This is a genomic window from Nocardia sputorum (genome assembly GCF_027924405.1).
GTDB lineage: Bacteria > Actinomycetota > Actinomycetes > Mycobacteriales > Mycobacteriaceae > Nocardia > Nocardia sputorum.
In genome coordinates, this window is record NZ_AP026978.1 from 7,319,569 (window position 1) to 7,377,081 (window position 57,513).

The 57,513-nt window shown below is 68.9% G+C and carries 50 protein-coding genes, 1 tRNA gene and 1 other RNA gene (2 of these 52 cut by a window edge); 23 read left to right on the plus strand and 29 right to left on the minus strand.

Translation table 11 applies throughout. The annotated features are described in order from the left end of the window. Positions 1 to 52, minus strand: partial view of a hypothetical protein gene (locus tag QMG86_RS33000; protein ID WP_281876805.1) — the start only. It extends 428 nt beyond the left edge of the window; the window shows 52 of its 480 coding nt (coding positions 1-52); the start codon lies at positions 50 to 52; its stop codon lies off the left edge, out of view. 12 nt (positions 53 to 64) lie between these two features. Continuing rightward, positions 65 to 1,837, minus strand: coding sequence for a helix-turn-helix domain-containing protein (locus tag QMG86_RS33005; protein WP_281876807.1), 1,773 nt, complete (start codon positions 1,835 to 1,837; stop codon positions 65 to 67). Positions 1,838 to 1,884: 47 nt separating this feature from the next. On the opposite strand from QMG86_RS33005, the gene QMG86_RS33010 reads away from it, so the two are divergent. Genes QMG86_RS33010 through QMG86_RS33025 form a run of 4 tightly spaced genes read left to right on the plus strand, consistent with a single transcriptional unit; the run spans position 1,885 to position 3,386 of the window. After that, complete coding sequence (locus tag QMG86_RS33010; RefSeq protein ID WP_281876809.1) at positions 1,885 to 2,331, plus strand: hypothetical protein; 447 nt, start codon at positions 1,885 to 1,887, stop codon at positions 2,329 to 2,331. Continuing rightward, positions 2,310 to 2,651, plus strand: coding sequence for a hypothetical protein (locus tag QMG86_RS33015; protein WP_281876810.1), 342 nt, complete (start codon positions 2,310 to 2,312; stop codon positions 2,649 to 2,651). The genes QMG86_RS33010 and QMG86_RS33015 overlap by 22 nt, the downstream gene beginning before the upstream one ends. After that, positions 2,648 to 3,091, plus strand: a complete 444-nt coding sequence (locus QMG86_RS33020) for a hypothetical protein (protein ID WP_281876812.1) — start codon at positions 2,648 to 2,650, stop codon at positions 3,089 to 3,091. The genes QMG86_RS33015 and QMG86_RS33020 overlap by 4 nt, the downstream gene beginning before the upstream one ends. A gap of 10 nt (positions 3,092 to 3,101) precedes the next feature. Continuing rightward, positions 3,102 to 3,386 carry a hypothetical protein gene (locus QMG86_RS33025; protein ID WP_281876814.1) on the plus strand — a complete coding sequence of 95 codons (285 nt, stop codon included), beginning with the start codon at positions 3,102 to 3,104 and terminating at the stop codon, positions 3,384 to 3,386. A gap of 210 nt (positions 3,387 to 3,596) precedes the next feature. Here the strand turns inward: QMG86_RS33025 and QMG86_RS33030 are convergent, their stop codons facing one another. After that, positions 3,597 to 3,755, minus strand: coding sequence for a hypothetical protein (locus QMG86_RS33030; RefSeq protein ID WP_281876815.1), 159 nt, complete (start codon positions 3,753 to 3,755; stop codon positions 3,597 to 3,599). Then, entirely contained in the window at positions 3,752 to 4,657 is a 906-nt protein-coding gene (locus tag QMG86_RS33035) for an alpha/beta hydrolase (protein ID WP_281876817.1), read from the minus strand. The genes QMG86_RS33030 and QMG86_RS33035 overlap by 4 nt, the downstream gene beginning before the upstream one ends. Here QMG86_RS33035 and QMG86_RS33040 point away from each other — a divergent pair. Further along, complete coding sequence (locus QMG86_RS33040) at positions 4,656 to 5,366, plus strand: TetR/AcrR family transcriptional regulator (RefSeq protein WP_281876818.1); 711 nt, start codon at positions 4,656 to 4,658, stop codon at positions 5,364 to 5,366. The two genes, QMG86_RS33035 and QMG86_RS33040, sit on opposite strands and share 2 nt — an antisense overlap. Before the next feature lie 82 nt (positions 5,367 to 5,448). On the opposite strand, the gene QMG86_RS33045 is transcribed toward QMG86_RS33040, so the two are convergent. Next, positions 5,449 to 5,536 (minus strand) — tRNA-Ser (locus QMG86_RS33045). 127 nt (positions 5,537 to 5,663) lie between these two features. Here QMG86_RS33045 and ffs point away from each other — a divergent pair. Beyond that, positions 5,664 to 5,758: signal recognition particle sRNA small type (ffs, locus tag QMG86_RS33050), an RNA gene on the plus strand. Positions 5,759 to 5,990: 232 nt separating this feature from the next. Continuing rightward, positions 5,991 to 7,280 (plus strand): aspartate aminotransferase type Ic, encoded by a 1,290-nt coding sequence (locus QMG86_RS33055; protein ID WP_281876820.1) that lies wholly within the window; start codon positions 5,991 to 5,993, stop codon positions 7,278 to 7,280. A 94-nt stretch (positions 7,281 to 7,374) separates the two neighbouring features. Here QMG86_RS33055 and QMG86_RS33060 read toward each other — a convergent pair whose 3' ends face one another. Continuing rightward, positions 7,375 to 7,815, minus strand: a complete 441-nt coding sequence (locus tag QMG86_RS33060) for an SRPBCC family protein (protein WP_281876822.1) — start codon at positions 7,813 to 7,815, stop codon at positions 7,375 to 7,377. An 8-nt stretch (positions 7,816 to 7,823) separates the two neighbouring features. Continuing rightward, complete coding sequence (locus QMG86_RS33065; RefSeq protein ID WP_281881264.1) at positions 7,824 to 8,630, minus strand: methyltransferase domain-containing protein; 807 nt, start codon at positions 8,628 to 8,630, stop codon at positions 7,824 to 7,826. 264 nt (positions 8,631 to 8,894) lie between these two features. On the opposite strand from QMG86_RS33065, the gene QMG86_RS33070 reads away from it, so the two are divergent. The 3 genes from QMG86_RS33070 to QMG86_RS33080 all read left to right on the plus strand — a co-directional run bounded on the left by QMG86_RS33070 (position 8,895) and on the right by QMG86_RS33080 (position 11,918). Then, positions 8,895 to 9,470 carry an HhH-GPD-type base excision DNA repair protein gene (locus QMG86_RS33070; RefSeq protein WP_281876823.1) on the plus strand — a complete coding sequence of 192 codons (576 nt, stop codon included), beginning with the start codon at positions 8,895 to 8,897 and terminating at the stop codon, positions 9,468 to 9,470. Positions 9,471 to 9,593: 123 nt separating this feature from the next. Beyond that, positions 9,594 to 10,304: a DUF8020 domain-containing protein gene (locus QMG86_RS33075; protein ID WP_281876824.1), complete on the plus strand. Its 711-nt coding sequence runs from the start codon at positions 9,594 to 9,596 to the stop codon at positions 10,302 to 10,304. 342 nt (positions 10,305 to 10,646) lie between these two features. Then, positions 10,647 to 11,918, plus strand: a complete 1,272-nt coding sequence (locus QMG86_RS33080; protein WP_281876826.1) for an ROK family transcriptional regulator — start codon at positions 10,647 to 10,649, stop codon at positions 11,916 to 11,918. Positions 11,919 to 11,976: 58 nt separating this feature from the next. On the opposite strand, the gene QMG86_RS33085 is transcribed toward QMG86_RS33080, so the two are convergent. Next, the gene (locus QMG86_RS33085; RefSeq protein WP_281876828.1) at positions 11,977 to 13,608 is read right to left on the minus strand and encodes a DUF2207 family protein; all 1,632 of its coding nucleotides are present in this window, start codon (positions 13,606 to 13,608) and stop codon (positions 11,977 to 11,979) included. A gap of 283 nt (positions 13,609 to 13,891) precedes the next feature. On the opposite strand from QMG86_RS33085, the gene QMG86_RS33090 reads away from it, so the two are divergent. Further along, a complete protein-coding gene (locus QMG86_RS33090; RefSeq protein ID WP_281876830.1) occupies positions 13,892 to 14,812 on the plus strand; it encodes a neutral zinc metallopeptidase in 921 nt (306 codons plus the stop codon). A gap of 99 nt (positions 14,813 to 14,911) precedes the next feature. Here the strand turns inward: QMG86_RS33090 and QMG86_RS33095 are convergent, their stop codons facing one another. The 4 genes from QMG86_RS33095 to QMG86_RS33110 form a co-directional block, all read right to left on the minus strand. Beyond that, positions 14,912 to 16,159 carry an ammonium transporter gene (locus tag QMG86_RS33095; protein ID WP_281881265.1) on the minus strand — a complete coding sequence of 416 codons (1,248 nt, stop codon included), beginning with the start codon at positions 16,157 to 16,159 and terminating at the stop codon, positions 14,912 to 14,914. 151 nt (positions 16,160 to 16,310) lie between these two features. Next, the gene (locus QMG86_RS33100; protein WP_281876831.1) at positions 16,311 to 17,000 is read right to left on the minus strand and encodes a TetR/AcrR family transcriptional regulator; all 690 of its coding nucleotides are present in this window, start codon (positions 16,998 to 17,000) and stop codon (positions 16,311 to 16,313) included. Further along, a complete protein-coding gene (locus QMG86_RS33105) occupies positions 16,997 to 19,243 on the minus strand; it encodes an MMPL family transporter (protein ID WP_281876832.1) in 2,247 nt (748 codons plus the stop codon). Before QMG86_RS33105 ends, QMG86_RS33100 begins: the two co-directional genes overlap by 4 nt. An 80-nt stretch (positions 19,244 to 19,323) precedes the next feature. Further along, positions 19,324 to 20,142: a hypothetical protein gene (locus QMG86_RS33110; protein ID WP_281876833.1), complete on the minus strand. Its 819-nt coding sequence runs from the start codon at positions 20,140 to 20,142 to the stop codon at positions 19,324 to 19,326. Between the two features lie 450 nt (positions 20,143 to 20,592). Between QMG86_RS33110 and QMG86_RS33780 the strand changes: the two genes are divergently transcribed. The 4 genes from QMG86_RS33780 (at position 20,593) to QMG86_RS33130 (ending at position 28,854) form a co-directional block, all read left to right on the plus strand. Further along, positions 20,593 to 23,874, plus strand: coding sequence for a DNA polymerase III subunit gamma and tau (locus QMG86_RS33780; RefSeq protein WP_434086140.1), 3,282 nt, complete (start codon positions 20,593 to 20,595; stop codon positions 23,872 to 23,874). 289 nt (positions 23,875 to 24,163) lie between these two features. After that, complete coding sequence (locus QMG86_RS33120) at positions 24,164 to 25,378, plus strand: acetyl-CoA C-acetyltransferase (protein ID WP_281876834.1); 1,215 nt, start codon at positions 24,164 to 24,166, stop codon at positions 25,376 to 25,378. Positions 25,379 to 25,492: 114 nt separating this feature from the next. Further along, positions 25,493 to 27,643 carry a 3-hydroxyacyl-CoA dehydrogenase NAD-binding domain-containing protein gene (locus QMG86_RS33125; protein WP_281876835.1) on the plus strand — a complete coding sequence of 717 codons (2,151 nt, stop codon included), beginning with the start codon at positions 25,493 to 25,495 and terminating at the stop codon, positions 27,641 to 27,643. 113 nt (positions 27,644 to 27,756) lie between these two features. Continuing rightward, a complete protein-coding gene (locus tag QMG86_RS33130) occupies positions 27,757 to 28,854 on the plus strand; it encodes an esterase-like activity of phytase family protein (protein WP_281876836.1) in 1,098 nt (365 codons plus the stop codon). Here the strand turns inward: QMG86_RS33130 and QMG86_RS33135 are convergent. Continuing rightward, positions 28,851 to 29,333, minus strand: a complete 483-nt coding sequence (locus tag QMG86_RS33135) for a MarR family winged helix-turn-helix transcriptional regulator (RefSeq protein ID WP_281876837.1) — start codon at positions 29,331 to 29,333, stop codon at positions 28,851 to 28,853. The genes QMG86_RS33130 and QMG86_RS33135 overlap by 4 nt on opposite strands. 366 nt (positions 29,334 to 29,699) lie before the next feature. On the opposite strand from QMG86_RS33135, the gene QMG86_RS33140 reads away from it, so the two are divergent. Next, the gene (locus QMG86_RS33140) at positions 29,700 to 33,281 is read left to right on the plus strand and encodes a serine/threonine-protein kinase (RefSeq protein ID WP_281876838.1); all 3,582 of its coding nucleotides are present in this window, start codon (positions 29,700 to 29,702) and stop codon (positions 33,279 to 33,281) included. Positions 33,282 to 33,290: 9 nt separating this feature from the next. Here QMG86_RS33140 and QMG86_RS33145 read toward each other — a convergent pair whose 3' ends face one another. Beyond that, on the minus strand, positions 33,291 to 34,607 hold the full coding sequence (locus QMG86_RS33145; protein ID WP_281876840.1) for a class I SAM-dependent methyltransferase: 1,317 nt from the start codon (positions 34,605 to 34,607) through the stop codon (positions 33,291 to 33,293). After that, the gene (locus QMG86_RS33150; RefSeq protein ID WP_281881266.1) at positions 34,604 to 36,046 is read right to left on the minus strand and encodes an FAD-binding oxidoreductase; all 1,443 of its coding nucleotides are present in this window, start codon (positions 36,044 to 36,046) and stop codon (positions 34,604 to 34,606) included. The genes QMG86_RS33145 and QMG86_RS33150 overlap by 4 nt, the downstream gene beginning before the upstream one ends. Positions 36,047 to 36,244: 198 nt before the next feature. Between QMG86_RS33150 and QMG86_RS33155 the strand changes: the two genes are divergently transcribed. Further along, complete coding sequence (locus QMG86_RS33155; RefSeq protein WP_195084919.1) at positions 36,245 to 36,679, plus strand: SRPBCC family protein; 435 nt, start codon at positions 36,245 to 36,247, stop codon at positions 36,677 to 36,679. Between the two features lie 53 nt (positions 36,680 to 36,732). Here QMG86_RS33155 and QMG86_RS33160 read toward each other — a convergent pair whose 3' ends face one another. The 3 genes from QMG86_RS33160 to QMG86_RS33170 are packed head-to-tail and all read right to left on the minus strand — an operon-like array spanning position 36,733 to position 38,590. After that, positions 36,733 to 37,080 (minus strand): VOC family protein, encoded by a 348-nt coding sequence (locus tag QMG86_RS33160; protein WP_281876841.1) that lies wholly within the window; start codon positions 37,078 to 37,080, stop codon positions 36,733 to 36,735. A 13-nt stretch (positions 37,081 to 37,093) separates the two neighbouring features. Next, positions 37,094 to 37,906, minus strand: coding sequence for a MerR family transcriptional regulator (locus tag QMG86_RS33165; protein WP_281876842.1), 813 nt, complete (start codon positions 37,904 to 37,906; stop codon positions 37,094 to 37,096). Positions 37,907 to 37,957: 51 nt separating this feature from the next. After that, on the minus strand, positions 37,958 to 38,590 hold the full coding sequence (locus QMG86_RS33170; protein WP_281876843.1) for a hypothetical protein: 633 nt from the start codon (positions 38,588 to 38,590) through the stop codon (positions 37,958 to 37,960). 194 nt (positions 38,591 to 38,784) lie between these two features. Between QMG86_RS33170 and QMG86_RS33175 the strand changes: the two genes are divergently transcribed. The 3 genes from QMG86_RS33175 (at position 38,785) to QMG86_RS33185 (ending at position 40,419) form a co-directional block, all read left to right on the plus strand. Continuing rightward, complete coding sequence (locus QMG86_RS33175; protein WP_195084915.1) at positions 38,785 to 39,117, plus strand: YbaB/EbfC family nucleoid-associated protein; 333 nt, start codon at positions 38,785 to 38,787, stop codon at positions 39,115 to 39,117. A gap of 13 nt (positions 39,118 to 39,130) precedes the next feature. Next, on the plus strand, positions 39,131 to 39,739 hold the full coding sequence (gene recR, locus QMG86_RS33180) for a recombination mediator RecR (protein ID WP_067799767.1): 609 nt from the start codon (positions 39,131 to 39,133) through the stop codon (positions 39,737 to 39,739). A gap of 62 nt (positions 39,740 to 39,801) precedes the next feature. Next, positions 39,802 to 40,419, plus strand: coding sequence for a LysE family translocator (locus QMG86_RS33185; protein WP_281876844.1), 618 nt, complete (start codon positions 39,802 to 39,804; stop codon positions 40,417 to 40,419). Positions 40,420 to 40,425: 6 nt separating this feature from the next. Here QMG86_RS33185 and QMG86_RS33190 read toward each other — a convergent pair whose 3' ends face one another. Both QMG86_RS33190 and QMG86_RS33195 read right to left on the minus strand, forming a co-directional pair. Continuing rightward, positions 40,426 to 41,070 (minus strand): hypothetical protein, encoded by a 645-nt coding sequence (locus QMG86_RS33190; protein ID WP_281876846.1) that lies wholly within the window; start codon positions 41,068 to 41,070, stop codon positions 40,426 to 40,428. A gap of 22 nt (positions 41,071 to 41,092) precedes the next feature. Beyond that, complete coding sequence (locus tag QMG86_RS33195; protein ID WP_281876847.1) at positions 41,093 to 41,299, minus strand: hypothetical protein; 207 nt, start codon at positions 41,297 to 41,299, stop codon at positions 41,093 to 41,095. Between the two features lie 302 nt (positions 41,300 to 41,601). On the opposite strand from QMG86_RS33195, the gene QMG86_RS33200 reads away from it, so the two are divergent. Together QMG86_RS33200 and QMG86_RS33205 are read left to right on the plus strand one after the other, a co-directional pair. Beyond that, a complete protein-coding gene (locus QMG86_RS33200; RefSeq protein WP_281881267.1) occupies positions 41,602 to 44,670 on the plus strand; it encodes a circularly permuted type 2 ATP-grasp protein in 3,069 nt (1,022 codons plus the stop codon). Continuing rightward, a complete protein-coding gene (locus tag QMG86_RS33205; protein WP_281876848.1) occupies positions 44,667 to 45,569 on the plus strand; it encodes a transglutaminase family protein in 903 nt (300 codons plus the stop codon). The genes QMG86_RS33200 and QMG86_RS33205 overlap by 4 nt, the downstream gene beginning before the upstream one ends. Here QMG86_RS33205 and QMG86_RS33210 read toward each other — a convergent pair. From QMG86_RS33210 to QMG86_RS33240, 7 genes are all read right to left on the minus strand, one after another. Then, complete coding sequence (locus tag QMG86_RS33210) at positions 45,556 to 46,308, minus strand: HAD family hydrolase (protein WP_281876849.1); 753 nt, start codon at positions 46,306 to 46,308, stop codon at positions 45,556 to 45,558. The genes QMG86_RS33205 and QMG86_RS33210 overlap by 14 nt on opposite strands. 171 nt (positions 46,309 to 46,479) lie before the next feature. Then, positions 46,480 to 47,190 (minus strand): type 1 glutamine amidotransferase, encoded by a 711-nt coding sequence (locus QMG86_RS33215; protein ID WP_281876850.1) that lies wholly within the window; start codon positions 47,188 to 47,190, stop codon positions 46,480 to 46,482. Then, positions 47,187 to 48,425 (minus strand): MurT ligase domain-containing protein, encoded by a 1,239-nt coding sequence (locus QMG86_RS33220; protein WP_159844462.1) that lies wholly within the window; start codon positions 48,423 to 48,425, stop codon positions 47,187 to 47,189. Before QMG86_RS33220 ends, QMG86_RS33215 begins: the two co-directional genes overlap by 4 nt. Positions 48,426 to 48,490: 65 nt before the next feature. After that, positions 48,491 to 49,132 (minus strand): pyridoxamine 5'-phosphate oxidase family protein, encoded by a 642-nt coding sequence (locus QMG86_RS33225; protein ID WP_281876852.1) that lies wholly within the window; start codon positions 49,130 to 49,132, stop codon positions 48,491 to 48,493. Between the two features lie 149 nt (positions 49,133 to 49,281). Continuing rightward, positions 49,282 to 49,716, minus strand: coding sequence for a hypothetical protein (locus tag QMG86_RS33230; protein WP_281876853.1), 435 nt, complete (start codon positions 49,714 to 49,716; stop codon positions 49,282 to 49,284). Between the two features lie 352 nt (positions 49,717 to 50,068). Beyond that, positions 50,069 to 51,841 carry a hydroxysqualene dehydroxylase gene (locus QMG86_RS33235; protein ID WP_281876854.1) on the minus strand — a complete coding sequence of 591 codons (1,773 nt, stop codon included), beginning with the start codon at positions 51,839 to 51,841 and terminating at the stop codon, positions 50,069 to 50,071. 233 nt (positions 51,842 to 52,074) lie between these two features. After that, positions 52,075 to 53,025 carry an EamA family transporter gene (locus tag QMG86_RS33240; RefSeq protein WP_281876855.1) on the minus strand — a complete coding sequence of 317 codons (951 nt, stop codon included), beginning with the start codon at positions 53,023 to 53,025 and terminating at the stop codon, positions 52,075 to 52,077. Between the two features lie 105 nt (positions 53,026 to 53,130). On the opposite strand from QMG86_RS33240, the gene QMG86_RS33245 reads away from it, so the two are divergent. Continuing rightward, entirely contained in the window at positions 53,131 to 54,066 is a 936-nt protein-coding gene (locus tag QMG86_RS33245) for a LysR family transcriptional regulator (protein ID WP_281881268.1), read from the plus strand. A 31-nt stretch (positions 54,067 to 54,097) separates the two neighbouring features. Here the strand turns inward: QMG86_RS33245 and QMG86_RS33250 are convergent, their stop codons facing one another. Beyond that, positions 54,098 to 55,726 carry a MinD/ParA family ATP-binding protein gene (locus QMG86_RS33250; RefSeq protein WP_281876856.1) on the minus strand — a complete coding sequence of 543 codons (1,629 nt, stop codon included), beginning with the start codon at positions 55,724 to 55,726 and terminating at the stop codon, positions 54,098 to 54,100. 262 nt (positions 55,727 to 55,988) lie between these two features. Beyond that, a protein-coding gene (leuA, locus tag QMG86_RS33255; RefSeq protein ID WP_281876858.1) for a 2-isopropylmalate synthase crosses the window boundary here: on the minus strand, positions 55,989 to 57,513 show its 3' portion. 269 nt of this gene lie beyond the right edge of the window; the window shows 1,525 of its 1,794 coding nt (coding positions 270-1,794); the start codon falls outside the window, past its right edge — the gene reads right to left on this strand; its stop codon occupies positions 55,989 to 55,991.

Genomic DNA, 57,513 nt, shown 5'->3' on the forward strand with positions numbered 1-57,513 from the left:
GCGCGGTGGCCTCGGTGATGTTCATGTGCCCGGTGACGCCGATCCGCACCATGCAGATGTGCTCCTATGCTGTCGCGGCAACCAGCGGCCGCATCCGCTCCCGCAATTCGACGACCGCGCCCACCGTCGCGAACTGCCCAGTGCGGTTGTACACCCTGGCCAGCTTCTTTGCGACACGGTCCGACGCGGTCTGCTCGACCACTTGCAAAGCATTGTGACCGACGCGGCACGCTTCCTCGAGCTCGCCCTCGATGATTCGGGCCTCGACCATGCCCAACTGATCCAGAGCCGCACTGCGCCGACGACCCGGCCTGCGTGACGCGATCGCCCGCCCGATGTAGCCCGCAGCTTCGGACGCGGTCGCGCGGTCGCCGTCGCGGCGCGCGATGTCCAATAATCGGCCGCCGATCGTGCCCGCTAGTTCTGCGCTGTCGAAGTAGCGAATCCAGTCGGGGTCCATCGAATGGTCGGAGTCGGCGAACGCCGCATGCGCCTTATCGCAGGAGTGCTGGAACGCGGTTTGGCGGCCGAGCTGCCCGTACGCCCACGCTTCCCGCGTGAACAGCATCGCCTCAGTCGTCGGAGTGATGTGGCCGGCCGCGTAGTCCTGTGCCAGGCGGACCAGTTCGAGGGCGTCCCCTGGCTGTTGCAGGGACAGGAGCTGACGTGCCATCCCGGCCAACACCACTGCGGCGAACGCGCGATCATCGGCTTCCCGTGCGGCGCGGACTGCGAGCGCGTAGTAGCGCTGCGCTAGCCGTTGGTGCCCGGAGTCCCACGACATCATCGCTGCCGTTTCCGCCAGTTCTGCCATCGTGGCCGCGAGTTCGCGGCGGATCTCCGGCGGATGCGATTCGGTGAGTAGTTCATTCACCTCGGCGAGTTGCCCGACAACAGCTTTGCGACGCAGGCCGCCGCCGTGCTGGTCGTCCCATGCACGGAAGACGCGCGCGGTGGTGCGCAGCTGCTCGACCTCTTGTAGACCGATACCGGGTCGAGCGCGCCCTGGCACCTTCAGTATGTCCGGTGTACTTCGCAGCCACCGCTCCAGTGGTTCGAGCAGTGGGGCACCGGCGACTACGCCGAGTAGCGCGCGGCCGACCTTGCGGCGATCAATCATCAGGTCCTCCCGGGTCAGATCGGCGGCGACCTCCGTTGCTTCAGCCGTCCACATTTCTGGAGGCCACTGCGCCACCACCGTATCCGCGTCGGTGGGGTCGATGCTCACGATGAACCGTTCACGCTGTTCCGGTGTGGCTCGCGCGAGCAGCGTGTTCATGATGCCCGCAGAGTTCGTGTTGAGCACGGTGTCGCCCTCTGCGCGCCACTTCTTCACCGTGGACAGCCCCACGCCCGACTTCTGCGCGAACCGTCGTTGTGTAAGCCCAAGGGCATCGCGCAGGGCTGTCGCCCGTGCGCCGGTCCATGCGAGCTGCATACCCAACTGTGACCCCCTCGAACTCGCCGAATGAACCCGAAGTAGACCGAAGTAGACCGCGAATTGGACCAGGGTAGCCCGCAATGTCGTTCCAGCAGTGGCAGTTTCGCGGGATGGTCGAGCGCACACGGGTGCTGGACCCCGGGGGTTCTTATTACGTCTCGAATTAGTACCCGGCCGCGCGGAGGTCGAAATCTGGTTCGAATCAACGCGGACGGTTCCAGTGCCGGTGTACCCAAACAATCCGTCACGGAGGCTGCCATGCGCATTTCGCGAGAGACCCGCGATCTGTGGGAGGCCCGCTATAGCGAGTGCGGCACCGAACCCACAGATCTCGATCTGGAGCGTGCCCGGTTCATCCTCACCGCCCATTCCGGGCATGGCGGTGGTTGCCTGCAATACCTCGCGGCGATGGCCTACTCGTTCGGATCGGAGGGATAGCGATCTTGGACGCGGGCTACAGGTCCCGGCACGATTTGCCGGACTGGCATGAGGTCAGCGCGGCGATCCGCTACGTCACCGGCGATAAGCCGGGCGATCACCTGGTGACTCGGTGGACGCGGGCGCTCGCGCAGTTACATCGCACCCGTCGCGTCAGCCCTGACCGCGTCAGCGAGATAGACCGGCGCCGAGCGGAGCTGGTGGTGTTGATCAACCAGTGGGTCGCCACGCACCTCGCGCCGTCCAGTACCGACGCCGATGAGGTCGGGCCTGTGGCTGACGCGCTCGTCGCCGCGTATATCGACGCCGAGTCGCTGCTGATGGCGCCGGACGAGGTAGCCGCAGAAACCCTGCATTCGGCGTGGTCTCGGGTGGGGTACCTCGCCACCCGGTGGGGCGACCTCGTCGCCGCGGTCGTGGACGGACAGCCATGCCCGCCGGGCCGGTGCTGATGCTCGCCGCGATGACCGCCGCGGTCATCGCCTGCGTGTTCGCCGCAGCCTGGGCACTCACCGCGCAGCCAGCGGCCGGGCCACGGTTCCGCGAGATCGAGGAACGTCTCAGCCACGAACCGCCGCCCCTGCCGCTGACGGTCGAGCAGGCCCGCCAGCAGTGGCCCCGGCATGTCGGCTGCCGACTCACCCACTGCGCGCGCAAGCGGGAGATCCAGCGGACATTGCGCGCGGCCGGAGTTGCCCCACCCCTCGACATCGCATCAACGGCACCGACCCGGCGAGGTGGTCGGCACGCCCACCCAAGGAGGAAACCGTGAAGATACGAATCGGCCGCGCTCTGCTGGCGGGATGCTCCGCGGCGGCAGTGCTCGCCGGAGTCGCCGTCCCGGCCGGAGCTTCAGCGGCCGTCGAGCCTGTGGCGGCCAAGCCCGTCGGTGTTTGCACCTTCGAGTTCAACAAGATCCCGTATGTGCTGCACAAGGCCGTCGTGGTCGGCGGAACAGTGACCTGCGATCCCACCTCGATCGAGTTCCACCTCACGTTGCAGCTGTGGCATCGGTCGGGCACCAGCAACCGGAAGCCGAAGGGGGAGCCGGGCATTGTCACGCAGATACCCAACCCCAGCGTCCACATCGCCGCGATGGCGCTGGACTGCGTACCCGGCATGTGGCAGGGCAAGATCGTCATGCGCGCCACCTGGGACACCGGGACGAACGAGGGCCGCAAGGAAACCGTGCCCGCCATCCTCCAGTGCTAAGTTCACTCCGATGAAGCTGCTCGTTATCACTAGCGGCCCTCCTACGTGGTCGACTCGTTGGTTTGTGTTGCGCTGCCACGTGCGCTCCTGGTTCCGGCGTGAAATCCGCGAGCCCGGCTATACCGGTGAGGGCCAGTGGCATCCTCACCGCGAGTACGGCGGTTGGGTCATCCGTCCGGCCAGCGGGTGGCGTCGGTTCCGCTGGATAACCCCGCGCCTGCACTACACGCGCGCCATCCCCGCCGACGACATGTACGCCCTCGGCACTTGGATGCTGGCGAAGCTGGAGATGTAGAGCGGTAAACCGGAGGAAGCGAATCCCGCCGTGCGGACCGCGTCGACGGCCCGGAGCACCACCTCACCGAGAGCAGCGCACACCGTGGCCCGTCAGCTCCACGTTGCGCGGCGCCGCGTCCAAGCCGCTGAGTCCCACCACGACGGCGCCGACCTTGGCTGCCGCGAAGTACACCGCGAGCCAGTCGGGCGTCGCGGGTGCGCGATGCGGTCATCCTGGCCGGATGCCCCGATGCAGCAACCCGGCCGCTATCCGATCCGAACGTTCGTCCATCGCGGCGAAACCGATGTCGTCGCCGTCGCTGGTCCAGCCGACGCGGTGCCCCGCGTCTTGAGCCGCCCTCCGCAGGCAGTCGTGGATGCGAGTCACCGAGTTCTCCCTCGAGCCGCGGTCGGTGCGAGGTGTTCGGTCAGGAAGTCGATCTGATCGGCGACGACTCGTTCCACGATCGGCGGATGGTAGACCGTGAAATGGTCGGCGTCGTAGTGCTCCACGATGGCGCGCGGCGCATCGGCCTCGACCTTCTCCACGATGGTGGGAGCGATGAGATTTTCGAAGTCGCAGGCGCAGATCAGCAGCGGGCACCGCACCCGTGACGCGCGCGCCGCAGCGTTGTAGAACAGCATGCCCAGACCCGAGGCCGCGGTGATGCGGTTGTCGAATTCATACCCGTCCGGGCAGACCGAAAGCCAGCCTTCGAGCGCGCCGGGCTGATTGACGAAGGCGAGTTCACCCGGGCGGCCGACGAGTTGGACATACCGGCGAGGCAAGCCCAGCGTCGCGCGCACCAGATCGGAGATGATCGGCCCGGTGAACCGCAGCAGATGCCGGAACCCGGCCCGGGCGACAACCGCCCGTCCGCTCAGTACCGGACACTGCACGATCGCCGCGCTGATCTCCGGGTGGCGAGCCGCCGCCGCGACTACGTGGCTGGCTCCGAACGAGGTTCCCCACAACGCCACCCGTTCGGAGTCGAGTTCTGGACGCGAGTGGACGAATGCCAGGGCGGCATCGACATCGGCGGCGTAACGGCGCCGGCTCACCAGTTGGCGCGGTTGGCCGCCGGATTCTCCGAGGTGGCGGAAGTCGAAGGCCAGCACGGCGAAGCCCGCGTCCGAGAACCACTTCTCGTACTGGCCCAGCATCATCTCGTGGGTCGCGCCGCCGCCGTGCACCAGCACCACGACCGGATGCGGCGCCGGGCCGGCCGGCAGGGTGAGCCATGCGGCGCACTCGTCGTCACCGGACGAAAAAGTTGTTCGAATAGTCATGACACCTCCGTTTAGGTACGTTGTACGTGAACACAGTCAGTTAAACACGTACGCCGTACTTAAACAAGGGAGGTTCATGCCCGCGCCGAAGAAATTCACTACCGATCAACTCCAGATCGCAGCGTTGGCCTTGGTCGACGAGCAGGGCCTGGCCGGGTTGACGATGCGCAATCTCGCGGCCGCGCTGGGCACCGGGGCGATGACGATCTACAACTACGTCGACGGGAAAGAGGGGCTCGAGCGGCTTGTCACCGGAGCTGTCCTGGCCGAGGCGCGGTGGACGGTCGAACCGTCCGGCGACTGGGCCGATGAAACTCGCGCGGTGGCCGAGGGCATGTGGCGCGCCATCCGCTCCCATCCGCACGCCATTCCCCTGCTCCTCACCCGCCGCACGCTCGACTTGCCGACTCTCGTGACCGCCGAAGCGCTGCTGCGGGCGCTTGCGCGTAGCGGTAGATCGGGGGCCGACCTGCTGATCGCTTTCCGTGTGGTCACCGGATTCATCACCGGCTTCGCGCAAGCTGAACTCGCCGGACCGCTCTCCGTAGCCCGCGACCCGGATCCCGCGGCGATCACCGACCGGGTCGCGGCTCTGCCGCCCGACCGCTTCGCCAAATTGATCGAGATCGCACGCGCCGCAGCCGATAGCGACCCCGAAGAAGAATTCCGCACCGGCCTGCGCATCATCCTGGATGGGCTGAAGGGGTGAACTTGCTCCAGAAGTGTGGCCGGGGGGACTTGAAGCAAACGCCTCTGACCAGCCACGAATGTCCGGTCAGAGGCGTTTGCCCTGGCGGAGGATAGGGGATTTGAACCCCTGAGGGCGTTAACCCAACCCGCGTTCCAGGCGAGCGCCATAGGCCACTAGGCGAATCCTCCGTGGAGCAGCATACCGGTAGCCCCCGGCCCGTCGCCAAATAGGGCCGCCCGAAGGGATGAAGTGCCTGGTCGAGGACTCTTATGGACCCGGAGGATGGGATTGCGGGCGGGAGACGCTACACTGGCCGACGGATCCCGCGCGGCGCGCATCCTGTGAACTCCCCCAGGGCCGGAAGGCAGCAAGGGTCAACGGGCTCTGCCGGGTGCGCGGGGTCCCCTTTTTTCAAGGTCTCGCGCGGGTGCCTCGTCTCCGCCGGGCCGGTGCGGGGTGCGGATGGGCTCGGTCCGGTCGGCACCCATCCCGCCCTCGGATAACGCCTCCAATTCCGGCCACCGCACGGGTAACGTGAACACCGTCCGCGGATGCACGTGCGTCTGTACGGACAACTGTTCGGCCGCCGCCCATCGGTCCGGCCAGACCACCGTCCCCTCGCTGCTTGAAAGGCTGCCCAGGATGCCCCGGCAAACGCAGATCGGTTTGATGAGCCATGAGGAGCTCGTGCTCGAGCACGAGACCCAGTCCGCGAATTACGCGACGCTCAAGACCGAGAAGCTCACGCTGGACCTGACCCGGGGGAAACCTTCGCCGGAGCAACTCGACCTGTCCGCCGCGCTGCTGCACCTGCCCGGCGACGGCGATTTCCGCGACGGCACCGGCACCGACTGCCGTAACTACGGTGGCCTGCACGGTCTCCCGGAACTGCGCGCGATCTTCGGCGAACTGCTCGGCATCCCGGTGGACAACCTGCTCGCGGGCAACAACGCCAGCCTGGAACTGATGCACGACGTGATCAGCTACGCGATGCTATACGGCACCAATGATTCCGAGCGGCGCTGGGCCGCCGAGGACACCCTCAAGTTCCTGTGTCCGGCGCCCGGTTACGACCGGCACTTCGCGATCACCGAGGCGCTCGGCTTCGAGATGATCCCGATCCCGATGCGCCACGACGGCCCGGACACTCACGCCATCGCCGAGCTGCTGGCGAACGATCCGCAGATCAAGGGTCTGTGGGCCGTGCCGAACTACTCCAACCCGACCGGTGTCGTCTTCTCCGAAGACGTTGTCCGGGAATTGGTCTCGATGCCGGCCGCGGCGCCCGACTTCCGGCTGTTCTGGGACAACGCGTACGCGGTGCACCCGCTCACCGACACCGCCGCCCCGGTGATCGATGTGCTCGGCCTCGCCGCGGCAGCCGGGAACCCGAACCGCCCGTTGGTATTCGCCTCGACCTCGAAGATCACCTTCGCGGGCGCGGGCGTCAGCTTCATCGGCGGTTCGACCGCGAACCTGGAGTGGTACCTGAGCCACGCCTCGAAGAAGAGCATCGGCCCGGACAAGATCAACCAGCTGCGCCACTTGCGTTTCTTCCGCGATGCCGACGGCGTGCGTGCGCACATGCAGAAGCATCGCGCGATCCTCGAGCCGAAGTTCGCTCTGGTGCTGAAGATCCTGGAAGACCGTCTCGGGGCGTCCAAGGTGGCGTCCTGGACCGAGCCCAAGGGCGGCTACTTCATCAGCCTGGACGTGCTGGAAGGCACCGCGGCGCGAGTGATCGCGCTGGCGAAGGAAGCGGGCATCGCGCTCACCGCGGCCGGTTCGGCCTTCCCCTACCGGAACGACCCGGAAGACAAGAACATTCGCATCGCGCCGAGCTTCCCCAAGCTGCCCGAGCTGGAGAAGGCGATGGACGGCCTGGCCACTTGCGTGCTGCTGGCGGCCACCGAGAAGCTGCTCGGCAAGTAGACGCGGACCTGGAAACGACTGATCGCCCGGCACGAATCTCGTGCCGGGCGATCGCTCTGTACTGGGCAGTGGGCCCGGCCGGGAAAGGCGGCCTCTACCCGGTTTCCAACAGCTCCTTCAGCCGCGCCAGGTCCCCGCGGTTGGCCCGCCGGATCGCCGCCTCCAGCAGCGGTGCGGCGAATTTCCCGAAGCCGCTCGGCTCGCCGCGGTTGCGCAGCGTCATGCGGGTGCCGCCCTCCGGCGTATCCGCCCAGGTATAGGTCGTCTCCATCGGAAACGGCCCCTGCGCGGTGCGCATCACCAACCGTCTGGCGGGCTCGTAGTCGACCACCTCGTAGGTGTAGGTCAGCCGGTTGCCGAGGAAATGGGCGACGAAGGTCATCCGCGAACCGGCGCGCAGTGGCGGCTCGGTCTCCCAGGTGACGCTGTGGATGCGCGCGTACCAGGCCGGGGCGTGCGCCGGATCGGCCGCGTACGCCGCGACCAGCTCGCGGGAGCGGTCGATCGTGATGTCGGTCAGCACGTCGACGGCCATCGGCCGGGTCAGTGCGGCTTGTGCGCGAGGACGGCGAACATGGTCACCGACAGATGGATGTCGCCGGTGGCCGCGGCCCGCTCCAGATCGTCGAGCAGTCGCTCACGTTGCGCCTCGGTGATCGCGCCGCGTGCTACCGCCATCGCCGAGATCCTGGTCACCAGCGAGCCCGCGCCCACGCTGCGATCCTGCACCAGGGCCTGCGAGCCGATGTCGTCGACCACCAGCCCCGCCTTGGTGAGCAGACCGGGGAGCCTGCGACCCGACAGCGGATTGGTGGTCGCCGACACGAGGGTGTCGATCACCTCGCGGACGACCTGCCGGTCACCGGGGTGCATGATCGCGGTGCCCCAATCGCTGTCCACCACGACGACTCGTCCGCCCGGGCGGAGCACGCGCGCGATCTCGTTGGCCGCGCGGGCGGGGGCGGTCAGATGCTGGAAGACGCGCTCGCACAGGACGGCGTCGAAGCTGTCCGCGCCGAACGGCACGCCGTAGGCGTCGCCGGAGTGGAATTTGGCGGTCGAGCCGGCCTGGGCGGCGCGGCGCTCGGCGGAGGCGAGCAGGTGCGGGTCCGGCTCGACGCCGACCGCGCTGCCGTCCGGGCCCACCGCCTCGGCGAAGGTGATGACCTCCGAGCCGGTGCCGGAGCCGATGTCCACGGCGTGTTCACCGGGCCGCACCGCGAGCGCTTCGTGCGCCCAGGTGCGCAAGCGGCGGATGCCGGGCAGCGCGGCCTGGAGGTCGCGCACGTCCACCAGCTGGTCTTGACCTGCTCGGTCGAACCGATCGGGGCGCAATGCGTAGGTGTTCATGGGCCCGTGTCCATCCCTGGCCGTTGCCGTCGTCTTGGTCGGTGTCGCCGTCATCTGAGGCATGGCCTGGAGCCTACGCGGCAGGTCATCTACCCGCGCGTAGGCACTGTGAGGCGGGTCACTATGGTTGATGAACGGGGCGCTGTCGTGAGTACATGGGTAACTCGTCGGGCACGCTCGAACAGCAGTGGCACCGACGCAGGACCGGAGCGCGGATCTCACGGCACCTACCAGTACGGCCTGAATCTACGGAGAGGCGGGACAGTGACGCGCACGCTGTGCCTGGCGCAGGACGCCGAGGCGGACAGGCTACTGACCGAGGACCACTTCGCCACGCTGCTCGGCATGCTCCTGGACCAGCAGTACCCGATGGAGCACGCCTTCCGCGGCCCGAAGAAGATCGCCGACCGGATGGGCGGGTTCGACATCCAGCGCATCGCCGAGGCCGATCCGCAGGAGTTCGAGGAACTCGCCGCGACGCCGCCCGCGATCCACCGCTACGGCCGGTCCATGGCCCGGCGTGCCCAGGAACTGGCGCGCTACGTCATCGAGCACTACGACGGCAAGGCGGAGAACATCTGGACCATGGGGGACCCGGACGGCAACGAAGTGCTGCGGCGCCTGAAGGACCTGCCCGGCTATGGCGAGCAGAAGGCGAAGATCTTCCTGGCCCTGCTCGGCAAGCAGCGGGGCGTCCGGCCGGAAGGCTGGCGGGCCGCGGCGGGCGCCTACGGCGACGAGGGCTCGCGCCGCTCGGTCGCGGACGTCACCGACGCCGAATCCCTCGCGCAGGTAAGGGAATTCAAGAAGCAGGCGAAAGCGGCGGCCAAAGCGAAGTAGTCCAGCAGCTGTAACTCGCCGGTTGCCTATTTGAAATCTGCATGCTTTTTTTCCTCGTTTCACCGGAGTTCCTCCCGGATGCTTTGCCTCGAAGGCTCCACCTGAGATGAGGGATTGCAGGACATGAGGATGAGGAAGCTCGCCGTGGTGGCGGCGCTGGTCACCATTGCGACCGGAGTGGCCGCGGGTACGTCCGGCGCCGCACCGGCGGAAGAAAGCGTGGAAAACGCGGTCAATTTCACCGCGTACGCGACCGATACCCAGTCGATCATCGAAACCGACGCGGGATCGCTGGTCGTCGAGGACGGCGTGTTCAAGGTGAAGGCGTCCAACGGTACCGTGCTCGCGGGTCATCCGCTGCGGTTTCAGCTGGACGACTTCGAATTCCCGATCGCCGCACAGATCTCCGGCCGCAGCGCGACGCTGACGCCGCTGCTCGACCGGGAGCACGCGGTCTACAAGCCGGTCGCGCTCCCGTTCGAGGACAAGGCGCCGTGGAAGAGCGAATACGACCGTGAAGTCGCCGCCTGGACGCGCCTGACCAGCACCATCACCATGGGCGCCGCGATCGGCACCCTCGTCGGCGGCATCGGCGGCGCGGCGGTCGGCTGCGTGCTCGGTGGCATCGCGGGCGCGACCATCGCCGCGGGGACCATCGCGGGCCTGTTCGGTCCGTTCATCCCGGCGGCGGGTGTCGGCTGCCTCGTCGGCATCGCGGCGGTCGGCGCGCTCGGCACTGTCGCGGGGCAGATCCTGATCACCGCTCCGGTCGCGATCGGCGCGGCGATCCAGTACTTCACGACGGTCAATCAGCCGTTCGCCGCGCCGAAGTAATGCTTCCGCGTGAAAAGACCCCGCCCCTGCGGACCTCCGCCGGGACGGGGTCTTTTCGTGTGCTTGCGACCTGGGGAAACAATGTGCGGGTGCGCACAACGGCGCGTCGAGGGTTGGTGTGTCATGGATATCGGTGTTAATTTAAATGACATGTCTGCCGGCCGATCGAACCTCCTGCGCGTCACTTACGTGACCGCCGCGCTGGGTCTTCGGCTGCCGTTGACGCGCGAACTGTGTCGCCTCTCTTGCTGCAGCTGAGTCGGTTTTCCGGCTCGTTTGCTGCCTCGCCGCCCATGTAGGCACGTCCCGTTGATTTACGGGACTTCAGCAAGGATCTGCACAATGTCCCTTCCCACCCTTGAACGTTCCGTCTCCAGGGTTACCGGCCGTGCCCGCGTCCAGCGTCCGGTTGTCGCTCCCGAACTGCGCATCGCCGACAACCCCGCGGCCGCGGTCCTGCGGGCCGCCACCGGTGGTCCCGTTTCCCGTGACAATGCCGCGCGCACAACGGGTTTGAGCATCGCCACGGTCAATCGCCAGGTCTCCGCTCTGCTCGCGGCCGGCCTGCTGCGGGAGCGCCCCGACCTGACGGCCTCGGGTGCGGTCGGACGCCCCCGGGTCCCGTTCGAGATCGATCACGAGGCCTACCTGACCATCGGCATCCACATCGGCGCCGCGGTCACCAAGATCGTCGCCGCCGACCTGCGCGGCCGCATCCTCGGCGGTTTGGCCATCGCCACCCCGCAGACCGGCCAGGAATTCGCCACCACCACCGTGGCCCGCAGCGCGAAGGCGTTCCTGCAGCGGTGGCACCGGCGCAAGGCGCTGTGGGCCGGTGTCGCGATCGGCGGCCGGGTCGACCCGCTCACCGGCGTCGTCGACCACCCGAAGTTGGAATGGCGTGGCGCGCAGGTGGGTTCGGTTCTCGCCGAGGTACTGGAGCTGCCCGTCTCGGTCGCGCCGCACGTGGAGGCGATGGCCGGTTCCGAGCTGTTGCTGCCCACGGGCGAGCCCAAGGACCAAGCCCGCGTCGAGCGGGGCAGCAGCCTGTACTTCTACGTGCGTGAAACCGCCGGTGTGGCAGTGACTCTGGACGGACGGGTGCACACGCCGAGCAACGGCCCCGGATCGATCGCGCATCTACCCACCGGCTCGGACGTCGAATGCCCCTGCGGACGGCGTGGCTGCTTGGAGGTGACCGTCGGCGATCGGTCGCTGCACTCCAGGGCCGTCGGCCGCGGCATCATCCCGGCGCACAACGGCACCGCGGGGTCGACCATCGCCGACCTGCACCGGGCCGCGGAAGCCGGTTCGGAGTCCGCGCGGGAGCTGCTCGCCGAACGGGCCACCATCCTCGGCCACACCGTGGCGATGGTGCGCGACATGCTCAACCCCGATCGGGTGATCCTCGGGGGGCAGGCATTCACCGGCTACCGGCCCGCGGTCGCGCATGTGGCGCGCGCGTTCAACCAGGGTTCGACGCTGCCGCCCACCGATATCCGGATCAGCGGATTCGGCGGCAAGGTCCAGGAATACGCCGCGGTGGTGACCTCGCTGAGCGTCCTCTACGCCGACCCGCTGGCGGCGGTCCGGCGAACCGCGTCGATCGACTGAGCACTACGACGAAAAGGACGACCGGCCGCACTGGCCGGTCGTCCTTTCGTCTGTGACGCTAGCGATGCGGATCTCCTGCGACGGCGAAAAGCCCTTCCAGCGCGGTGATGAAGAAGGGGAAGTGCCCGGCGAAGCGCTGCAGGTTGCGGTCGCGTTCGAAGCCGCCGAACCAATAGAGGCCGGGTTGCGCGTCGGCCGACGGATCGAGGTCGCGGAAGGCGCGGATCCAGTTGTCGGCGCGTGCGCCGAGCACCATGAACGGCAGCGCGCGGGAGAACACGGTCTCCTGATCGATCGGCGGGATCTGTTCGCGCCGAGTGTTTTCCAGGCCGCGCTGGAGCGCGCGGATCTGCCGGGCGAGTTCCAGCCCGCGCGACGTCCGGGCCGGCAGATACTGTGGCGCGAGCAGGCAGGCCACGCCACCGAGCGCGATGGCGACACCGACCAAGGCATGCCCGGAAGTGAGCGCGAGGGCTACGGTCGCCACGATGCCCGCGAGCACCAGCGCCCCGCCGAGCCACATCGCCAGGCCGGGGCGACGGCGATCGAGGAAGTTCCCCCGCGCGACGGCATCGGCCACCATGGCGGCGCGCACCGGACCGGAGGCCACGCGCCCCGGCCTGCGCAACTCGCCCAATGTCACCGCGTCGGCGCCGTCCGGCAGCAGCGCCTCGTAGACGGCCGTCTCGTAGGCGCGCAGCTGATCGTCCGGCGTGTTCACCCGGCTGATCCGCCAGTCGCTGTCGCTGAGCGGCGTGATCCGGAGATACCGGCGCACCGCGAGGTCCACCACCGTGGCGGCGACGTCGACCGGATCGACATGCCCGTCCAGCAGCAGCCCGGCCTCGCCGGGCAGTGCGCCGTCGGGTGAGGTGAACTGCACGCGGTCCCCCTCGCGCAGCAGCGGGTCGATCGTCTCCGAACCGCCGCCCACCGCCGCGTCCTGGCGGCGGGCGCGCAGCACGAAGGCGACCAGCGCCGCCAGTGCGAGCAGCAGGACGCCGAACGCGACGAGCACCGGGGCGGTGATCGCGAAGGGGCCCGCGTCACCGCTACCGCGCACGTCGGCGTTGCTCGGCACGGTGCCGGGCGGCAACTGCAGCGTCAGGTCGATCGCGTCGCCCTTGTGCAGGTCGGTCTGCTCCAGGAACAGGACGCCGTCGCTTTCGATCTTGACGTCGGCGCAGGGCCGGGTGTTGCCGGGCGGACCGAGTTTGCAGTCGACGATGCCCATTTCGAAACTCGGACTGATCAGCGAGGCGCTGATGGACGCGATGTCGGTGTTGAGCACCCCGAGCCAATGGAACACCTGGGTGCCCGGCGCGTCGCTCACGGTGTTCTGCACCGAGTACCGGAAGGTGGAGACGCCGGGTCGGGCCTCGATGGTGAACTGGTCGTTGGCGACCGTCGCGGTGCCCGCGCCCTCGGTGTCCACATCGGAGACCCGGAAGACGCGTTCGGCGTCGTCGCTCACCTTCAGCCGCAGCGGAAGCACCATCCGGAAGGAGCCCTCCGGCGGCACCGAAACCTGCTCGACCACTTCGAGGATGCCCTCGCGGTTCAGCTTCAGATCGGCGGTGATGGCCACGCCGCCCGGCTCGGGCTGGGCCTGGGTGACCGGGGCCGTCGCGAACATTCCCGCGATGGCGAGAAGCAGCGCGCCTAGGGCGGCCCCCCGAAAAGTCAGCATGGTCGCCTACTCTAGACAGCTTGCTATTCTGCGTCAGCGGCTGTCGGCGATCACTGAGACGAGGGGGTACGGGGGCGTGACACAACCACCGTACGGACACGGACCGGTCCCGCATGGAGGGCGTCCGGTCCCGCCGCCCGGCTACGGTGCGCCCTACGGCCCGCGACCGGGTTATGGCCCGCCCCCCGGTTATGGTCCCCCTCCGGGGTACCGGCCCGCGCCGGGATATGCCCCGCCTGCCTACGGCCCGCCACCGGGTTACGGCCCGCCGGTGCCACCGCCCATGCCCTATGGTCCGCCCGGGCGGCCGCCGTACCCGCCGCCCCGCAAACGGGGTGGCGGCGGATGGGTGGTGCTGCTGGTCGTCGTCGTGTTCGTGGTCGCGGCGGGGCTGGTGCGCAACGCGATCTCGGTCGGGCGTGGCGACAACGACGCGTCCGGTCCGCAGCCGAGCTTCACGTTCGACGCCCAGCCCGACGGTGCGTCCGGGCCGTCGGAAACCGCCAACAACCCGCTGCTCACGGATCCGAGCGCGACGCTGATTCCGGCGCGGTGCGATTACTCGCCGTGGGGCACTCAGGTGGACGCCGCCCGCAAGTTCTTCGAGAGCGCCGCGTCGTGCCTGGAGACGGCGTGGAAACCCGTGCTGCGCAAGGCGAATCTGCCGTTTCAGCCGCCGTCGCTGAACGTCAGCGCGACCACGACGGGTATCACCACCCCGTGTACCGGCTCGACCAGCAATTTCGCCGCGTTCTACTGCCCGGCGAACAAGACCATCTACATGCCGATCAGCCAGTTGCAGACCGACTACTTCAAGGACAACTGGGTGGTCTATCTGTCGGTCTTCGCGCATGAGTACGGCCACCACGTGCAGGCCATGTCCGGCATCCTGCGCAAGGCCAACAGCGAGCGCGCCGACGTGGGACCGCGCAGCTCCAAGGGACTGGAACTGTCGCGGCGAGTCGAGTTGCAGGCCAACTGCTTCGACGGCATGTACCTGTCCTCGTCGTCGAGGGGCGGTTCGCTGACCGATCCGCAGCTCACTCTGGCCCGCAAGGACGCCTACGGGCGCGGCGACCAGGCCGGGGACATGCGCGACCACGGCTCGGCGGAGAACGGCGGGCAGTGGTTCGAGACGGGTTTGGACAACAATCGTGCGGCCCAATGCAATACGTTCACCGCGTCGGCGAGCTCGGTGAGCTGAAACGCCGCCGCAGGACGGATTTGTCTCGCTGAGCTCGCCCCTGGCTGGTCACAGCGACCGGAATCGGTTTGCGCACTGTCCCCGACGCCGTCGCGGTGATCAGCCCCGATCCTCATCGAGCAGGCGATCGGTGTGCGGACGCCCGAGGTGACCCTCGCCTAGGCGGCGCGGCGTATGGCCGTGCACCCCTTCGGCGTACGCCGTCTCGGCGTGCAAGGCGAAGTCGATACCCGCGGTCTCGTCCTCCTTGCTGACCCGGAATCCGATGAGCCGGTCGATGCCCTTGCCGAGCGCGAACGAGACGCCGAACGCGTAGGCGGCGACGACGAGCACCGCCACCAGCTGTTTGCCGAGCTGAGTGAACCCACCGCCGAACAGCAGGCCCTCGACCCCGCCGGTCATCACCTCGGTGGCGAGCAGACCGATCAGCACGGTGCCGACGATGCCGCCGACGAAGTGCACGCCGACCACGTCGAGGGAGTCGTCGTAGCCCGCCTTGAACTTCCAGCCCACCGCGAACGAGCACAGCACGCCCGCCGCGAGCCCGACCAGCAGCGCGCCCAAGGTGTTGACCGACCCGCAGGAAGGAGTGATGGCGACCAGTCCGGCCACCACGCCGGACGCCGCGCCGAAGGTGGTGGGCCTGCCGTCGCGGATCTGCTCCACCGCGAGCCAGCCGAGCATGCCGAGGCAGCCTGCCACCAGGGTGTTCAGGAAGACGGCCGCGGCGAGGCCGTTGGCCGCCAGCGCCGAACCGGCGTTGAAGCCGAACCAGCCGAACCACAGCAGGCCCGCGCCGAGCAGCACGAAGGGCAGATTGTGCGGTCGCATCGCGTCGGTGCGGAACCCGATGCGCGGGCCGAGCACCAGCGCGAGGGCCAGGGCGGACGCGCCGGAGGCGATCTCCACCACCAGGCCGCCGGCGTAATCCAGCGCGCCGAACGAGGCGAGCCAACCGTCCGGGCCCCACACCCAGTGGGCGATCGGCGCGTACACCGCCAGCGCCCACAGCGGCACGAAGATCATCCACGCGGAGAACTTGGCGCGGTCGGCGATGGCGCCGCTGACCAGCGCGGCGGTCAGGACGGCGAAGGTGAGCTGGAACGTCGCGTACAACAACTCGGGTACCGAGCCGCGCACCGAGCCGGGGTCGATGCCCGCCATGCCGAGGTGACCGAGGCCGCCGATCAGGCCGCCGCCCGCGTCGGCGCCGAACGCCAGACTGTAGCCGAGAAGTAGCCAGGTGACGGTTACCAGTGGGATCGCGATGAAGTTCATCATCAACATGTTGAGCACGCCGGTCGAGCGCACCATCCCGCCGTAGAAAATGGCCAGGCCCGGGGTCATGAGCAGGACGAGGGCCGTGCTGACGAGCAGCCAGGCGGTGGCCGCGGGATCGATGGTTGGGGACACGGGTGCACTCCTTCCGCGCGCGTGCGCTGGAAGGAAGTTACCGAACGGTCGCTAGCGGGTCGACAGCCGATCGGCTCGAGCGCGGTCAGGCCGGGGACGAGCCTTTCCTGACCCGGCGCAGCCACGTGGTGACCGTGCCCGGCGTCGGCGGGTCCGCGCCGACCAGGTCGAGCACGCTGTAGCCGAGGCACGCCGCGCCCATCACGCGCGAGGCGACGGCTTCCGCGTCGCCCCAGGGCAGGAAGGGTTTGGCCAGCAGCAAGGAGGCGATGCCGTGGGCGACCGACCACAGTTCCAGCACGATCGGCCGCGGGTCGCGCGGTGCCATCGTCCCGTCGTCCATGCACTTGCGCACCGTGGCCGCGAAATGCTGGAAGGCCCCGCTGGTGAGGACCTGGTCCACCGCGCCTTCGGTCTCGGTGGGCGCGGTCGCCAGCCGGTACTGCTCGGGATGCGCGAGGGCGAAGCGGACGTAGGCCATGCCTTGCTCGTGCAACTGTGTCACCGGGGAGGCCGCGGGGTCGGTGGCCGCCCGCATCGCGTCGGCCAGGTCTTCGAAGACCTGAGCGACCACGGCCTCGATGAGTTCGTCCTTGTCGGCGAAGTGCCGGTAGATCGACGGCGCGCTCACGCCCACCAGCTTGCTCACCGCCCGGATCGAGACGGCGTCCGCGTGCCCGGTCCTGGTGAGCAGGTCGGCCGTGGCCCGCAGGATCTCCTCGCGCAGCTGAGCTCCCGAGCCGCGCGGCGAGCGAGGGCGTCTGCCACCGATCATGCCCGCCCTGCGGTTTCCAGCGGGCGGGCGGCGGCGTCCTCCTCGCCCTCGGTCAGCCCGATCTTGGCGTGCAGGCGGGCCAGCGGCGCGGGCGCCCACCAGTTGAGCGGACCGAGCAGGCGCATGAGCGCGGGCGCGAGCAGGCCGCGGATGATCGTGGCGTCGGCGAGCACGGTCAGCGTGAGGCCGAGCCCGAGCAGCTGCATGAACGACACCTTCGCGGTCACCAGCGCGCCGAGCACGATGGCCATCAGCACGGCGGCCGCGGTGAAGATCCGGCCCGTGCGTGCCAGGCCGACCGCCACCGCGCGGGTGTTGTCGTGGGTGGCCAGCCACTCCTCGCGCACCCGCGACAGCAAGAACACCTCGTAGTCCATGGACAGGCCGAAGGCCAGGCAGAACATCAGGATCGGCATGGTCGGCACCAAGTAGCCGACCGGGGTGAAACCGAGCAGCCCGGACAGGTGACCTTCCTGGAACACCCAGACCATCGCGCCGAAGGCGGCGGCCAGCGACAGCGTGTTCAGCACGAGCGCTTTGATCGGCAGTACGACGCTGCCGGTGAACAGGAACAACACGATGAACGTGGTGAGGGCGATCAGGGCGGCCGCGAGCGGAAGCCGGGCGGCCAGCGCGTGCAGCGAGTCGGCGTTGGCCGCCGCCGCGCCACCGAAGAGCGCCTCGCCCGGCGCCGGGATCGCCCGGATCGCGTTCAGCTGACGGTCACCGGCGGGTGAGAACGGATCGAGCTTCGTCGCGACACTCAGGTAGGTGCCGGTGTCGTTGCTCATCCCGGGCGGCGCCGGTGCGACTCGCGCGCCCGTCACGTAGATCCCGGCGGCGGAGAGGACGGCGGGCACGCCCTCCACCTTGGACAGTTCGGCGGCGTATCCGCCGAGCGCCGCGGTGTCGCCGTGATAGCCGTCCAGCACGATGGTGGTGCTGGCGACCGGGTCGGCCTGGGGGAACTGGGTGCGCATGGCGTCGCCTACCTGGCGGCTGGACGCGGTCTCGGGCAGCACCCGGTCGTCGGGATAACCGAATTTCACCGACAGGAACGGTGCGCCGAGCGCCAGCAGCAGCGCGATGATCACGATCGCGACCGGAGCCGCGTGCCGCATCACCACGCCGGCCAACCGGTACCAACCGCTGTCCTCGGGCGCGTGCGGGCCCGGTGCGGGCGCGTCGCGCCGGAACAGGCGGCGCAACGGAGCTCGCAGGTCGAGGGAGTTCACCCGGTGCCCGAGCAGGACCAGCGCGGCGGGCAGCACCACGATCGACGCGGCCGCCGCAGCGGCGACGACCGCGACACCCGCGTAGGCGAAACTTTTCAGGAAGTACAGGTCGAACACGCTGAGCACGGCCAGCGACAGCGCGACGGTGAGCGCGGAGAACAACACGGTGCGCCCCGCGGTCTGCACGGACCGGATGGTGGCGGCGGCCGGATCCAGGCCGCGCGCCAGTTCCTCCCGGAAGCGGCTGACGATGAACAAACTGGAGTCGATGGCCAGCGCCAGACCCATCGCCGTCGTCATGTTCAGCGCGTAGATCGAGACGTCGGTGAACAGCGTGCACAGGCGCAGCAGCGCCAGCGTCGCCAGGATGGCGAACACGCCGATGGTCAGCGGGAGGGCCGCGGCCACCAGGCTGCCGAACACCAGAACCAGCACGATCATCGACAACGGCACCGCGACGCCCTCGGCCAGGGTGAGGTCGCGGGTGGTCTGCTCGGTGACGTCGTGGTAGATCGCGGCGATGCCGCCTTGGCGGACCGTGATGCCGTTGGAGACGCCCGCGAACTGCCGCTCCAATTCGCTCGCGGTCTTCTGGACCTGCGTCTCGTCGCCGTCGATGTAGGCGACGACAAGGGCGCTCTTGCCATCGGTGCTGCGCAACGCGTTCGCCAGCGGCTGCGGGGTGGTCCAGTAGGACTGGACGCCCTGCACGTCACCGCGATTCTTCAGCGCATCGGCCAGCTCGATGCCCGCCGCCTTGGTGGCCGGGTCGTCCGCCCCCGCGGCCGAGCCGACCAGCAGGACAAAATTGGGCGCTGCGCCGGCGAAGTTGTCGGCGATCAGCTCGGCGACGCGGGCGGACTCGGCCTCGTTCGACGTGAACCCGCCGGACTTCAGGTGCGCGGGCGCGGTGGCGCCGAAAACGCCGCACAAAATGGCGATGACCAGGGCCGCGGCCAGCACCGCGCGCGGAGATCGGGTGATGAATCGGGCTATCCGGGTCAGCATCGCGGCTCCGCTCGCTTGGTTAACGGCGTTAGAGTAACGCTGTTAACCTATGGTGTCGAGCCCGCACGGTCCACTCCGTTTCAGCCGCGAGATCTACGCATGGCGCGCAACCCGCGTCGCCCGGGCACGGGGAGGTCGTCGCGCATCTCCACCCACTCCGCGGTGGTCAACCAGAGCTGCTGGGCGCGGGCATCGGCGGTGTTGTGGAAGATCCTGCGCCCGCGGTCGTCGCGCAGTTCTTGCGCGACCACCGACCAGCGCGGCGGGCGGCCGTGCTCGGCCTGGTAATCCGCCAGATAGGTCGCGATCGCGGTGCCGATGGTGTTCACGGGGCGCAACGAGACCCGGTTGCCGTACTGGGCGGCGTAGAAACGCCGGGCGGCGCACAAGGAACGGGGATTGGCGTTGGAGGCGATCCACCCCGCGCGCTGGGCCCGCTCGATCAGCCAGAGGTGTTTGACCGCCGACGGCGCTATATTGCCGACGCGAGTGCGGATCAACGTCATGATCTGCTCGGTGCACAGCACGTCGCGACGGGTGGGGCCGTAGCCGTGCGCGGTCCAGTGCGCGTCAGCCAGTTTGGCGAGCACCCGGCCGAAGTCGTCGATGCTGCGCTGGGCGCGGCGGCCGAGGCGTTCGATGCGCTCGGCCTCGCGGCGCATCTCGTTCTGCGCGGTGAGGGTGCGGATCGCGGCCATGGTGGGCACCTGGCCGCGTTCGAGGAGTTCGAGGATGGCCGCCGCGGTGGTCGGATCGGCGGCCGCGGTCACCGGCAGCGAGTCGCGCTTGATCGCGAACTCCTGGGGGCTGATGGCGCGGCTCAAGAGGGCGACGGCGGAGCGGTCGCCTGCGAAATCGGTGCTGGACAGCCAGGCGGCGGCGATGTCGTCACACGACACGGTGGACGGTCCTCCGGTGGAAGTGGGGATTGGCGCTGGTCACCCGTGGGCTCAGTTCGGTAGGTTGTGCCCCGGTCGGGATGAGGGACCGGCCGGGGTCACCAACCTGATGAAGGTTTGGCTACCGAAGTTGCCGAGTGCCACGTTAGCCAGCGGATTGCGTCGCTGTCACCCATGGTGACGGTTTCGTTATTTCCAAAAAGTCGTGGTAAATCGGGGTAGGAGTCCATATTTTCCGGCGCGGACGGGACGCTTCGGTGGGCAAGTCGGACTTCGCTCGTGCAGCATGAGCGATAGCTCTGAGGTTGCTGTCGCGTACGTACCGGTCGGCCTCCGAAGAAGGCGATACGCATGTTGTGATGTGAATCACATCATTCGGCTCGTCTGGGTCACCTCCCGGGGCCGCAGGCGGGAATGTCCTTTGTCGGCGGTCGCCGGTAACCTCTGGCCGTGGCTCTGTACCGGAAGTACCGACCGGCAACGTTCGCTGAGGTGGTGGGTCAGGAGCACGTCACCGACCCGCTGAGTACCGCGCTCGACACGGGGCGGATCAGTCATGCCTATCTGTTCTCCGGTCCGCGCGGCTGCGGGAAGACGTCGTCCGCGCGCATCCTCGCCCGCTCGCTGAACTGCGCGGAGGGGCCCACCTCGACGCCCTGCGGCACCTGCCCGTCCTGTGTGGCGCTGGGGCCCGGCGGTCCGGGCAATCTGGACGTCATCGAACTCGACGCCGCGAGCCACGGCGGCGTCGACGACACCAGGGAACTGCGTGACCGCGCCTTCTACGCGCCCGCCGAGTCCAGGTACCGGGTCTTCATCGTCGACGAGGCGCACATGGTGACCACCGCCGGGTTCAACGCGCTGCTCAAGATCGTCGAGGAGCCGCCCGCGCACCTGATCTTCATCTTCGCGACCACGGAGCCGGACAAGGTGCTGCCCACCATCCGGTCGCGTACGCATCACTACCCCTTCCGGCTGCTGCCTCCCGCCACGATGCGCGGACTGCTCGGGCGGATCTGCGAGCAGGAGCATGTGCAGGTCGAAGAAGCGGTGTACCCCTTGGTGATTCGCGCGGGCGGCGGTTCGCCGCGCGACAGCCTCAGCGTGCTCGACCAGCTGCTGGCGGGCGCGGGCCCCGAGGGCGTCACCTACGCCCGCGCGGTCTCGCTGCTCGGCGTCACCGACGTGGCGCTGATCGATGACGCGGTCGAGGCGCTGGCCGCCGACGACGGCGCCGCGCTGTTCGGCACCGTCGACCGGGTGATGGAGGCGGGCCACGACCCACGGCGTTTCGCCGTCGACCTGCTCGATCGTTTCCGCGACCTGATCCTTTTGCGGGCGGTGCCCGACGCCACCGAACGCGGTCTGGTCACCGGCCCCGGTGACGTGCTCGATCGGATGCGCGACCAGGCGGCGCGTTTGGGCTCGGCCACCCTCACCCGTTACGCCGAGCTGCTGCACGAGGGGCTGGGGGAGATGCGCGGCGCCACGGCGCCGCGGCTGCTGCTCGAAGTGGTCTGCGCGCGCATGCTGCTGCCTTCGGTGTCCGACGCGGAATCCGCCACGTTGCAGCGGTTGGAACGGCTGGAGCGCGGCCTGGCCGGTGGGTCCCTCGGTTCCGCTCCCGCCGCGTCCGCGCCGCCTGCTTCCACCCCCGCGGCCGCGGCCGGGCCGCCCCGTCGCCGAGGTGCCGAGGCGCTGGCCGCGATGCGGGAGAATCGCGGAGGTGGTCGCTCGGCTGCCGACGCAGGTGGTGGTGCTTCCGCAGGAGATTCGGCGCAGACCGGTGGCGGGGAGGGGGCGGCGCCCGCCCGAGGCGCGTCCGATGACGCCGGAATCGTTGAGCGCCCGCAGGCAGGCAGCGGTGCGGGAGCGGATCCGTCTTCCGGTGCGGCAGGCTCCACCGCTGGGCCGCGTGGCGGTGGGGAATCCGCGAGTGGGGAGCGTCGGCCGTGGCCCGCCGGTGGTGCGTCGTCCCGGGACTCGATGGCTTCGCCTGCGGGACGCGGCACGGATCCGTCTGCGCCGGTAGCCGAACCGGATTCCGCCGCTGTGCCCGGCAGTCGCTCTGTGGGGACGATGCCGGGGGGAGGGCCGAGCGCGAGCGTAGCGACGAGTGCTCCGAACATCGGGACGGACGACACGTCCGGGTCCACGCCCGGCGTATCCGGGTCGGCTGGCGACGCCGTGCGGGGTGGAGGCGTCGGAGCGGGACGCGTTTCTTCCGAACCCGCTGCCGCACAAAGTATTTACGATGTCGCGTCAGCGCACGGGCGTGTTCCGGCCGAGCAGGCGGCGAATTCTCGGCCTTCGGGCGCGCACGCGGTGTTGCCCGGCGCCGATCCGGCCGTCGATCGCGATCGTGGAGTCGCGGACTCGAGTGGCGCGCGGCAATCTGCTGTGGGACCCGAGCAGGGGGGTACGGACCCGGCTACTGCGCGGGAGTCTGCTGTCGGCCGTGAGCGTGGGGCCGGGGGTTCGAGCGATGCGCGGGACTCGGCTGCGGGCCAGGATCGCGGGGCTGCGACTTCGGCTGTTGCTCGGGGTCCTGCTGTCGGACCCGCTCGCGGGGCTGCGGATTCGGCTGTCGCGCGGGGTTCTGCTGTCGAGCCCGATCGCGGGGCCGGGGACTCGGGCGATAACCGGGACTCTGCTGTCGGCCGCGGTGCTGCGGACTCGAGTGCCGCGCGGGGTTCTGCTGTCGAGCCCGATCGCGGGGCCGGGGACTCGCGCGATAACCGGGACTCTGCTGTCGGCCGCGCGGCTGCGGACTCGGGTGCCGCGCGAGATTCTGCTGTCGGACGTGAGCGCGGGGTCGGGGAATCGAGTGCCGCGCGGGAATCCGCTGTCGGCCAGGAGCGAGGGGCCGCCGATTCGGCTGCCGCGCGACGTCCTGCCGTCGGTCAGGAGGCGCGGGACGCGCAGACATCCTCGCCGGAGCCCGCCGCCGGTTCTTCCTCGGTATCGAGCGACGATCTGCTGCGCGAAGTGGAAGCCGCTTGGACGGACATTCGTGCCAAGGTGCGGGAGTTCGGCGCGGCCGTGCAGGCGATGCTCGCCGGCGCGTCGGTCGCCCGGGTGGAGGGCGAGGTCATCGTCTTCGCGCATCAGCACGCGCCGTTGGCCCAGCGCCTGTCCGATCCGCGGAATCTGGAAGCGGTGCGGTCGGCGGTGCGGGCGGTGCTCGGACGCGACCACGAGGTGCGCTGGGAAGCCGGCGGCGCGGCGCCACGGCCCGCGGCGGCGCCACGGGCGGGCGGAGCGGGCAACCGCACCCGCGGGCAGGCGGGCAATCAGCCGGGACGTGAATCCGGCAACGCTGCAGGACGCGCTTCGGGCGCCACTGCCCCGCCGCGGTTCTCCCGCCCGAGCCAGGCGAGGAACGCGAGCGCCGACAAGGCGGGCAGCGCGGGACGTCCACGCGCGGGCGGCGCGGACCCGCGTCCGTATCCCGCGGACGACGACATCCCGCCGCCCGACTACCCGGACCTGCCCGACGACCCGGGCCCCGCGGACTATCCCTCGCACGACGCCGGGCCGAGCGCGAACGACGCCCCGGCCGAGCGCGGCTGGGACCGGGACGGGGTCGTCCCGGCCTCGACACCGGAGGAGGAGCAGGAGATGATGGCCGCCGCGGCCGATCCGGTGGCTCCCGGCGACCGGCGCGACCCGGACGAGGTCGCCATCGAATTGCTGAAGAGTGAGCTGGGTGCCACACGGTTGGATGGTTGACAACCACCGTTCTCACGACGTTAAGTTAACCGGAGTTCGCACTCCACGGTAGTATGGACGGGTAGCCGGGAGCTTCGGTACGCCGACGTTCTATGGTATGCCCAGGCGTACGGGCGACCGGGTCGTGCGTCCGCTGTCGCCTGCCTGGTTTTGTACAGCGTTAGGAACGGTCGGCCGCAAGGCCGGTCGGCGAGGTCAGCCGCAGCCACGCCGCACCCGCGGTGTCGCCGCACACCCGCGCTCGGACGGACATACGTCCGGCCGCAGCACATTGAGGAAGGAACACTCCATGACCACAGAGGCCTACATTTACGAGGCCATCCGCACTCCGCGCGGCCGTGGCAAGAAGAACGGCTCGCTGCACTCGGTCAAGCCGATCGACCTGACTGTTGGTCTGATCCAGGAGCTGCGCGGCCGCTTCCCGAACCTCGACGAGGACCGGATCTCCGACCTGATCCTCGGCGTGGTCGCGCCGGTCGGCGACCAGGGCGCGGATATCGCCCGTACCGCGGTCACCGTGGCCGGCCTGCCCGACACCGTCGGCGGCTTCCAGCTCAACCGCTTCTGCGCCTCCGGCCTCGAGGCGGTCAACCTCGCTGCCCAGAAGGTCCGTTCCGGCTTCGACGACCTGGTCATCGCCGGTGGCGTCGAGTCCATGTCGCGCGTGCCGATGGGCTCCGACGGCGGCGCTTGGGCGCTCGACCCGGCCACCAACTACGACACCTACTTCGTCCCGCAGGGCGTCTCCGCCGACCTGATCGCCACCATCGAGGGCTTCAGCCGCGACGATGTCGACGCCTACGCGGTGCGCTCGCAGGAGCTGGCCGCCAAGGCCACCACCGGCGGGTACTTCGCCAAGTCGATCGTCCCGGTCAAGGACCAGAACGGCATCGTCGTGCTGGACAAGGACGAGCACATGCGCCCCGGCACCACCGCCGAGGACCTGGCCAAGCTGCAGCCGTCCTTCGCCGTGATCGGTGAGATGGGTGGCTTCGACGCGGTGGCGCTGCAGAAGTTCCACTTCGTGGAGAAGATCAACCACGTGCACCACGGCGGCAACAGCTCGGGCATCGTCGACGGCGCGGCGCTCGTGCTCGTGGGCTCGGAAGAGGCGGGCAAGGCTTCCGGCCTCACCCCGCGTGCGCGCGTCGTCGCGACCGCCACCAGCGGTGCCGACTCCACCATCATGCTCACCGGTCCGACCCCGGCCGCCAAGAAGGTGCTGGCCAAGGCGGGGCTGACCCTCGACGACATCGACCTGGTCGAGATCAACGAGGCGTTCGCCTCCGTGGTGCTGAAGTTCCAGAAGGACCTGAACGTCCCGGACGAGAAGCTGAACGTCAACGGCGGCGCGATCGCGATGGGCCACCCGCTGGGCGCGACCGGCGCGATGATCACCGGCACCATGGTCGACGAGCTGGAGCGTCGCAACGGCCGCTACGCGCTGATCACGCTGTGCATCGGCGGCGGCATGGGCGTGGCCACCATCATCGAGCGGGTCTGAGCCCCAACCGACAGCTGAGAATTCACGCGGCGTGAGCGTCAGGCCCGGAGGCGGCAGCCTGCGTAACCACGTAGGGCCGCGAACGCCGCCAATTCACTTAGGAGACACAGAGCTGTGAGCGAAACCAACATGATCGGTTGGGAGCAGGATTCGGACGGCATCGTCGTGCTGACGATGGACGACCCGAACCAGGGCGCCAACACGATGAACGAGCTGTACAAGAAGTCGATGACCGCCACCGTCGACCGGCTCGAGGCGGAGAAGGACACCATCACCGGTGTCGTGCTGACCTCCGCGAAGAAAACCTTCTTCGCGGGCGGCGACCTGAAGAACATGATGAAGGTCGGCCCGGACGACGCCCAGGCGCTGATGGAGGAGCTCACCGAGATCAAGAGCGCCCTGCGTCGCCTGGAGCAGCTGGGCAAGCCGGTCGTCGCGGCCATCAACGGCGCCGCGCTCGGCGGCGGCCTGGAGATCGCGCTGGCCACCCACCACCGCATCGCCGCGGACGTGCCGGGTTCGCAGATCGGTCTGCCGGAGGCCACCCTCGGCCTGCTGCCCGCGGGCGGCGGCATCATCCGCACCGTGCGCATGCTGGGCCTGCAGAACGCCCTGATGCAGGTGCTGCTGCAGGGCCAGCGCAACAAGCCGGCCAAGGCCAAGGAGATCGGCCTGATCGACGAGCTCGTCGGTTCGATCGAGGAACTGGTCCCCGCGGCCAAGGCGTGGATCAAGGCCAACCCCGAAGCCGGTGTGCAGCCCTGGGACAAGAAGGGCTTCAAGATCCCCGGCGGCACCCCGTCCTCGCCCGCCTTCGCGGCGAACCTGCCCGCGTTCCCGGCGAACCTGCGCAAGCAGATCAAGGGTGCGAACATGCCCGCGCCGCGCGCGATCATGTCCGCCGCGGTCGAGGGGTCGCAGGTCGACATCGACAACGCGTCGCTGATCGAGTCCCGCTACTTCGTGCACCTGCTCACCGGCCCGGTCGCGAAGAACATGATCCAGGCGTTCTTCTTCGACCTGCAGACGATCAACAACGGCGGTTCGCGTCCGAAGGACGTGCCGAAGAAGGAGATCAAGAAGGTCGGCGTGCTCGGCGCGGGCATGATGGGCGCGGGCATCGCCTACGTCTCGGCCAAGGCGGGCTACGAGGTCGTGCTGAAGGACGTCTCCATCGAGGCGGCCGAGCGCGGCAAGAACTACTCCGAGAAGATCGAGGCCAAGGCACTGTCCCGGGGCAAGACCACCGAGGAGAAGTCCAAGGCGCTGCTGGACCGGATCAAGCCGACCGCGGACGCGGCCGACTTCGCCGGCGTCGACTTCGTCATCGAGGCCGTCTTCGAGAACACCGAGCTGAAGCACAAGGTGTTCCAGGAGATCGAGGACATCGTCACCCCCGACGCGCTGCTCGGCTCGAACACCTCCACGCTGCCGATCACCGGTCTGGCGACCGGCGTGAAGCGCCAGGAGGACTTCATCGGCATCCACTTCTTCTCGCCGGTCGACAAGATGCCGCTGGTGGAGATCATCAAGGGTGAGAAGACCTCGGACGAGGCGCTGGCCCGGGTGTTCGACTACACCCTCGCGATCAAGAAGACCCCGATCGTCGTCAACGACAGCCGCGGCTTCTTCACCTCCCGCGTGATCGGCACCTTCGTCAACGAGGCGATCGCCATGCTCAAGGAGGGCATCGAGCCCGCCACCATCGAGCAGGCCGGTCTGCAGGCGGGCTACCCGGCCGCGCCGCTGCAGCTGTCGGACGAGCTGAACATGAAGCTCATGCAGAAGATCGCCAAGGAAACCCTGGAAGCCGCCGAGGCGGGCGACACCACCCTGGGCGTCAAGCGGCACCCGGCGCAGGACGTCATCGACTACATGGTGTCGGAGGGCCGTCCGGGCCGCCTGGAGAAGGCGGGCTTCTACGAGTACGACGAGAACGGCAAGCGCACCGGTCTGTGGCCGGGCCTGCGTGAGCACTTCAAGACCACGGCGGACTTCGGTGTGCCGCTGCAGGATCTGATCGACCGCATGCTGTTCGCGGAGGCGATCGAGACCCAGAAGTGCTTCGACGAGGGCGTGCTCACCTCCACCGCCGACGCCAACATCGGCTCGATCTTCGGCATCGGCTTCCCGGCGTGGACCGGTGGTGTGCACCAGTTCATCGTCGGTTACCCGGGTGGCCAGGAGGCTTTCGTGGAGCGTGCCGACTACCTCGCCAAGACCTACGGCGAGCGCTTCGAGGTCCCGGCCTCGCTGCGTAAGTAGTCTCGCGCCGGAAGGCAACGGCGAAGCCCGCCACCACGTTTCGTGGTGGCGGGCTTCCGCCGTTTTCCGGCCCGTTCACCTTCGCGTCCGTTCGGCCGGATAGGTTGGCAGCCGTGCCGAGACATAGTCGCCATGTTCTGATCGCCGGTTGCGCCCTCGCGCTCGCTTCGGGCCCGGTCGCGGCCGCCGACCCGGTGACGGCGCCCTCGGTGCGCTTGCTCGGCGAGCAGACGATCGCGTCGAACTCGGATTTCGAGGGCACCGTCGTCGGTGGCCTCTCCGGAATCGACTACTCGCCGCGCACCGGTGAATACGTGCTGATCAGCGACGACCGGTCGAGCAAGAACCCGGCGCGGTACTACACCGCGCGCATCGAGGTCGGCGAAGGCGGTGTCGGACCGGTGACGCTCACCGGGACGCGACCGTTGCCGACCGCGACGGGCGCTGTCTACCCACCGATGTCGGTGGACCCGGAAGAGATCCGGGTGGACCCGTGGACCGGCGACTACTACTGGACGCAAGAAGGTGAGCGGACCGGCATGGTGCTGGACGACCCGTCCGTGCGGATCACGCACCCGGACGGCTCCTACGCCGGCGAGCTGCCGATCCCGGACAACGAACGGATGCGCCCCGACACCGGCCCCCGGCGGAACGCGACGCTGGAGGGGGCGACCTTCCTCGCCGCCGGCGCGTTGTTCGCGACCTCGATGGAGGGGCCGCTCCTGCCCGACGGCCCCGCGGCGACCACGACCAGCGGAGCGCTCACGCGCATCACCATCCAGGCTCGATCGGGTCCGCTGCTGGCCCAGTACGCGTATCCGGTGGAACCGGTCTTCGCCGAATCGCGGCCCGAGCCCGGCCGCGGTGAGACCGGGATCGCGTCCATCCTCGCCGCCGATCCGCTGGATCCCACGAAACTCCTTGTGCTGGAACGGTCCTACTCGCCGGGCACGCCCAACAAGATCCGCGTCTACGAGGCGGACCTGAGTGCGGCGACCAACATCCTCGACGCCCCGATCGGCGCCGCGCGCCCCGCGAGCAAGCGGCTGCTGATCGACCTCGACGACGTCGGGCTCTCGGCCGTCGACAACGTGGAGGGCATGACCTGGGGTCCTCGCCTGCCTTCCGGCGAACGGACCCTCGTCCTGGTCAGCGACGACAACTTCGACAGCCGTCAGGTCACCCAGGTCATCGCCCTGGCCATCGCCTAGTCCGCGGGACGCAACTCCTCGGCGGCCGCCTGGTACGCGGCGGCCGCCCTGGTGAAGTAGTCGAACAGCACCTCGCGCTGTTCGGGTGGGTAGCCGCGGATGATCTCGCCGATGCGCTGCCGCGCGGGGGCGAGGACCTCGTCGAGATCGGCGGGTTTGCCGATCAATTCGACGATCACCTTGCGCCGGTCGCCCGGGACCGGCGCGCGGCGGACGTAACCGGCGTCCTCCAGACGATCGATCAGCCGCGTGGTCGGGCCGGTCGTCAGTCCGCTGCGTGCGCCGAGCTCGCCCGGCGTCATCGGTCCGGCCAGTTCGAGGATGTTGAGCGCGTAGAGGTCGGTGGCGCCCAGGTCGACCGCCCGCGCGCCGGCTTGTCCGTGCAGCATGACCGCGCTCAGGTAGCGCCGATAGACCGAACCCGCGTCCGGTCGTAGGCCGCGTGCCGCGGAATCCTCGTCGGGATCAGGCGTTGACACCGAATTCCTCCACGTCCAACTTCTGCCGATGTAAACAGGCTTCTCGAAAGAAGAAAACTCCGTGCAGAAGCAACTTATCACGACGCCTGCTTGACCCGATTCTCGTGGGGTAACCGTTGTGGTGGACCCGATGTGGCGGTGTGGTCATGAGCCGAGGCGACGTCTGTGCAGACCCTCGATCCCCACTGCTGCGCGGCGCGAAACACGCGGATTGGAGACACACCTGTCCTGTCCGGAAACGTCACCCGCGTGATACCGCACCGCGCTACGTTGGAATATGCGCAGACATATCGGACACGGCGTCCGGGTGTCGGCGCGGAGTTGGTCGCCGATGTCGCCGATTCGATGTGAGTTCGAGGTGATCACATGAATCCACAGACGCGTTCGGGCCGGGTGCGCCCCGAATCGACTGCGGCCGAGACGAAGACGCAGCGGCAGACGCCCATCGACATCGCCGACGAACTGGAGGCGATGGGCCTGTCCGGAGCGGTGGAGATCGGTCGCGGCGGGTTCGGCGTGGTCTACCGCTGCGTCCAGACCGCCTTGGATCGCGTGGTCGCGGTAAAGGTGCTGCCCTCGGAGATCGATGAGGAGAGCCGAGAGCGGTTCCTACGCGAGGAACAGGCGATGGGCAGGCTGTCCGGTCACCCGAACATCGTCGACATCCTCCAGGTGGACGTGACGGCGACCGGCATGCCGCTGATCGTCATGCCGTACTGCACCCATGGGTCGCTGGAGAAGCTGATCCGCGATCAAGGCCCGTTGACTTGGGCGGACTCGCTGCGCGCCGGTGTCAAGCTGGCGGGCGCCATCGAGAGCGCGCACCGCGCCCGCATCCTGCACCGCGACGTGAAACCGGCCAACGTCCTGCTCAGCGGCTACGGCGAGCCGCAGCTGACGGATTTCGGCATCGCCCGCATTCCCGGCGGGTTCCGCACCTCGAGCAGCATGATCACCGGTTCGCCCGCGTTCACCGCGCCGGAGGTGCTCAAAGGCGACGAGCCGACCATCCGCTCCGACGTCTACGGCCTCGGCTCGACGCTGTTCGCCCTGCTCACCGGGCACGCGGCCTTCGAGCGGCAGGCGGGCGAGCGGGTGGTCGCGCAGTTCCTGCGGATCACCACCCAGCCGATACCCGACCTACGGGAACAGGACATTCCACCGGACGTGGCCACCGTCATCGAACACGCGATGGCGCCCAGTCCGCGGGATCGCCCGGCCAGTGCCTACGAGTTCGGCGAGATGCTGCGCGCGGTGCAGCGCAGCCATGACCAGCTGCCGGACGAGATGGCGCTGCTGGACACCACGCCGGAGGTGGAAGCGGCGGCGCCGACCGCGATCGGCGAACCGACCGTCGCCTGGACCGGCTCGCGTCCCGCGGTCACCGCCCGGCGCAGCTGGCCGTTGACGCTGCGCCCCGCCGTCTCGCAGCATCCCGCGTCCGCGACGACGACACCGCCGACCGCCGTGACCAAATTCCGTCCCCCCACGCCCACCCGGGACCCGATACCCCGGCCGCGTCTGCTGGACATCCTGCGCGGGGGCGGTCGGCGCAGGCTCGCGGTGATCCACGCGCCCGCCGGATTCGGCAAGAGCACGCTGGCCGCGCAGTGGCGCGCCGCACTCACCGAAGGCGATGCCGCCGTCGCCTGGATCGGGATCGACCGCGACGACGACAACGAGATCTGGCTGCTGGCCCACCTCATCCAGGCCATTCGCCGGGTGCACCCGGACGTCGGCGCGGGCCTGGAACAGGTGCTGGAGGAGCGGCCGGCCGACGCCGCCGCGTTCGTGATCCCCACCCTCATCGATGAGATCCACACGGCGGGCAAGACGGTCGTGGTGATCGTCGAGGACTGGCAGCGGATCACCGACGCGGGGGCGCATCGGGCGATGGAAGCCCTGCTCGACAACGGCTGCCACCACCTGCGTTTCGTCGTGACCAGCCGAGAGCAGTCCGGTCTGCCGACCAGCCGCATGCGCGTGTACGACGAGCTGGTCGAGATCGGCTCGGCCGCGTTGCGCCTCACCGAAGCGGAGACCAGGCAGATCCTGGTGGAGCGCAACGGATTCGACCTCACTCCCGAGCAGGTCACCGAAATCCACACCGCCACCGACGGCTGGCCCGCGGCCATCCAGCTGGTCGGACTGTCGCTGCGTGGCAATGCCGACCCGGCCCAGCTGATCGCCACCCTCTCCGAGGGCAACCACGGTATCCGCGAATACCTCGCCGAGAACGTGCTCGACACCTTGGAACCGAGGATGCTCGAGTTCCTGATGTCGATCGCGGTGACCGAGCGGGTGTGCGGCTCGCTCGCCGCTGCACTGTCCGAGGAGTCGGACGCCGAACAGCTGCTCGAACAGGCCGAGCAGCGCGAGTTGTTCCTGCGGCGCATCGAGCACGACCCGGAGTGGTTCCGGATGCAGCCGCTGTTCGCCGAACATCTGCGGACCCGGCTCGAGCGCGTCCACCCGGGCAAGGTGAAGTCGCTGCACCGCAAGGCTTCGCGCTGGTACGCCGAACACCAGCTGCTGCGCAAATCGGTCGACCACGCACTGGCCGCGACCGACCTGAAGATGGCGCTGGACCTGCTCGAGGGCGGCGGCATGGACCTCATCGACGGTTCCCGGCTGGCCACCCTGCTGGGCAGCGTGTCGAAACTGCCGATGCAGCAGGTGGCGTCGCGCTCCAAATTGCTGATGGCGGTGGCCAGGGCGAACGTCAACCTGCAGCAGTCCGGCGCGGCGCGCAACGCCCTCGGCAGGCTGTCCAACATCCTCGCCCGCGGTTCCACGAGCGACGCCGACGTGCGCGTGCAGCGCTGCCAGGCGGCGGTGCTGGCCGCTTCGGACCAGATCGCGCGCGACCGCACCGAAGGCGTGCTGGACCGGGTCGCCGACTGCCTGCGGGAGCCGGATGACCTCCCGGCGTGGACCGTCTCGACCGCGGCGAACCTGACCACCTTCGTGCGCCTGTGCGGGTTCGACTTCGAGGGCGCGAGGAATATGCAGGAGTGGGCCGAGGAGTACCACCAGCGCTCGAAGGATCCGCTCGGCCTGGTGTTCGGCCGCTGCGGCCAGGGCGCGGCCGCCTACGAGCAACTCGACGTCGCCACCGCCACGCGTTGCTTCCAGCAGGCGTGGGACTCCGCGCGCGAGCGCTCCGGACCACGCTCGCACGCGGTGCGCGTCGCCGCCGCGCTGCTCGGCGAGATGAGCTATCGCCGGGGCGATCTGGAAACCGCCGACCGGCTGCTCGACGAGAGTCACGAGCTGGTCACCAGGGTCGGGCCGGTGGACTTCCTGATCTCCACTTTCGTCGTCGGCGCCCGGGTCAAGGCGGTCGGCGGAGACCTGCTCACCGCGGCCACGCGGCTGGACGAGGGCGCGCGCATCGCCGCCGACAACCGCCTGGCCCGGTTGGCCGCGCACATCCGAGCCGAACGGCTCCGCCTGGGCCTGCCGCTGGAGCCGGGGGAACGCCGGTACACCGATCTCAGCGAATCCACGCCGTTGCAGGCGGCGCATCGGCTGACCGGCGGCGCCTTGCTCACCGCCGAGGCCGAGGAACTCGCCGCGATCCGCGCGCTGCTGGCCGAACACCGGCCCGGCTCCGATGACCGAGCGGTGCGCCGCGCCCGCGCGCTGTACGACCACACCCTGCAGAAGCACCGTCCGCGCGCCCAATTGGACGCCGCGGTACTGCTCGCGGAATGCCTGGCCGCGTCGGGCTGGGTGGGCGAGGCCACCAATCTGCTGCTGCCCGCCGTCGCGACCTGCGCCGGTCTGGGCTGGACCAGGCCGCTGCTGGACGCGGGTCCCGGCGTGGTCGGGATCCTCCGCGTCCTGCGGACCGACCTGCCCGCCTCGGCGCAGGTCGGCGACATCGAACTGCCCGCCCTGTTCCTCGACGAACTTCTGAACGGGGCGGGCAGCAGGGCCTACTGACGAACCGGGTCAGGGCTGCCACCACGGGCGCAGCGGCACGGTCCAGGCGCCGTCCGGGGGCAGCTTGACCCCGAGCACCTGGTGCAGCTGAACCACGTTGCGCTGGAAGCCCAGCCGACAGCCCGCCATGTAGAGGCCCCACACCTTCGCGGTGCCCTCGCCGACCTCCGCGACGCAGGCGTCCCAGTTGGCGACCAGGTTCTTGCACCACTCGTGCAAGGTCAGCGCGTAGTGCTCGCGCAGGTTCTCCTCGTGCAGCACTTCGAGGCCGATGTTCTGGATCTCGGAGATGATCCGGCCGGAGCCGATCAGCTCACCGTCGGGGAACACGTAGCGGTCGATGAAATCGCCCGCCTTGGTGGTGCGGGTGTTGTCCGGGCGGGTGATGCAGTGATTCAGGAACAGGCCGCCGTCGCGCAGCTTGTTCTTGATGTACTCGAAGTAGAACGGGTAGTTGTGCACCCCGATGTGCTCGGTGAGCCCGATCGAGGAGACCGCGTCGAACTCGCCCTCCGGCACGTCGCGGTAGTCGGAATGGCGCACTTCGGCGAGATCGGAGAGGCCTTCCTCGGCGATCTTCTGCTGCGCCCAGTCCGCCTGCTCGGCCGAGAGCGTCGCGCCGATCACCTTGACGCCGCGCTTGGCCGCGTAGCGCACCATGCCGCCCCATCCGCAGCCGATGTCGAGCAGCCGGTCGCCCTCCTTCAACCGCAGCTTCTCGAATACCAGGCGATATTTGTTCTCCTGCGCCTGCTCCAGCGTCCAGCTCTCGTCGCCGTAGGCCGCGCAGGTGTAGGTCATCGACGGGCCGAGCACGTACTCGTAGAACGTGTTCGAGACGTCGTAGTGGTGGTGGATGGCTTCGGCGTCGCGGGTCTTGGAGTGGCGCAGGCCCTCGAAGGCGATCCGCCGCCAGCGCGGCAAGGTCTCCTGCGGCGGCGGGGCGACCGGCTTGAGCCGCTCCCAGCCCAGTGAGCGCGCGATGGTCACCAGGGCCAGCGCGGACGGGCGGCGGAACTTCAACCGGTCCATCGCCTTCAGGATCGCGTACGGATCACCGGGGTGCACGCCGCTGGCGGTCATGTCGCCGGCGATGTAGGCGCGGGCCATGCCCAGGTCCCCGGGGGCCGTCGCCAGATAATTGATGCCGCGCGGGGTCCGGATGTCCAGCCCGAACTCCGAATCCTGCGGTCCGGTCGCGCTGCCGTCGTAGGCCGTCAGCCGGATCGGGACTTCCCCCTCGACGAGGGTCTCGAAGATTTCGGCAATGCTGAGTTTGGTTCCGAGATCGTTGAAGACATCGGAACGGTCCTTGAATGTCGTCACTTACGTTGCACCGCCTTCGAATACAGATCCAGCAGGCGCTGGTCCGGGTCGTAGCGTTTCTTGAGTTCGGTATAAGTGTTTCCGCCGTAGAGCGCGGCGAATTCATCCTTGTCGTAGAAGGAATCCGAGTACAGCGACTTATGACCGTCGAACTCGGTCACCGTGCGCTCGATGGCGCGGTTGGCCGCGCCCTCTTGCTGCCCAGGGGTGGTGGGCACGGCCGACCAGAACCCGACATTGACGTAGGTCCGGTCCGGCTCCAGGGGATACAGCGGCCAGGCGCGTTCGCCCGGCCGATCCTGGCCGCCGGTCTCGCGCAAGCGCAGCGGGCACAGCCAGATCGGCTCGATCGGGATCTCGCGCAGGAACCATTCCACGAAGTCGGCGGTGCGTTCCACGGGCACCTCGATGTCCTGCACGACCCGCTCGCGCGGGGGATTGCCCTTGCGGGCCTCCAGCTTGTCGCCGATGGCGTACTTGTGGTCCAGCGCGACGAGCTTCCAGTAGAAGCTGCTGCGCCGGTAGCGTTTCGGCCAGAAGCGGCGGATCCTCGGGTTCTGCGTGCCGAACGCGCGCGAGCACCAGAACCAGTCGGTGTCCCAGCGCCACAGGTAGTCGTGGATGGTCAGGCGGTCGCGCTTGGGCGTGGCGCCCTCGTGCTGCAGGGACCGGTAGTAGACATCCATGCCGGTGTAGTCGCTCACCGGGCCCGGCTCGCCGGTCCGCCGGCCCAGCGTCAGGTAGCTCTCCTCGGCGGAGAACACGACGCCGTCGAGGTAGTCGACGGTTTCGCCCTGATAGACCCGGTCGGTGACGATCGCGGCGAGGGTGGTCTCCAGCTCGCGCACGTCACGGAAACGCACGTGCCGCAGCGCCACGTACGGCTGCACTTCCTCCAGCTCGATCTTCAGCCGGACCGTATAGCCCAGCGTGCCGTAGGAGTTCGGGAAGCCGCGGAACAGATCGGCGTGTTCGTTGTCCGGCGTGGCGGTGAGGATCTCGCCCGCACCGGTCAGCACGTCCATCTCCAGCACCGACTCGTGCGGCAGACCGTTGCGGAAGGACGTGGACTCGATGCCGAGGCCGGTGACCGCGCCGCCCAGCGTGATCGTCTTGAGTTGCGGCACGACCAGCGGCGCGAGGCCGTACGGGAGGGTGGCGGCGACCAGCTCCTCGTAGGTGGTCATGCCGGCGACGTCGGCGGTCTTGGCGGCCGGGTCCACCGCGATGACCCGGGTCAGCCCGGAGACGTCGAGTCCGGGTGCGGTGTTCTTGGCCCTGGCTCGGAAAAGGTTCGAGGTCTTCTTCGCCAACCGGACGTTGGCGTGCTCGGGTATCGCGCGGTAGCTCGCCAATAGGCGCTCCACGCCCGCTCGATGCGCGGCAAATCCTGATTCGCGTGCGGCCGGTGCGTGTCCGGCCTTCCCCAACAGACTCACTGCCACCCCTCGACGCTAGTACGGACCCCACGGCTCGGCTACCGCACGGCCACGGTGGCGGAGAAATGTCACGCACATGTTGCGAAGTGGAATACCGAATTGTCTGGAGTGGTTCGCCGAACCCCGGCGCTCCGCTCCGGCGCAGGCAGGGCAGGATGGAGACCGGTCGAGACACCGCATCCGGACAAGGAGCTCATTGTGGGACAGGTCAGCGCCAGTAGTTCGATCGACGTGGCGGCGGATCCGCAGCGCGCGCTGGAGGCCATCGCCGACTACGACACGGTACGTCCGCGCATTCTCTCGTCGCACTACCGCGACTACAAGGTGGTCGAAGGCGGCAAAGGCGCGGGCACCGTCGCGGAATGGACGTTGCAGGCCACCGAGAAGCGCTCGCGGAACGTGCACGCGGTCGTCTCGGTGTCCGATTCGATTGTCACCGAGCGCGACTCGAATTCGACGCTGGTGAACACCTGGACCGTCACTCCCGAGGGCGCGGGCGCGCGGGTCACGCTGCGCACCACCTGGAAGGGCGCGGGCGGCATCGCGGGCATCTTCGAGGGCATCTTCGCACCGCTGGGCCTGAAGAAGATCCAGGCCGAGGTGCTCGGGAATCTGCAGCGCGAGCTGGCCTGATCCAGCGGACGCGACGACGGTCCGTTCGGGCCGCCGTCGCGTCTACGCGGGGTCTACTCGGGCGCGATGTCGAAGAGGTTCCCCTCCGGATCGGCCAGTGTCGTCCACTTCAGGCCCCACTCGTCGAAGTCGCCGACGTGCTTCGCGCCGAGATCGATCGCGCGTGCGACCTCGTCCCGGTCCGATGCTTGCAGGTCCAGGTGGATCACGTTCTTGCCCGGGTTCTTGTCGGGCACCCGAGTGAACATCAGCACGGTCGCCGCACCCGCGGTCCGGCCGACGGTGGCGAATTCCGGGGTGGGGTCGGGATCGACGGGCGTCTCCAGCAACCGTGACCAGAATTCGGCCAGGGCACCCGCATTCTCGCAATCGATGGTGACGTGGGCGATCGAGAGCGTCATGGATATCTCCTTTTCAAGGCTGGGCGATGGGCCAGCACACTTCGGTCCGGTAAGTGGTGGGATCGTCGGACACGTCCGGTCCGACCAGGTACATCTCGCGGATCGGCTCCGATAGCGCGACGTCGTGTTCGGCGACATGACTGCCCAGCGCGCCGTAGGTTCGGTCGAAATCCTCGAACGGGCCCTCGTGCACGGCGACGGCGAAACGGCGTGGAGGTAGCTCGATCGCCGAAAGCCCCGCGGGCAGTGCGACATCGGCGTCGGCGAGCGGGACGAACGCGACGACCGCGCCCTCGTCCTGTTCGAAGAAATCGGTGCCGTAGGTGGCGCCGCCGACGCCCGCGGGCGTGATGTCCGCGGCGGCCAGCGCCTCGTACAACGCCTGGAACGTCGAAGCGCACCACTCGCCGATGCCTTCGCGCGCCACCGTCGCGCCGATCGCCGCCGCCGGGAACGCCGCGACAGTGCGGTACTCCACGGTGATCGGAGCCGAGGGCGTCAGCAGCGCGCGTAACGAGGCCACAACCGCGCGGGTACGGGCCAACTCGGCCTCCATGCGCTCCAGATGCGCACGCAGCGTGGCGTCGCGGGCGTTCTCGTCCGGCGCGGCGAGCACCGCGCGGATCTCCGGGACCGGCATGTCCAGCTCGCGCAACCGGCGGATCAACTGCGCCTGCGAGACTTGCGCCGTCGCGTACCGCCGATAGCCCGAACTCGCGTCTATGCCGACCGGAGCGAGCAGGCCGATCTCGTGGTAGTAGCGCAACGTCTTCACGCTGAGATTGCTCAGCCTGGAGAATTCCCCGATGGGGACGGTTGCCGTCATGGCATCAGCCAACACCCTCCAGTGACGGGAGGGTCAAACGACACTCGTCGGTCAGGCGAGTGCGAAGGTCAACAGCAGGGTGGTCTGGAAGGCGCCGCGCCACCAGGAGTAGCCGAACCACACGCCGGGAGTGACCTCTCGGATCTCGTCGTAGACCGGCGGCGTCGGCGAAGGCGCGTAATCGAGCGCCCAGGCCGGCTGCCCGTCGGTCAGGGCAGGCGCCGCGTAGACGTCGGCGCGCCAGCCCTCGACGCCCGCGCCGGTGAGGCGGTTCATCAGGTAGCCGCCGTCCGGGCCGGTGTAGAAGGTCTTGCCGATCCACAGCGGAGGCGCGACGGCCTGCATGACCGGCGGGCGAGTGACCCAGCCCGACGTCACACCGGTCGGAACGGCGCCGAGCGGCGCGGCGCGGAAGATGGCGTCCTGTTGTTCCGCCGAACACCGGAAGCGCAGCGAATCGAGCGTCGCGGCCTTGTCGCCGGGGTAGAGGACGCAGCCGCCGCCGTAGTCGGCTACCGCCGGGGTGGGTTCGACCTCGATGCCCTCTTGGACATCGGTCACCTGGGACGCATCGATGATCTCCGTGTCCGCCGACGCCGCGGGACCCGCCGCGCCGAGAAAGATGCTGGGAACACCAATCGTGAGCACCAGACTGCTCAGAAAACGTGCACGAACTGCGATCATCTTTGTCTCCAGATTTGCACACCGGTCGCCGACCCGGTGTCGATGGTAAGGGGAGCTCGGTCGGTCTCCACCGGAACTACCCAACCTGTTATCCACCATGCGCCGCGGTGATCGCCGACCGTCGGGCCGCGCCAGGGACATGGTGCGGCAGGACTAGGCTGGCCGGTGACACCTTCTCCAGAGAGGACCCTCCCGTGCAGCCAGGTGGCCAGTTCGACATGCAACAGTTGCTCGCCCAGGCGCAGCAGATGCAGCAGGCGGTGATGGAAGCCCAGGCCGAGATCGCGGCGACCGAGGTGGAGGGCGCGGCGGGCGGTGGCCTGGTCAAGGTCACCATCAAGGCCAGCGGTGAGGTGCTGTCGCTGACCATCGATCCCAAGGCCGTGGATCCCGACGACGTCGAGACCTTGCAGGACCTGGTCATCGGCGCGGTCAACGACGCGATGGCCAACGCGCAGCGCGTCGCCGCCGAACGGCTCGGACCGCTGTCCGGCGGCCTCGGCGGCGGTTCGCTGCCCGGTTTCTGAGCCGAGGCAGCGGGTGTACGAGGGTCCGGTCCAGGATCTGATCGACGAGTTGGGCAAGCTGCCCGGCGTCGGTCCGAAGAGCGCGCAGCGCATCGCCTTCCACTTGTTGCAGGTGGAGCCGCCGGAGATCGATCGGTTGCAGGCCGCGCTGCAGAAGGTGCGCGACGGTGTGCAGTTCTGCGTCACGTGCGGGACGGTCTCCGACGGCGAGCTGTGCCGCATCTGCGCCGATCCGCGCCGGGACCGGACCATGATCTGCGTGGTCGAGGAACCCAAGGACGTGCAGGCGATCGAGCGCACCCGGGAGTTCCGCGGTCGCTACCACGTGCTCGGCGGCGCGCTGGACCCGCTCAGCGGGATCGGTCCCGATCAGCTGCGGATCCGGGAACTGCTGGCGCGCATCGGGAATCAGGAGGACGGCGTCGACGTCAGCGAGGTGATCATCGCGACCGACCCGAACACCGAGGGCGAGGCCACCGCCACCTACCTGGTCCGGATGCTGCGCGACTTCCCCGGCCTGAGCGTGACCAGGCTGGCCTCGGGCCTGCCGATGGGTGGCGACCTGGAGTTCGCCGACGAGCTGACCCTCGGCCGCGCGCTGTCGGGGCGGCGCGCGCTGTAAGCGGCGAAATCGTTTTCCACGAGCACGATCGCGCCCGCCGCGCGTGGGTTACCGTGTCGGGGATGAGCATCGAATTCGTGCTGACGACGCTCGTCATCGTCGCCACCCCCGGCACCGGGGTGCTGTTCACGCTGGCGGCCGGACTGTCCCGGGGAGCGCGAGCCGCGGTGATCGCGGCCTTCGGCTGTACGCTCGGCACCGTCCCGCACCTGATCGCGGCGATCACTGGTCTGGCCGCGCTGCTGAATGCCAGCGCGGTCGCGTTCCAGACGCTGAAGTACCTGGGCGTCGCCTATCTGGTGTACATGGCCTGGACCACGTTCCGGGACAAAGGCGCGCTCGCCGTGCCGGAGCACATCGGGCACAGCGCGCCCTCGGCGCGGAAAGTGATCACCTCGGCGGTGCTGCTCAACCTCCTCAACCCCAAGCTGACCATCTTCTTCTTCGCGTTCCTGCCGCAGTTCGTCCCCAGCGCGGCGCCGAATGCGCTGACGCGCATGCTCGCATTGAGCGGCATCTTCATGCTCGCCACCTTGGTGGTGTTCGCGGTGTACGGCGCGTGCGCCGCCGCTGTGCGCGACCAGGTCGTGTCCCGGCCCGCCGTGGTGACCTGGACGCGCCGGGTCTTCGGCGCCTCGTTCCTGGCGCTGGCCGGCCGGTTGGCCGCCCAGAACCAGTGACCGGGTTCAGAGGTCGACGCGGGTCCAGGGGAGGCCGGGAAAGCGGCTGCGGTCGTCGTTGGCCCAGCCCCAGATGAGAGCGGCCACCGTGGCGGGGTCGGAGACGGTGGTGCCGAAATGCTTGTCGGATGAGCCGTCCCGGTATTCGACGGTGTACGCGCCGGTGTTCCCGCGATAGGTCTGGATGTAGAACTCCTCGCCGCGTTCGACGACGAGATACGGGTTCGGCGCACTCAGCTCCGGAACCCACTGATGGACGAGCGTTTCGGTCAGGTAGGGGAACTCGCCCGCGCCGCCGTGGGTGACGATGGCCTCGACGCGCCCGGCGGGATCGATCAGCCAGGCCAGCTGCGGGTCGTAAATGGCGTAGTTCAGTGGTGTGGCCAGTTCGAACAGCAAGTGGCGGACGAAGCCGATCGCGTCGTAGGGACACGGCACGTGCAGCACCGCGCCGGTGGCGGCCCCGCCGACCGGGGCGGTACTGAGAAAGCTGTCCTCCTCGGGCAGTTCCGCGTTGCGTCTGTTCAGTTCGGCCGCGATCTGCGCGACCGCCCCGGCCTCGGGGACGCCCTGCTGGGTGCTCAGGTAGGCGTCGACCTCCGGGATCGACGACGCGACACCGGACGGCAGCAACACGTGGTCATAGCTCACCCGGGCCAGGGTACGGAACCGTTCAGGCGCGGCGGCGAACCGTGTCTTCGTCGGTGCACCGGCAGCCGCCCGCGAGGTCTCGGCAATCGAGGACAAAGGCGTGCCGGGCGTGGCTGAGTTCCAGGCAGTGCTCGTCGGTGCATTCGGCGATCCGGCTCGCGTGCACGATCAGGGTTCCGTGGCAGTGGTCGAACGCGGACTCGCACGATGAGCAATCGGTTGTACGCATATGACCTCCTGGCGAGATCGTTGTCGTGGTTCGGTGATACCACCGGCCCGGCCGTCGCGGTGGGACCTGGCCCGCGTGTCGCCTGTTCGATGTGAAGGCAACTGCGTGGCAACTGAGCATGACGACTGCGGGGCATCCTGTTGCTTCGCCCGATATCGACGCTGCGACATGCGAAAATGGCCACGAATCCGAACGGTGCGTTGTGTTCGACACGGTAGAACGGTTCGGGTCGTGACCGTTCAGAGAACGTTCGGCGACCATTGGTCGAGGATGGCGGCGGAAGTGAGGTCGGCGCGGTGACGTTGCGTGAGGAGCGGCGGGAGACCGTCACCGGCGTCGTTGTGCGCGAACAGTTCACGCGCTACCGCGCGGAGGGCGCCGAAACGGCCGCCTACGACGAATGTGGCGCGCCCGTGGCGGGCTACTACGACGAACTGGCCGACGTGGACGGCACGGTGCGCCGGACCTGGTCGGAGCTGTCGGCCGACTTCGGCCGACTCGGCGGGGACGGGCTGCGCAGGCTGGACAGCCGGGTGCGCAGGCTGATCGATGACGACGGGATCGCCTACCACGAGGTCGGCGCCTCGGCCGACGCCACGGCGCCCTGGCGCCTCGATCCGATTCCTTTGCTGGTCGCCGCGGACGACTGGACCCGGCTGGAGGCCGGGTTGGAACAGCGCTCCCGGGTATTCGACGAGGTGCTCACCGATGTCTACGGGCCGCGCAGGACGATCGTCTCGGGGCTGCTGGCGCCCGAAGTCGTCTTCGGTAACCGTGGCTACGTCCGGGCAGCGCACGGCATCACCGTGCCGGGGCGGCATCAGCTCTTCCTGCACGCCTGCGATCTGAGCCGTTGGGCCGACGGGCGGTTCCGGGTGCTCGCGGACTGGACGCAAGCGCCTTCCGGCGCGGGATACGCGCTGGCCGATCGCAGGGTCGTGGCGACCGCGATCCCGGAGTCGTTCGAGCATGCCAATCCACGTCCGCTGACGCCCTTCGCCAGGGCGATGCGCCTGATGCTGATCGAATCGGCGCCGACCGACGACGACGAGCCGGTCGTCGTGGTGCTCAGCCCAGGCGTGCATTCCGAGACCGCGTTCGATCAGGCCTATCTCGCCTCCACGCTCGGCTTTCCGTTGGTGGAGAGCGCGGATCTGGTGGTGCGCGACGGCGCGCTGTGGATGCGGTCGCTCGGCACGCTGAAACGGGTCGACGTGGTGCTGCGCCGGGTGGACGCCGAGTTGTCCGATCCACTCGACCTGCGGCCGGATTCGCGCCTGGGTGTGGCCGGCCTGGTCGAGGTGCTCCGGCGCGGCGCGGTGACGGTGGTGAACACGTTGGGCAGCGGTCTGCTGGAGAATCCCGCGCTGGCCGGTTTCCTGCCCGCTCTCGCACGCGCGCTGCTCGGCGAGGATCTGCTGCTGGAGAACGCGCCGTCGTACTGGGGCGGTCGCGAGCGGGAGCGCAAGCATCTGATCGCGCACTTGGACAAGCTGATCCTGCGCTCCGCGATCGACGGCACCACGCTGGTCGGCCCCGAGCTGAGCCGGGAGCAGCGCGCGGAGACGAAGGCGAGGATCGAGGCGCATGGGTGGCAGTGGGTGGGCCGGGAACCGGCCCAATTCTCCGTGGCGCCCGCGATCAGCGATCACGAGAACCTCGGCGCGGCTCCGGTCGGCATGCGCTTGTTCTCCCTCGCCCACCGGGGCGGCTATACCGTGCTGTCCGGCGGCCTCGGTCAACTGCGTCAGCGCACTGCCGACCGCGCCGCGCGCACAGTGGCCGCCAAAGACGTCTGGGTGCGGGCCGCGCCGACGACCGCCGCCGCGATCAGCACCGAGCCGTCCCGCGAACGGCGCACCGCGCCGATCGTGGAGCCGATCAGCTCCCCCCGTGTGCTCAACGACCTGTTCTGGATGGGTCGCTACGGGGAGCGCGCGGAGGACACGGCCCGTCTCCTGATCGCCACCCACGAGCGTTACCAGGAGTTCCGCTATCGCCCTTGGCTGGAAGGCGCCGAGGCGCTGCCGATCCTGCTGGCCGCTCTCGGCCGGACCACCGCCACCGCCGCTCCGACCGAGGGGCTGTCCGGTGTCGAAGCGCGCGCCCTCGCACCACAACAGAGTGCGGCCGATCGCGGCCTGCTCGCGCCGCCGGACGGCGTCGAGGTCGACGGGGGCGTCACGCAGTCCAGCGACGAGCGAGCGCACTCCCCGGCCGGAACGATCGCGGAATCCGATGACGGGCCGAGTGCGGCGCGGCCGGGGCCGGGCGAGTCTGTGCCCGAGACTCCAGCGCCGGACCTGCGGCGGCAATCCGGCAGGGGTACCGCCACACACGTGCCTTCCGCCGAGTCGTCCGGGCCGCGCTTCCCAAAATTTTCATGGCGAGGGCACGATTCGCGGCAGTCGGAGCACTCCACCGCAGGGTCCCGGAACGAAGCCGTGGCCCACGCCGGTGCGGAACAACCGATCACGGCCGGTGTGGAGGCCGTCGCGGAACCACCGGACGGCGCCGACACGGCAGCGGCACCGATCACCACCTCCGAGGCGTACCGGGTGCCCGGCGGTTCCCGTTCGGGCCACGACTATCTCGTCGCACTGACGATCGACCGCGAGTTGCCCGGTTCGCTGGCCTTCGCGATCGACCGCTACGGCAACGCCGCGCGCGCCGTGCGTGACCAGTTGTCGGTGGACACCTGGATGATCCTGGGCGCGGTCGACCGTGCGCTGGCGAGCTATCCGGAGGCGGCGGACGACCAGGAGGCGGAGCTCTCGGAGGTGCACGCGCGCAGTCTGGCCGGGCTGCTCGCGCTGTCCGGCATCGACGGGGAGTCGCTGATCCGGGACACCGGGTGGCACGTCAGGGACATCGGCAAGCGGATCGAGCGCGGTCTCGCTCTGACCGCGTTGCTGTCGGCCGCGCTGACCCAGCGGTATCCGGAGCAGACCGAGCGGGAGGTCACCGGATGGGTGCTGCGCGCCACCGAGTCCTCGGTGAGTTACCGGCGGCGGCATCAGGAATCGGTCCGGATAGCGGACGTCGCCGAACTCCTCCTGTTCGACACCGCCAATCCGCGCTCGCTGGCCTATCAGCTGGACCGGTTGCACGCCGCTTTCCACGCGCTGCCCGGCGCGTCCGGATCCTCGCGTCCGCAGCGGTTGCTCGCCGACGCGCGCCGCATGCTGCGCCGCCTGGATCCCGACGACTTGGCGGTCACCGACGCGGACGACCGGCGCACCGAACTGGCGGAGTTGCTGGAGGGTGTGCACGCGCGCCTGCGCAAGATGTCCGAATCCTTCGAGAACACCACGCTGTCGGTGCCGGTCGGCATCCAACCGCTGTGGGGTAGCGCGCAGGTCGTCGGATGACCGGCCCCGCGGTGCGGCGCTATCGGGTAGCGCACCGCACCACGTACTCGTACTCGAGCGAGGTCACCAATTCCTACGGGCGCGCCTATTTGACGCCGCGCGACTTACCCGGCCAGCGACTGCTCGCCCACGACATCCGGATCGACCCAGCGCCGTCGGATCGATCGGTCGGCGCGGACGTGTACGGCAACATCACCTCCTATTTCCACGTCACCACCGAGCACCGCGCGCTGACCGTCGTCGGCGAATCGCTGGTCGAGGTCGACGCTCCGAATCGCGGCCGCTGCGCAGCGGCCGCCGAGCCGTGGGAGAAAGCGCGCCCGACCAGCGCGAACGGACCGTTGGCCGGGGAGTTCGCCCTCGACCTGCATCCACCGGAGATCACGCCGGCGATCGTCGCCTACACGGCCGAATCCCTCCTGCCGGGCCGACCGCTGCTGGATGCGGTGGGTGAGCTGAACACGCGCGTCCACAACGATTTCGCCTACCGGTCCGGAGCCACGACGGTGTCCACCCGGGTGGCCGACGTGTTCGCGGCACGCGCGGGTGTCTGTCAGGATTTCGCCCGCCTGGCCGTCGCCTGCCTGCGGTCGCACGGCCTCGCGGCCAGGTACGTGTCCGGTTACCTGGCCACCGATCCGCCGCCGGGCAAGGAGCGGATGGTCGGCGCCGACGCCACCCATGCCTGGGCGGCCGTGTGGGTGCCCGGCGCGGACGGACACGACCGCACCGGCCGGTGGATCGACCTCGACCCCACCAACGACCAGCTCGGCGACGAGCGATACATCACCGCCGCCTGGGGCCGGGACTACGCCGACGTCCCCCCGCTGCGCGGCATCATCTACACCGACGCCAAGGACAGCACGATCACCGTCTCGGTCGACGTCACCGAGGTATAACCGATTCGACGAAGCCCGATACCGCAGCGCTCCGCTTTCGGGCCGGCGGTCGCGAACCCGCGCCGACGGCGTTCGTGACGAGGTGCAGTTGGCAGTGCCGGGGATCGGTCAGCGAAGGAACGAGCAGGGTCGGCATTCCGACCGCTACGGCCGCCCCGTCGCGTGCGGGCCGGTCTCCGACCATGAGGGTTTGCTCGGCGCGGGTGCCGAGTTCCGCGAGCGCCAGCCGGAATATGGCGGGGTCGGGTTTCTGGATGCCGTGCTCGTTGGACAGGACGAAGGCGTCGATCAGAGGCAACAGCCGCGCTTCGGCGAAACAGGGGCGGATGTCGAAGTGAATGTTGCTGAGAACGCCGATCTGGTAACCGCTTTCGCGGAGGGCGGTGAGAGTGGCCGCCGCATCGGCGGCGAAATGGTTGTAGGCCGGATCGGAATCCACTGCGAAAAGTTCGTCGGCGAGGTCGGTGTCGAGTCCGGCATCCGCGAACACCGCGTAGAACGTTTCCCTGTGCCGGGCGGCGCTGGTGTTGCCCTGTGGTGATTGCAGCCGGTTCGGTTCGCCGGCGGCTGCCCGGATCTTCCACAGGAGCGCGCGGGCGGAATCGTCGTCATGTCTGCGGCCTGTCCGCCGCAGCGCTTCCCGAGCCCACTGCTGCGGGGAGAGTTCCGAGACGAGTGTGCCGCGCCAATCGAAGACGACCGCTCGGATGTCATGGGGGTGCGAACCGTTGGATGGCATGCAGGTGGAGGCTCTCCGGGAGTGCGGGGGCTGGAAGCAGATCAAAGACCTGCCGGAGCAGTCGTTTTCGCGCGTGCGGACGAAGGAGGGCGCCGCGACGTAGATCGTCGCCGTCGCGCGCGCCCACCGCGTGCGCACAGCCGGGCTCGGAGGAGATGCGCTCGGCCGGGATCAGGCGCGCAGCCGCTCCCGTCGGAGTTGGTCGACCTCGGGAAGGTCGAGAGGGGCCAGCTCGGTGACGCCGAGGGCGCGCATCAGCAGCAAGTCGGCGAGTTCGGGGTTGCGGGCCAGCGCCGGGCCGTGCATGTAGGTGCCGATCACCGAACCCTGGACGACGCCTTCCAATCCGTCGCCGACGCCGTTGCCGACGCCACGGGTGACGCGGGCAAGGCCGTGTGCCTCGCCACCGAGTTTCGTTCCGCCCCGGTGATTTTCGAAGCCGGTGAGCGCCGCGGTGAGCCCGTCGAGCAGGGGTGTGGTGGTCACCTCGCCGATGGCGCGTTTCTGCTGCGGCGACGTGGTGACGTCGAGCAGGCCGACGCCGTCGACCCGCTCGCCCGCCGAGGTCTCGTACCACTGGCCGAGCACCTGGATGGCCGCGCAGATCGCCAGCACCGGGGCGCCTCTGCCCGCGGCGCGTTGCAAGCCGGGGTAGCGCTGCAGGTGCCGGGTGGCCAGACGCTGGGCGGAGTCCTCGGCGCCGCCGAGGGTGTAGACGTCCAGGGAGTCCGGCACCGGCTCGGACAGGGTGATCTCGACGATCTCGGCGTCGTAACCGCGCATGCGCAGCCGCTGGCGCAGCACGAGGGCGTTGCCGCCGTCGCCGTAGGTGCCCATCACGTCCGGCAGCACCAGGCCGATGCGGAAGGTCGACTCGCTCATGATGCCCGTTCCTCCAGGTCACGGTTGAGATCACGGAACGCGGTGTAGTTCGCCAGCACTTCCACGTGGCCCGCGGGGCACGACGCGATGGCGCGCACCGGATCGGGCACCAATGTGTGTTCCACGCCCGCGTAGGTCAGCCGCACGGCCAGGTCGGTGGCGCGCTCACCCGCGGCCACCACCTGCACGCCTTCGAAGTGCTCGAACCGCACGTCCCACAGCCAGGACAGGTCCTCGCCGTCGGGCACTTGGCCGTTCACGGCGATCACCAGCCCCGCGGAGGTCGGCTCGATCATCGACAGCGCCTCCTGCCATCCGGCCGGATTCTTCGCCAGCAGCAGCCGCGCGTCGTGCTCCCCGACCTGCACGGTGCGGTAGCGACCCGCGATCTCGCGGACCGTCCCCGCGGCCGCGACGGCCTGCTGCGCGTCGGCGCCGAGCGCGACGGCGGCGGCCACCGCTTGTGCGGCATTGCCGCGATTGGCCCGGCCCGGCAGCGCGAGCCGCAGCGGGAAACGCTTGCCCTCCGGGCCGACCAGATCGTCGCCGTCGAGCCACCAGTCCGGTTCCGGACGCTGGAAGTCCGCACCGGTGCTGCGCCAGTGCGCGCCCTCCCAGACGATCGGCTCACCGCTGCGCGGGCAGCTGGTCGCGTCCATCGCCCAGCCGCTGCCCGCGGCCACCCACACCACGTTGGGGTGGTCGTAGGCGATCGAGGTGACCAGTACGTCGTCGCAGTTGGCGACCACGACGGTGGCCGGGTGCTTCGCCAGGCCCGCGCGCAGCTTGCGCTCGATCATGTTGATCTCGCCGACCCGGTCGAGCTGGTCGCGGCTGAGGTTCAGCAGCACCACCGCCGAGGGGTTCAGCGAATCGGTGACGTGCGGCAGGTGCAATTCGTCGACCTCGATCGCGGCCAGCGGCGCGCGCCGGTGCGCGTTGAGCGCGGCGACGATGCCCGCGTCCATGTTCGCGCCGTCGGCCTGGGTCGCGACCGTGCCCAGTGTGCTGAGCGCCGCGGTGGTCATCCGCGTGGTGGTGGACTTGCCGTTCGTACCGGTCACCAGCACGGTGCGCCGCTGCCGTCCCAGCTGATCCATGACGGTCGGATCGATCTTCAACGCGATCAGGCCGCCGATCATCGAGCCCTTGCCGCGGCCCGCCTTCTGCGAGGCCCAGGACGCCGCGGCCGCCGCCGCCAGCGCGAGCCGTCCGCGCACCGATATGTCTGCCACGTCGCGAGTCTATGTTCGCGCCGCGATGGCGGCGCGTCGCGGTCGGGTGGCGTGGGCCACGCGGCTCACCCCTGGTAGAGCTTGGCCGCGTAGTTCTCCGGCGCGTAGTAGCGCTCGAGTTCCTCCACCGTCTCGGTGACGTTCGTCTGCACCTCTTTGACCAGGCGGGCAGCGCTCGGCAAGGTGTCCTCCGGCCACTGGTCGGGCTCCCAGAGGTGACTGCGCATGAACGCCTTGGCGCAGTGGAAGAAGATCTGGTCGATGTCCACCTCGACGGCGAGGATCGGGCGATGCCCGCGCACCACCATGTCGTCGAAGTACGGCGCGTCGCGCACCAGCCGGGCGCGGCCGTTGATCCGCAGTGTCTCGCGGCGGCCCGGGATCACGAACAACAGGCCGACGTGCGGGTTGGCCAGGATGTTGAGGTAGCCGTCGGCGCGCCGGTTACCGGGGCGCTCCGGGATGGCGAGGGTGGTGTCGTCGAGCACCCGCACGAAACCCGCCGGATCACCCTTCGGGGAGGCGTCGCAGTTGCCGTGCGCGTCGCTGGTGCTCATCACCAGGAACGGTGAGGTCGCGATCCACTCCCGGTCCCGGGCGTGCAGCGCGGGGCGCTCCTTGGTGGCGACGCGGGGCGCCACCTCGCCGAGCAACGCTCGCAGATCCGCCGGGTCGGTGATCTCATCGGAGGCGGTGCTCTCGCGCATAGTTCGATTCAAGCACCGTTCGCCGGGGATAGCGATCGAATTCTGTTCTGGCGATGGGAGATCGGTCACATGCGTTCAGACAGGGGCGTCGAACAGGTGGTCCTGTTCGTCGCTCCGTTGCAGACCTCCGATGATGGCAGGAGTTTCGGTTACCTCGCGATGAAGTCCACGGCCGTTTCCACATTTCCCGGCTGCATTCCAGCATCGGTCAGCACTTTGAAATCACATCGACTACGCAGCTTGTACCATCTTCCTCGATCGATCTTGACGCTCGAATGGAGGAGGTAGTCGCGCGGAATGTTCGGATGATCGTCGGAGTAGCCAGCTATACCGCCTATGGTTGTACGGCAATTCATGTCGCCGTACACAACGCTCTGAGTCGCAGGCAGTAGCTTCAACGACCATGCGAACATGTTCGAACTGTAGCTCACCTGGCCCGTGAATTTTGCGATGTTGTTCTGGTATTCGCGATATGCGGAACTCGCTGTGAACTCCAGGTCGGCTGGATTGGGTTCCGCAGCGGCTGAGTTCGGCATGCATAGAACTGCAATGGCGACGAATGTGGCCGCGAGCAGATATTTCATTATCCCCCCCAGGAATGGCGTAATTTACAACCAGTCTATTCTTACCGCGCGTAGAGTATGGGTGTCTTGTTGGGCGAATTCATACTCGACCTCGACGTTGTCGCCTATCGAGATGGCGTCGAAATCCCGCCCGCGTAACGAGTCCAACCCGAACCAGATGTGATCTCCAGTGGCCGACTCGACGATCCCTGTCGCGCGTTTGCTGTTCCATCGCCAGATTTTCCCCCGCGTTATCAATTCCCCCTCTTCCCCGCGCATAGGCAGAGACTATCGCCTCGATGATGGCGGCGCAACAAATATCCGAGCCCCGTGTCGACAGACCTCTCACCGGTCGGCGTCTACTGATCGCGATTCAGGCCGGGACGTCGAACATATTCGGCTGCCCGGCCGCGTAGCGGTCGGCGTCGACCTGGCGCAGCGGTTCCAGCTCGGGCGCGCGGTACAGGGTGTACATCCGGCAGCGCTCCGCGTTCGAGCCGGCTACGTCCAGCAGCGCGTTCACCGCGGCGCGCGCGGACTCGTTGGCGCCCTCCATGGTGGCCAGATCGACGTTCGTGCGCACGTAATCGCCCGCCAGGAAGAGGTTCTCCAGCGCGCCGTGCGCCTGCGGGCGGTAGTCCCACGACCCCGCGGTGTTGATCAGCAGCGGGTCGGCGTTGGCGTTGCGCCGCCGGCCCTCCTGCCAGGTGATGCCCGGGTCGAGGAACCAGGAGTGCAGGTCGGCGTCACCCAGCACCTCGCCGCGATCGTCCAGGTGCGCCCGGATCTGCGCCCACGCTTCGCGTGCGATCTCCTCGTGGGTGCACTCCTTGGCCGGCTTGCCGAACAGGATGCCCGGGGTGTTCCAGTCGGAGATGTCCACCGACAGGCAGTCCTGCACACCGCCGTCGCCGAACTCGGGCAGCTTGCGCCGCCACAACTGGTTCTGGCTGATCGAAGTGAGCGACCACGGCGCGTCGATATAGGCGGTATGGCCGCGTGAGATGTCGGCCTGCCTGCGCAGATAGAACTGAATGCCGTTCATCCAGTCGGTGACGAGGTGGTCCATCCCCGCCAATTCGGGCTGGACGTCGAGCACCTGCGGCGACCACAGGGCACGCGCCCGTTCGGCGGGCAGCGCGACGACGAAATAGTCCGCCTCGACGGTGCGCTGCGCGCCGGTCTCGTCCACCACGCGCGCCGCGACGATCCTGCGGTCGCGCACCTCCAGTTCGCGCACTTCGGCGCCCAGCACGAAGTCCGCCCCGAGTTCGCGGATCCGCCGCAACCACGGCTCGATCCAGACCGCGTTGGTGGGGCCGTTCAGCACGCGGTCCAGGCCGCCGTCGTTGCCGATCCCCATCGGGTTGCCGAGGAACTGCTCGCCCATCGTGCCGATGGTGCGCACGCTCGCCACGTTCTCCTTCGCGGCGACCATGATGCTGGTCAGCGTGCGCGAGAGCAGGGCGCGGAACTCATGCGAGCGCGCGTGACCGCCGACGAACTCGTGCCAGGAGGTGCGCTCCCACTGGCCGAGGCGGCGGGCGTCGCAGCTGGTGTTGAAGACCAGCAGGCGCTCGGCGAAGTAGATCCCCTCGTTCGGGGGCATCTTCAGCGCGGTGGACAGCGCCGCGCCGAGCGTCTCGCGGAAACTGGCTGCGGAGAATTCGGCGCGGGAGCGCGGACCGAGCGGAACGCGGAAGTCGTCGCCGCCGCGCCGGGCGAAGCGCGCTTCCGGCACCGCGACCAGGTTGTCCCATACGCCGTTCGCGTTGCCGGGGAACGGGATTCGGCGCATGGTGTCCGGCACGTGCTGGTAGAAGCCGGGGAAGAAGCGGAAGCCGTGTTCGCCGGGCAGGTCCGGTCGTCCTCCCGTTCCGGTGCCGGGCACGCCGACGCTGCGCGCTTTGCCGCCCCACGCGCGCTTTTCGTAGACGGTGACCTGGAATCCGCGTTCCGCGAGCTCGTGCGCGGCGGTGAGACCGGCGACACCGCCGCCCAGTACCGCGACCCGTCTTCCGCCGGGATTCGCCGCGGCCCGCGTCGGTCGCAACGCACCTGCCGTCAGCGCCCCCGCTGCCACCCCCGCCGCGACCGTGTTACGAAGCAGTGCTCTTCGCGATACGGTCCATCGATTTTCTGCCATGCGCCGCTCTGCCGCCTAGAACCGGGACCAACTTCCACGCCGGGCACTACTGTAAGGCGGCAATTCGGGGATCTCGCACCCACCCCGCAAAGCCATCGGGGCGTCGTGCGGAATCCGTGCGGGCGAGCACACGCGCGGGCGAGCGCTTCGGCGTCCGGTCGGTCGGCCCATCTGGTTGCGCAGAGCGGCGTCCTCGCCGTCGGCGGTGGCCGGATCCGGGCATGACCGCCTGGTCAGGCCGCGCGGCCGGCGTCGGCCAGTGCGGGGGCGCTCGGTGTCCCGGTGCGAATGTCCGCCGTCACCGCACGTGGCCTGCTCGACGTGGCGGCGAACGCGCCCGCCAGCACCACGAGGCCACCGACCAGGGACATCGGGGTCGGTGTCTCGCCGAGGACGGCCCAGGCGGCGGCGATTCCGACGACCGGAACGAGCAACGAGAACGGGGCGACCGATCCCGCGGGATAGCGTCCGAGCAGATAGGTCCACAGTCCCGTGCCGACCACGGTGGCAAGGACGGCGATATAGGCGAGGGCCAGCAGTGCGGGCAAACCCTCGGTTGTGAACGACTCGGCCAAGGCCCGAGCGCCCGTCGTCGGCCCCTCGGCGACCACGGACAACGCGAACAGCGGCACCGGCGGGATAGCGGTGGTCCACAGCATCAGGTGCAGCGGATTGACGCCGGGAGTCTCGGTGCCGGCCAGCCGCGCGCCGATGTTGCCGAACGCCCAGCCGAGGCCGCCCGCCAGGGTCAGCAGCACCGGCAACAGGGCGGCGTGGGCCAGCCGGTCCCATCCGATCACCGCCATGCCCGCCACCGCGACGGTAAGGCCCCCGACCTGGACCGGACGCATCCGCTCACCCAGCAGCAGCGTGCCGAGCAGCACGGTGAACGGCGCGGAGGACTGCAACACCAGCGAGGCGAGCCCGGTCGGCATGCCCACCCGCATCGCGGTGAACAGGAACGCGAACTGCAAGATGCCGAAACCGGTGCCGTACAGCAGGATCCAGCGCATCCGTACCGCAGGACGCGGGACGAACAGCAGCGCGGGTACCGCGAGCACCGCGAATCGCAGCGCCGCGAAGAAGAACGGGGGGAAGTGGTCGAGCCCGATCCGGATGGCAAGGAAGTTCAAGCCCCAGAGCAGGACGACGGTGAGGCCGAGCAGGCGGTCGCGGTTGGTCACGTCATTCATCGTGCGGCTTGCTAACCATCAGAACAATCGAATAATTGTGGATCAACAATGTAGATTTGCTTAATGGATTTCGCCCCCGTCGCCCCCGGCTCCCCGATGGCGTTGGAGCGGCTGCGCGTGCTGCGTGAACTGGCCGATCGCGGCACTGTGGCCGCCGTCGCCGCGGCGCTGTCGATGACGCCTTCCGCCGTCTCCCAGCAGCTCAAGGTGTTGGCCAGGGAGGCGGGCGTGGCCCTGCTGGAACCGGACGGCAGGCGGGTCCGGCTCACCGACGCGGGACGCGCCTTGGTGGTGCGCGCCGACGAAGTGCTCGCCGCCATGGATCGCGCGGTCGCCGAGATGGCGCACTATCGCGGCTCGCCGCGCGGGCGGGTCCGCGTCGCGGTGTTCCCCTCGGGCGGCGCGCTATTGCTGCCGCATGTGCTGCCGGGCATGGTGGACAGCGGAGTCGACGTGGTCGCACGGGACGAGGACGTGCCTCCGTCGGAAGTGGCGCGACTACTCGCCGATTACGATGTGGTCCTCACTCATCGCGACGAGCGCGCCGCGCCGATCACCGACCCGCGCGTCGCCACCCGGGTGCTCATGCGGGAGCCGATCGACGTCGTCGCGGCGCCGACGCACCGGCTGGCCGGCCGCTCGGCCGTCGCCCCGGAGGAATTGGCCGACGAGACCTGGCTGAGCGTGCGGGGCGGTTTTCCCGTCGACGACGTGCTGCGCTCGATCGCCACCGTGACCGGCGTGCAGCCGCGGATAGCGCAGCGCCTCAACGATTTCCGCGTCATCGAGACGTTGGTCGCCACCGGCTACGGCGTCGCGCTCATGCCGCGTTACGCGGTGGCCCACCCAGACCTGGCGGTGCTGCGGTTGTCCGGCGTGCGGGCCGCCCGGATGTACGAGCTGGCCACCCGGCCCCGCGCCGATGCCCGTCCGGCGATAGCGGCCGTGCTCACGGCGTTCGAATCCGCCGCGGCGCTGGTGGCAGCCGATTCCGGGACGGCGCACGGAAAGGGCACCGCCGCACGGGCATAACTCCGGACGGCGGTACCGAATCGAGGACCGATCAGAATCCCGGCGGCGGCTGATGCCGGTAGGGATGCTGAGCCTGCGAGCTGACGTAGCCGAAGTCGTCGGCGACCATGGCCGCCAGTTCGAGCAGCGCCCGCCGCGTCGGCTTGCTCACCAGTTCCAGATCGATCTCCGCGCCCTCGGCGAGGTGGTCGTCGAACGGCACCACCTGCACCGCGCGGGTGCGATCGAGAAACAGTTTGCGCAGCTGGTCGAGGTCGACGGTGGACGCGCCGCGCCGGGAAGCGTTCACCACCACAACCGTTCGCTCCACGAGCTTGCCGTAGCCGTGGTGGTCGAGCCAGTCCAGCGTGGCCGAGGCGCTGCGTGCGCCGTCGATCGCGGGCGAGGTGACCAGCACCAGTGAGCTGGCCATATCCAGCACGCCCGCCATCGCGGAGTGCATCAGGCCGGTGCCGCAGTCGGTCAGGATGATGTTGTAGAACGACTGCAGGATGCCGATCGCCTTGCGGTAGTCCGCTTCACTGAACGCCTCGGAGACCGCCGGGTCCTGCTCACTGGCAAGCACTTCCAAGCGGCTCGGCGCCTGCGAGGTGTGCGCCCGCACGTCGGAGTACCTGGTGATGTGCTGATCCTCGAGCAGGTTGCGCACCGTGGAGCGGGTCTGCCGCGGCACCCGGTGGGCGAGCGTGCCGAGGTCGGGATTGGCATCGATCGCGATGACCCGGTCGCCGCGCTGCGAGGCGAAGGTGGAGCCGAGACCGACCGTGGTGGTGGTCTTCCCGACGCCGCCCTTGAGCGAGAGGATCGCGATCCGGTAATCCCCGCGCACCGGCTGGTTCACCCGGTCGACGAGGTCCTGGTAGACGATGTCCGCCGCCGACTCGCCCGGGTTGATCATGCCGCCGGACGCCTTGTGCACCGCACGGCGCCAACCGCTGCGCGGCGCCCTGCGAGCCCGCCGGAGCAGATTCAGGTCGTTGACCGAATGCCCCGGCTGGCCGGGCTGCGGCACATGCTGCGGTTGGAACGGCGGCGCGGACTGATGCGGCGGACCGCCCTGCCAGCTCGGCACCTGCGGTTGCCCGATCGGCGGCGGAGGCGGCGGTTGGTAAGGGGGAGGCGGAGGCTGATGGGTCACCGGCGGGGGTGGCGGCGCCCAGCTGTAGATGGGTCCGCTGGGCTGATCAGGTTGCGGCGCAGCGGCTTCGGGTTGCGCGGAATCCACGGGCACCCGCCGGACCAAGCCGTCGCCGCCGATCTCCTGGCGGTACTCCCCGTAACCGGGATGGGGTCCGTCCGGCGGTGTGGCTATGGGATGGCTACCGCTGTGACTCGACGGCGGCTGAAATGCGCCGGTAGGGAACGGCTCACCCGGAAAAGGCGAGGGCGGGGGATACGCACCCGGACTCGGCGGGGCGTACGAGCCGTAGGGCTCGGCCGGTCCGGCCTGCGGGGGCGCCCAAGCCTGTGCCGGTGCGGCGGCTTGGGGGTAGGCCGTGGTCTGCTCCGACGAACCTTGCGGCTCCGGCTGTTCGGGCTGTGCGTCGGGCTGGGCAGGCCCATCCGTCACGTCGGTTTCCTTCGCTTCCGCGCCGCCGATCGGCTCGGCCGACGGGTCGATGGCCGCTGACTCCGCGTCGCTGACTTCGGCCGTATCCACGGAATGACTCTGCAGCCAGGGCGGAGAGGTCGGATTGTGGTCGTTAGTTGTCACGGTTCCCCCATCTGCTCGGGAGTTCGAGCAGAGAGCTCGGCGCTTGGAGTGCGAATCCCACGCTAGCACGGGGTTCGCTACGCCGTGTCGCGGTAGGCATGCCGCACCTGGGAGCGGTACGCCGCCACAACCCGTCTGCCCCAGCGAGATCGGGCGCCGCGCGGTGGAACCGTCGCGACGCCCGATCGAATCCTGCCGGAATGCCCGGTCAGTGCGCCCGGTTCACCGCCGACACCACCGCGCGCAGCGACGCGGTCGTGATCGAGGTGGCGATGCCGACGCCCCACACCACTCGGTCGCCGATCGCGCACTCCACGTAGGCGGCGGCCTGCGCGTCGTCGCCCGCGGACATGGCGTGCTCGGAGTAGTCCAGCACCTCGACGTCGAAGCCGACCGCGGCGATCGCGTCGACGAACGCCGCGAGCGGGCCGTTGCCCTTGCCGGTGATCTCCTGCTCCACGCCGTCGACCTTCACCACCGCCACGATGGAGTCGACTCCGCCGTCGGTCTCCGATGCGGTGACCTTCTGGCGCATCCGCTCCAGCGGACGGATCGGGCTCAGGTACTCCTCGTGGAAGACGTCCCACATCTCCTTGGGCGTCACCTCGCCGCCCTCGCCGTCGGTGATCTTCTGGATCGCCTGGGAGAACTCGATCTGCAACCGCCGCGGCAACGCCAGCCCGTGGTCGGTCTTCATGATGTAGGCGACGCCGCCCTTGCCGGACTGCGAGTTGACCCGGATGACCGCCTCGTAGGTGCGACCGACGTCCTTCGGATCGATCGGCAGGTAGGGCACCTCCCAGACGATGTCGTCGACGTCCGCCCCGGCGGCGTCGGCCGCGGTCTTCATCGCGTCCAGGCCCTTGTTGATGGCGTCCTGGTGGCTGCCGGAGAACGCGGTGTAGACCAGGTCGCCGCCGTACGGGTGCCGCTCGTGCACCGGCAACTGGTTGCAGTACTCGACGGTGCGGCGGACCTCATCGATGTCGGAGAAGTTGATCTGCGGATCGATGCCGCGGGAGAACAGGTTCATCCCCAGCGTCACCAGGCAGACGTTGCCGGTGCGCTCGCCGTTGCCGAACAGACAGCCCTCGATGCGGTCGGCGCCGGCCTGGTAGCCCAGCTCCGCGGCGGCCACGGCGGTGCCGCGGTCGTTGTGCGGGTGCAATGACAGCACGATCGACTCCCGGCGAGCCAGGTTGCGGCTCATCCACTCGATCGAATCGGCGTAGACGTTCGGGGTGGCCATCTCCACGGTGGCGGGCAAGTTGATGATCAGCGGCTTCTCCGGCGTCGGGGCGATGATCGCCGACACCGCGTCGCACACGTCCTTGGCGTATTCCAGCTCGGTGCCGGTGTAGGACTCCGGGCTGTACTCGTAACGCCAGTTGGTGTCCGGGTAACGCTGCTCGATCTCCAGGCACAGCGCGGCGGCGTCGGTGGCGATCTTCTTCACCGCTTCGCGGTCGGCGCGGAACACCACCTTCCGCTGCAGGATGGAGGTCGAGTTGTAGAAGTGCACGATGACGTTCTGCGCGCCGGCACAAGCTTCGAATGTGCGTTCGATCAACTCCGGGCGGCACTGGGTCAGCACCTGGATGGTCACGTCGTCGGGGATCGCGCCGTCCTCGATGATCTCGCGGACGAAGTCGTAATCGGTCTGGCTCGCGGACGGGAAGCCGACCTCGATCTCCTTGTAACCCATCCGCACCAGCAGGTCGAACATGCGGCGC

What these genes read in the sequence shown, in the direction of transcription:
- QMG86_RS33015 (WP_281876810.1), top strand. Translation starts at nt 2,310, where the DNA reads ATGCCCGCCGGGCCGGTGCTGATGCTCGCCGCGATGACCGCCGCGGTC.
- QMG86_RS33025 (WP_281876814.1), top strand. Translation starts at nt 3,102, where the DNA reads ATGAAGCTGCTCGTTATCACTAGCGGCCCTCCTACGTGGTCGACTCGT.
- QMG86_RS33040 (WP_281876818.1), top strand. Translation starts at nt 4,656, where the DNA reads ATGACACCTCCGTTTAGGTACGTTGTACGTGAACACAGTCAGTTAAAC.
- QMG86_RS33035 (WP_281876817.1), bottom strand. Translation starts at nt 4,657, where the DNA reads ATGACTATTCGAACAACTTTTTCGTCCGGTGACGACGAGTGCGCCGCA.
- QMG86_RS33055 (WP_281876820.1), top strand. Translation starts at nt 5,991, where the DNA reads ATGCCCCGGCAAACGCAGATCGGTTTGATGAGCCATGAGGAGCTCGTG.
- QMG86_RS33060 (WP_281876822.1), bottom strand. Translation starts at nt 7,815, where the DNA reads ATGGCCGTCGACGTGCTGACCGACATCACGATCGACCGCTCCCGCGAG.
- QMG86_RS33065 (WP_281881264.1), bottom strand. Translation starts at nt 8,630, where the DNA reads ATGAACACCTACGCATTGCGCCCCGATCGGTTCGACCGAGCAGGTCAA.
- QMG86_RS33075 (WP_281876824.1), top strand. Translation starts at nt 9,594, where the DNA reads ATGAGGATGAGGAAGCTCGCCGTGGTGGCGGCGCTGGTCACCATTGCG.
- QMG86_RS33080 (WP_281876826.1), top strand. Translation starts at nt 10,647, where the DNA reads ATGTCCCTTCCCACCCTTGAACGTTCCGTCTCCAGGGTTACCGGCCGT.
- QMG86_RS33085 (WP_281876828.1), bottom strand. Translation starts at nt 13,608, where the DNA reads ATGCTGACTTTTCGGGGGGCCGCCCTAGGCGCGCTGCTTCTCGCCATC.
- QMG86_RS33090 (WP_281876830.1), top strand. Translation starts at nt 13,892, where the DNA reads ATGCCCTATGGTCCGCCCGGGCGGCCGCCGTACCCGCCGCCCCGCAAA.
- QMG86_RS33095 (WP_281881265.1), bottom strand. Translation starts at nt 16,159, where the DNA reads ATGACCCCGGGCCTGGCCATTTTCTACGGCGGGATGGTGCGCTCGACC.
- QMG86_RS33100 (WP_281876831.1), bottom strand. Translation starts at nt 17,000, where the DNA reads ATGATCGGTGGCAGACGCCCTCGCTCGCCGCGCGGCTCGGGAGCTCAG.
- QMG86_RS33105 (WP_281876832.1), bottom strand. Translation starts at nt 19,243, where the DNA reads ATGCTGACCCGGATAGCCCGATTCATCACCCGATCTCCGCGCGCGGTG.
- QMG86_RS33120 (WP_281876834.1), top strand. Translation starts at nt 24,164, where the DNA reads ATGACCACAGAGGCCTACATTTACGAGGCCATCCGCACTCCGCGCGGC.
- QMG86_RS33140 (WP_281876838.1), top strand. Translation starts at nt 29,700, where the DNA reads ATGAATCCACAGACGCGTTCGGGCCGGGTGCGCCCCGAATCGACTGCG.
- QMG86_RS33160 (WP_281876841.1), bottom strand. Translation starts at nt 37,080, where the DNA reads ATGACGCTCTCGATCGCCCACGTCACCATCGATTGCGAGAATGCGGGT.
- QMG86_RS33165 (WP_281876842.1), bottom strand. Translation starts at nt 37,906, where the DNA reads ATGACGGCAACCGTCCCCATCGGGGAATTCTCCAGGCTGAGCAATCTC.
- QMG86_RS33170 (WP_281876843.1), bottom strand. Translation starts at nt 38,590, where the DNA reads ATGATCGCAGTTCGTGCACGTTTTCTGAGCAGTCTGGTGCTCACGATT.
- QMG86_RS33185 (WP_281876844.1), top strand. Translation starts at nt 39,802, where the DNA reads ATGAGCATCGAATTCGTGCTGACGACGCTCGTCATCGTCGCCACCCCC.
- QMG86_RS33195 (WP_281876847.1), bottom strand. Translation starts at nt 41,299, where the DNA reads ATGCGTACAACCGATTGCTCATCGTGCGAGTCCGCGTTCGACCACTGC.
- QMG86_RS33205 (WP_281876848.1), top strand. Translation starts at nt 44,667, where the DNA reads ATGACCGGCCCCGCGGTGCGGCGCTATCGGGTAGCGCACCGCACCACG.
- QMG86_RS33210 (WP_281876849.1), bottom strand. Translation starts at nt 46,308, where the DNA reads ATGCCATCCAACGGTTCGCACCCCCATGACATCCGAGCGGTCGTCTTC.
- QMG86_RS33215 (WP_281876850.1), bottom strand. Translation starts at nt 47,190, where the DNA reads ATGAGCGAGTCGACCTTCCGCATCGGCCTGGTGCTGCCGGACGTGATG.
- QMG86_RS33225 (WP_281876852.1), bottom strand. Translation starts at nt 49,132, where the DNA reads ATGCGCGAGAGCACCGCCTCCGATGAGATCACCGACCCGGCGGATCTG.
- QMG86_RS33230 (WP_281876853.1), bottom strand. Translation starts at nt 49,716, where the DNA reads ATGAAATATCTGCTCGCGGCCACATTCGTCGCCATTGCAGTTCTATGC.
- QMG86_RS33235 (WP_281876854.1), bottom strand. Translation starts at nt 51,841, where the DNA reads ATGGCAGAAAATCGATGGACCGTATCGCGAAGAGCACTGCTTCGTAAC.
- QMG86_RS33245 (WP_281881268.1), top strand. Translation starts at nt 53,131, where the DNA reads ATGGCGTTGGAGCGGCTGCGCGTGCTGCGTGAACTGGCCGATCGCGGC.